The organism is Gluconobacter vitians, assembly GCF_015244565.1.
GTDB classification, from domain to species: domain Bacteria; phylum Pseudomonadota; class Alphaproteobacteria; order Acetobacterales; family Acetobacteraceae; genus Gluconobacter; species Gluconobacter vitians.
In genome coordinates, this window is the sequence record NZ_JABCQG010000003.1 from 165,233 (window position 1) to 220,523 (window position 55,291).

Here is a 55,291-nt window from a genome sequence, read left to right on the forward strand (position 1 = left end):
GCCCGTCGCAAGGCGCCGGTCAATGCGATCGGTGTGGTCGGCCTGGTTGAGAACATGGTGTCCGGCGGGGCGCAGCGTCCGGGCGATATCGTGCGGGCTTATGACGGCCAGACGATCGAGGTTCTCAATACCGACGCGGAGGGACGTCTCGTTCTGGCGGATGTCCTGTCCTACACGCGGACGCGCTTCAACCCGAAGCTGATGGTCAATCTGGCGACGCTGACGGGTGCGATCGTGGTCAGCCTTGGCTACGAGAATGCCGGTCTGTTCAGCAACAGCGATACGCTGGCGAAGGGTCTGGCCGAGGCCGGGGCGCAGGTTGGGGAAGGTCTGTGGCGGATGCCGATGGGCGAGGCCTATAATCGCCAGATTGATTCCGATATCGCGGATATGAAGAACATTGGCGGTCGTCCGGGCAGTGCGATCCTGGCGGCCGAGTTCCTCAAGCGCTTCGTGGGCGACACGGACTGGGCGCATCTGGATATCGCGGGCACGGCCTGGAAGACCAAGGCGTCCGCTATTGCGCCGAAGGGTGCCACGGGCTTTGGCGTTCGTCTGCTGGACCGGTTTGTGAAGGCGCACGAAGCCAGCGCCTGAGGAGCGGGATAACGCCGTGGATGTCGGGTTCTATCATCTGACGCGCACGCCGCTTGAGCAGGCGCTTCCGGCCCTACTGGGCCGGACGCTGGATGCGGGGGAGCGTGCGGTCGTGCGATGCCCGGATGCGGCTGCGGTCATGGCGCTGGATGCGGCGCTTTGGGCGTGCCGGGATCCGGTCTGGCTGCCGCATGGCACGGCAAAGAGCGGCCATGCGGCCCGGCAGCCGATCTGGCTGACCGAAGGCGAGGACGTACCGAACGAGGCACGGTTTCTGTTTCGGGTAGATGGCGCGGGGAGCGATGAATTCGCGCCCTTTACGCGGATTTTCGATCTGTTTGACGGTGGAAATCCGCAATCCGTTCAGCGGGCAAGAGAACGCTGGGTCGCGATGAAATCTTCTGGTCACAATCTCGTGTACTGGAAACAGGAAGAGCGGGGCTGGAAAAAGGCGGGGTAAGGTTTCAAATTGTGTCTGAAACCATTGATGGAAGACGCTCCGTAACCGGAGTGCCGTTCATTGCACTGGAGAGGACGCCCGACTGTGCCAGACCCCATGACTTCTTCCCCCGCATCTCCGAAAACTGACCTTCGCCGCGTCGATATCAATCCCGACTTCTGGTATCCGCTGGCCTGGTCGAAGGATCTCAAGCGCGGCAAGACGATCGGGCGGCGGTTCGGGCGCTTTCCCATTGCACTGGTGCGGCCCGAGGAAGGGAGCGTCTTTGCACTTGAAGACCGCTGCGCGCACCGTCAGGTTCCGCTCAGCCTCGGCAAGGTCAGCGGTGAGGCGGTTCAGTGCTGTTATCATGGCTGGGCTTATGGCCGCTCCGGGCGGTGTATTGATGTGCCGTATCTGGGGAAGGGCAAGCTGCCGAATGGTGTGAAGACGTATCCCTGTCGTGAGGCAGGCGGCATGATCTTCGTTTTCCCTGGTGATGCGAGCAAGGCGGAGAGCGTGCCTCTGCCGCCGCTGGCACAGGTGAACAATCCGGCGTTCAAGACACGGCATTTCAGTCCGGTCGTGAAATGCCACTACACGTTCCTGCATGAGAACCTGATGGACATGAACCATCAGTTCCTGCACCGCCGTCAGATGGGGCAGATCAAGGCGCGTTTTCTGGGGCAGGACGCAGGCGAGAACTTTATTGAGGCACGGTACAGCTTCGCGCGGACGGGAAACCAGCAGCCGCTGGCGGAACGTCTGATTTTCGGCAAGCATCACGATGATCCGAACCGGGAGCAGCCGGTCGAGGAAATCGTCAGCATCCGCACGACCTATCCGTATCAAAGCCTGAAAATCCACGACAAGGATGGCGATCTGATCATGGAGCTGTTCAGTGTTTATGTTCCGAACACGGCGGACGGGATGAGCACGCAGACTTTCGGTCTGCTGTCGGTACTGCGGCCGAAGACGCCGTTCCTGATTGATTTGATCTGGCCGGCGCTGGGCATCTTCACGCACAGGATCTTTGAAGAAGACCGCGAAATCATGGAACTGGAGCAGAACGCCTGGCGTGAACTGGGCGGCGATCATAACGTTGAGGTCTTCCCGATCGTGCGGAAATTGCGGGATCTTCTGGCGGCCAATGGTGTGGCGCCGGGAACGGATACGACGGCACAGGCTGAAGTTTCGAGGGAACAGCCGGCTGATCCTGTCGTTGTCTAAAGACACAGACAGGAAACAGTCATGAAGACAGTCACACTCAGGAATGGTGTTACGGTTCCCGCGCTTGGAATGGGAACCTGGAATGTCGGCGACAGTGCGGCCCGGCATACGGATGAGGTCGAGAGCCTGCGCAAGGGGCTTGAGGCTGGTCTGCGGGTTATTGATACAGCCGAGATGTATGGCAATGGCCGGTCGGAAAAGCTGGTGGGTGAGGCCATCGCGGATGTGCGTGATGACGTCTATCTCGTCAGCAAGGTCGTGCCGTCAAATGCGTCCTATGACGGTGTACACAAGGCGTGCCGGCGTTCGCTGAAGCATCTCGATACGGACTGGCTGGATCTTTATCTGCTGCACTGGCGCGGGGGTACGCCGCTGGAAGAGACGATCCGGGCGTTCGAAGATCTGAAGGATGACGGGCTGATCCGTGGATGGGGTGTCTCGAATTTCGATGTCGATGACATGGAGGAAATCGAGAACCTGTCGGGCAACTGTCTGGTCAATCAGGTGCTCTATAATCTGGAGCATCGCGGAACCGAATTCGATCTTCTGGAACACGATTTGAAGTCCGAAACCGTGACGATGGCCTACTCGCCATTGGGGCAGGGAGGCGAGCTTCTGGATCATCTGGCGCTCAAGGAAGTGGCATCGCGGCATGAGACGTCGCTTGGCCCGGCGGATACGGCCCAGATCGCTCTGGCCTGGGTGCTGCGGCGACCGAATATCATGGCGATCCCGAAGGCCGGCTCTCCGAAGCATGTGGCTGGAAATATTGCCAGTCTGGAAATCAGCCTGACGGATGAGGATCTCAAAACGCTCGACAGCGCTTTTCCTCCGCCGAAACGCAAGGTATCTCTCGCCATGATCTGACGGTCGTGGTGGTATGCGGTCCGTTTTCACTTAACCTGCGGACCGCGCCCTGCATATTTTCTCCACCCTGTTTTACGCCGATCCGGTATCTCTCTGCCTTGCGGTTCTGGCCATTCCTGCCTGTCTGCAGGCGATGGAAGCCGGACGCGGGACACGATCGGTGGTTATCTGTATTGCGGCACTGGCTGCGATACTGGCGCTGTCTCCGGCTGTTCTGGCTGTTGCGCTTGGCGTGATCGTTGCACAGGACCGGGATGCGTGTCCGGCAGTCTGGACGGTTCCGGCCCTGCTGTTGAGCGTCCTTTTCCCTGCACACACCTTCGTTTTACTAGCCCTGCTACCGGTTCTGTTCTGGTCTTCGCTTGTGCGACGGCGGGACGGGATCTGTCCTGCCGGCATGAGTATTCTCGGCGTCTCGCTGATCTGGCATGCGCCTTCGGCAGTTCCGGCAGAACTTGTGGCCGGTCTGGGGGCTGCGGTGTGCGGGCTGGTTGGCTGGTCCGTTCTTGGGGCGTCCCGCCCCGGAAATCTGGGGCTTTTGCGGCCAGTTCTTCTGATGGTTTTGGTCGTGGCGGCGCAGGCCGAAAGCCTTGCGGTTTGCGCGCGGATCGCGCTGGAGGCGCTGCTTCTTGATCTGGCGCTGCTGGTGCTTACGGCTGCATTGGGACAAAAATTCCCTGTGCTTGCCGTGCTGCGTCTGCCGTTCCCGCTCTTGCCCGGACTGGTTGTGCTGTGGCTCGGGATTCATGCGGCTCTTGGCATGGCGGCGGGCGTGGAGGGCTGGAGCGTCCTTGGCATGGTTGTCGCTCTGCTGCTTGGGCTTTTGAGCCTCTCGAACATTCTGGAAGTGGGAAGCCTGTTCCTTGCGCGACGTGAAGTCGTTTCAGGCACATCTGTTCTGCTGCTGGGTGCGGGAAGTCTTCTCATGCCCGCTCTTGTGTTTGGACTGACGAGCCCTGTGCTGCACGCCATGGGGGGAGAGTGGGTCTGGCCCGTCTGGAGCATCGGTGCGGGGGATGGGGCGCATCTGCTGCTGCCAGCGTTCATTCTGACTGGTGCGGGGATCTGGATTGTTCTTGTGCGACCCTGGCGGGTTATGGGTGGTGTGGTGCAGGCGGCATCCCTGCTTGTGCCAGCGCTCGGGAAACTGCTGACGATCGGGGATGGGCTGTTTGACGAGGCGCCTTCCCTGAACTGGATGCTGCGTCGTGTCATCGCGGGTGGGCGGCTGCGTCTCCGAGGTTTGCGGAATATGAGGGCGCCCGTGCTTCCTGATCTGCGTCAGGGTGCTGTCGGACTCTGGCTTGTGCTGCTCGGTCTCGTCCTGGCGGTGCTGGGAGTGATGGCGTGATGGCGCATGAGATCGGGATGGTCCTGCTGGCGATGCTGGAGGCGCTCTTTCAGCTGGGCCTGCTTCTTGTGCTGGCGCCTGTTATCGGATGGTGTCTGGATGATCTGCCGTTCCTGCTGACTGGACGAACGGTCGGGCCGGTGCGGTTTCGTCTTCTACAGGCCGGGCGCTTCTGGAAAACATTGTTCCGCGCTCCGCTGGGTGGGCGACCAGCGCTGGCGTTGACGGCTGGCATTCTGACGCTTCTGTGCCTGCCTGCGGTCACGACAGGATCGGTCTTTTCGTCTCTGGCGGACCCGCTGGTCATCGGGCTGGTGGTTTTGCTGGGACGCGGATTTGTGGGGCAGAGTCTGTTGCCGGGTGAGGCGGGGCGGTTCATCCCTGCCGTTCTGCTGCTGTGCCTGACCGAGGCGCTGATTGCGCTGGCAGCTCCGGGAACGGATGGGCTGGGAGGCTTGTGTGCAATGCTGCATATCGAACCGGAGCCTGGTCTGGAAGGCGCGCTTGCCGCCTGTGCCCTGGCGCTGGGGATCGCGTGTCCTCCCCTGCGGGCGCAGGATGTCACGGGAATGCTGTCCGGCATCCGGGACCGACAGGAGCGTGAGGCCGCCCGGAGCATTGCCGATGTGCTGAACTGTAGCTGGCTGCTTCTACTGTCCGATCTGGCACTGCCGGTGAGTGTTGGGCTGGCGCAGGGCGGTGTACAGGGCTGGTGGATGGGGCTGGTGGCTCTGGTCGGGCGTCTGGCGCTGACGGTTGCGGTGGCGGTTGGGCTGCGGCTCATGGCGCAGGAGCGGAGTGCACGTCTGACGGCCCTGTTTGCAGGTGTTGCGCTTCTGCTGGCTCTGGCGGGGAGGTTCGGCACATGATCGTCGGGTTTGGATTGCTGCTGCTTCTGGCGCTTGCGGGGCTGGGCAAGGATGGGCGGGGTTTGCCGCTCTATGGGGCGGTCTGCGCTTTTGCAGGGGCGACAGTCTGTTCGGGGCTGATGGCGCTTCTGACGTCTGTGGCGCTGATCGGGCTGAATGGTCTGGCCTGGGCATGGCTGCGGCGGTTTGCGGCGGAAGCGCCGGACCGGGCGGCTGTCCTGCCGGTTGTGGGGACGCTTGTGCTCCTGCTGGCACTTGGGCTGTCCGGTGCGGGACTTGGACTGGCGCCGGTTCTGGGCGCGGGCGCGGTTCTGGCCGGGCTGTGTGGTGCGGCATGGGGCGCGCCGCTGGTGCAGTTCACCGGTCTGCTGCGGGCTGCGGACGGGCTTATTGTCGTGTCCTGCGTTCTGCATTCCTGGCCGCTTTTCATGGCGGCTCTGAGCCTTTGGGGCGTGCTGGCGGCCCTTGGCGTCACGCTTCTGCCGCGTCTGGCCTGGCGTCGGGTGGAGGAGGTCTGATGCATCCGCTTGCCCCGATCGGAACGCTGTTTGCCGTGACCGTCTGGCCGCTTCTGGCGGCGTTTCTGCTGCTTCTGACGCCTGAAAACCGTCAGGCCGCCAGCAGTCTGACTTTTGCCGTGGCTGGACTGGTTATCACACCGCTGGCTGTCTGGCTGATGCCGGGAACGGACGCACTGGCGGCAGCCTGTTCGTGCATCGTGACGGCCATTCCGCTTTTACTCCCGCCAGCACAGGACCGGACCGGCCGGGTTCTGCCATTTCTTGTCACGGGCTGTGCGCTTCTGGCGCTGAACATCCATTCGGCCTTTGCCGTGACTGTATTGTGTGGTGCGGGCACGGTTCTTCTGGCCTGGCGGGAAGGTCGGGGGCGGCGGAAGGCTCTGGTCGTGTGGGACATCGCGCGCAGCAGGCTGGGTGGCGTCGTGCTGGGGCTTCTGGGGGCGTCGCTTCTGCCAATGCCGCAGTCCTCGCTGGGGGCGGTATTACTGACGGTCGGGCTGTGCATGGTGGCGGGACTCGGGCCATCGCCTGCGCCTGCACCCGAGGCGGCTCTGCTGGATACAGGGCTGCGGTTTTCGGCGCTGATGCTGATGTTTCGTCTGAGTGCGTATCCGCTGGTTCATCTGCTGATGCTGATCGCGGGGTTCGGAACGATCCTCATGCTGGTGACAGCGCGCTCCTCCGGCCGGGTCGTCTCACTGCCGATGTTGTCTGCGTTCGGTGCGCTGGCCGCGGCGACCGGGGAAGGGACGGAAATCGTTCTGCTGCTGCTGGCAGCACTGGGGCTGGCCGTTCTGGATCTGCGCGGTGCCGAGGGGACTGATGCGATTGCGGCGGGGGCTGCACCCTGGCCGGTGTTCTGTGCGCTTGTTGGCATCGGACGCTCGCTTGAGACGGGGCAACTGATTCTGCTGATCGTATGCCTGCTCCCGGTTCTGTGGTTGGTGCGTCCTGCGACGCTTCTGCCGGCGTTCGGGCGTGGAGAGCGCGGCATGGTGGCCGTGATGCAGGCGGTTCTGCTGCTGGGAGGGCTGTGCGGGCCGCTGTTTCTTGCCTGGCATCCGATGACGGGATGGCGGCCATGAGAAGCATGGGACGGATCATTCGCAGTGGCGAGCGGGTCGCGCTGTCGCATTATCATCTTGATCCCGCGCAGTGGAGCGAGATGCTGACGGCGCCGGGAACGACGCTGCCGCTGATTTCCTGCTGGGCGGATGATGCCCGCGCTTACGTGCTTCTGTTGGAGGGGGACTGTCCGCTTCTGGCGAGTACAATCGTGGAAGACCGGCGCTATCTTGCCCCGTCCTCGCGCTTTGCCGGCGCGGAATGGGGCGAGCGGGTGTCATATGATCTTTACGGCGTGGAAGCGATGGATGCCCGTGGGAACGGGGCTCCCGCGCTGGATGAAGGGGGCTGGACCTCGACCTGGCCGCTGTCCTCCCGTCCCGGACCTGCGGCAGGTGGGTTGCGGCCGCTGGCTGGGAGTCATTTGCTGCGTCCCGAGCAGACCGGACTGAGTGGCCCGCTGGAATTGTCCTTTGAGGTTCTGAAGGGGAAAATCCGGGACGTGGAGGTCTGCGCCGGGGCCGCGCATCGCGGTCTGGTAGCCCGGCTGGTAGGAAAGACGCCGGAAGAGGCGATGCCGCTGGTGTCGCGTGTGACGGCGGGCGGGTTTGTGGCGCATCCGCTGGCTTTTGCCCGGGCCGTCGCACAGGCGCGCGGGCTGGTTCCGGGACCGGGGATCCGGGATGTCTGGATGATCCTGCTGGAGATCGAGCGGATCTCGATCCATCTGTTCGACATGGCGCGGACGGCACGCGGCGTGGATGCGGAGCTTCTGGCGACCCATTGCGATCATGCGCGGGAGGCGATTGCGAGGGCCTGTTCGGAGCAGGGTGTTTCGCGTCGGCTGATGGATATGGTGACCTGTGACGGGTTTCGCGACGGGCTGGAAATCGTGCCACTGGCGCAGGCTGTCCATGCGGCCATGCAGCCGCGTCTTGCGGCGCTGGAAGAGCTTCACCGGGTTTTTGCGCCGCGTCTGGACGGGGTCGCGACGCTGGATGCGCGACTGGCGGAGTGTTTTGCCGTGGGGGGCGTGACCGGGCGTGCGAGTGCTCGCAGCATGGACATGCGGCGGCGGGAAGCCGGGATGCGGCTGGAGGCATTGCGGGCGACGGGTTCGAGCCGGGGAGATGCCCGGGCGCGCGAAGGGCTTCGGCTTGCGGAAATCCGGGATTCGCTGGCGCTGATGGAGCGTATTCTGGGAAGTATCGGTCTGGAGGATGATGAGCCTGCGCCGGACCGGACGGAAGAAGGGATCGGTGTGGCTGAAGGCGCGCGCGGAGACGTCTGGTACTGGGTACGTCTGAAGGACGGGCGGATCGAAAGCCTGCATGTCCGCGATCCCGGCGTTTCCCTGCTGCCCGTTCTGGGAGCGATGCTGCGGGGTTACGCTGTCGATCGCGTTCCGGCGGCGCTGGGCTCGATCGGGCTGTCACCGGCGGGGATTGCGTTATGAGCGGTGTGAGACGCGCAGGGCCTTTGAGCCTGCTTTATGCGTTCATGGATGCGACACGCTGGCGTCCGTCCATGCAGGAAACGGCTCCGCGCCGGGAGCGTCCCATCGGGCTGTATGTGCTCGAGACCGGAGGGTGCGAGGGCTGCTTCATGGAAATCGAGTCTCTGAACGGGAGTGCCTTTGCGCTGGAGCAGGCCGGGTTTGTCTGTGTGACAGATCCGGCGGATGCGGACTGGCTGCTGCTGACGGGGGCCGTGACACGGGTCTGTGCTGAAATGGTGGACCGGGTGTGGCGGGCGATGCCACCGGGAAGATGCCTGATTGCGGTAGGGGCCTGCGCGGTGGATGGCGGCCCTTTTCCGGCCGGTTATGCGACGCTGGGCGGATTGCAGGCCCTGACGCCGGTGCGGCGTTCGATTGCGGGGTGTCCGCCATCGCCGGAAGACCTGCTGCGGGCCTTGCAGGAGCTTGCGCGGGGCTGAAGTTCCTGTCTGCAGGCCGGAATTTTCCTGAAACAACGAAGTTTTGTCCCCGGACGACTTGCCGTAACACGGTTTCGCGTTAAAGCAGACGGACGCACTGGGTGCGTTTTCCATGAGGTTCGGTCGCCTGATACTCAGGTCACCGTATAGAGCACAGGGCTAGAGATGGCTGATTATCGCCTTGGAATTGATCTTGGTGGCACGAAGATCGAAATCGCGGTTCTGAATCGTTCGGGCGATCTCGTCCTGCGTGAACGCATTCCCAACCCCGGCATCTATAATGAAGCCGTGCTGGCCATTCGTGATCTGGTCACGGATGTGGACCACCGTCTGGGTGCGGTGCCGAGCCATCGCGTCTCGGCAGGGCAGCATACCTCCACGCTGGGTATCGGAATTCCGGGCTCCATCTCGCCCGAGACCGGTCTGATCAAAAACGCCAATGCGACCTGGCTGAACAACCAGCCTTTCGGTCATGATCTGGAATCCGCGCTTGCGCGTCCGGTCCGGACGGAAAATGACGCGAACTGCTTTGCGCTGTCCGAAGCGGCCGATGGCGCGGCCAAGGGTATGCTGACGGTGTTCGGTGTCATCATCGGCACGGGCATGGGTGCGGGTATCGTCAATAACGGTCGCGTTCTTGAAGGACGTCACCACATTGCGGGCGAATGGGGTCATCTGCCTCTGCCCTGGCCGACGGAAGAAGACATGCCTGCGCGTGACTGTTTCTGTGGGAACAAGGGCTGCATGGAGCGCTATCTGTGCGGTCCGGCTCTGGCGGCAGACTGGAAAGGTCCGGGTCACCGTAACACGGCCGGGATCGAGGATGCGGCGGCCAATGGCGATCAGGCCGCGATTGCCGCTCTGGGCCGTTATACCGAGCGTTTTGCCCGGGCCTGCGCGATGGTCATCAACTTCCTTGATCCGGATGTGATCGTGCTCGGTGGCGGCGTGTCCAACCTGCATACGCTGTATGAGCGCGTGCCGCCGCTTCTGGCCAAGCATGTGATCACGCCGGTCTGCACGACGCCGATCGTGCGCAACAAGCATGGCGACAGCTCGGGCGTGCGTGGCGCGGCATGGCTGTGGGATGTGACGGAGTAAGCCAGTTCCTCGCTGGATATGAAAAAGGCCGCCCGATCATCCGGGCGGCCTTTTTTGTTGGCTTGTTTTCGTTCAGGCGGGCTCTTCTTCCACCGTTTCCGACATCTCCTCTGCCGCCTGTTTCAGGCGGTGATAGGAGCGGCGGGAGAAGGGCAGGATCGCGATATAGAGCAGTCCTGCACCGGCAAGCGCGCCCCAGGGGTCTGCGACCAGAAGGGCGGCATAGAGGCCGGTTCCGAGCATCAGGGGCAGGACATAGCGCGCCGGGACCTTGAAGTTCTTGAAGGACCAGACCGGCAGCGTCGAGACCAGCAGCAGGCCTGTGACGATCAGGCAGACGGCCGAGACAAGCGGCAGCCGGGCAAAGGCTGCCAGACCTTCGGCATGCAGGCGATCGGCTTCGAGGCCGAGGAAGACCGGGAACAGCACCAGTCCGGCTCCGGCCGGGGCCGGGACACCCGTAAAGAAGCTGTAGGAGTATTCCGGCTTGTCTTCGTCATCGAGGCTTGCATTGAAGCGGGCGAGCCGCAGTGCCATGCAGACCGTGAACAGGATGCAGGGGACGAACGCGTAGCGTCCGGCATGTTCGAGCGACCACATCAGCAGCACGAAGGACGGTGCCACGCCGAAGCAGACGAAGTCCGACAGGCTGTCGAACTCGGCGCCAAAGCGGGTGGCGCCCTTGAGCAGGCGCGCAATGCGCCCGTCCAGTCCGTCGATACAGGCCGCGATCAGCAGGGCCACGGCCGCGGGTTCGAACTGGTGTTCGAGCGCAAACCGCATGCCGCTGAGCCCGGCGCAGAGGCCGAGCATCGTCATGATGTTGGGGATGAGGCGGTTGAACGACGGCCCCCGCACGCGGGTGCGGGGATTGCGCCCCATGCGTCGGAGCCTGCGTCGGATGCGGCGTCTTTTAGCGGGGCGGATGGGTTCAACCGTTGGCGGTGTGGTCATGAAAGGCGTCTGGCTCAGAGCTTCGCCAGGACAGTTTCGCCACCAACCATGGTCTGCCCTTCCACAACCAGGGGTTCAACGCCGGGCGGCAGGTAGACATCGGTGCGGGAGCCGAAGCGGATCAGGCCGAAACGCTCGCCGGCTTCCACGCGGTCGCCTTCTTCAACGAAGCACAGGATGCGGCGGGCGATCAGTCCGGCGATCTGGACAACACCGATATTGCGACCGTCCGGCAGGGTCAGGCGCAGTTCGTTGCGCTCGTTGTGTTCAGACGCCTTGTCGAGGCTGGCATTGAGGAACTTGCCGGCGTGATAGGCAATCTTCGTCACTTCACCGGCCGCTGGCATGCGGTTGATGTGGACGTTCAGCACGGAGAGGAACGTCGAGACACGCCAGACCGGGGTGTGGCCCATTTCCAGAGCGGCGGGCGGGGTGACGAGCGCCACGGATGTGACGCGGCCATCAGCGGAGGCCAGCACCAGATCGGCGCGCGGTGGCGGGACGCGCTTGGGGTCGCGGAAGAAGTAGAGGCAGAACGCCGTAAAGGCGATGCCGGCATTGCCCAGCAGGCGCGTGGGACGCCAGGGCGTGGCCCGTCCGAGCAGCCCGACGAGCGAACCCGCGAGGAGGAAGGGAGTCGCGGCGCGATGCGGCGGCGACAGGACAAGCTTGAAGGACTGGATCAGCGACATGGAACGCACTCTTACGGCACACGGCGGGAGGGTCAAGAATTCGCCACAAAGAAGGCGTTTTTCAGGCAGGTTTTCTGCTTCCGCCGCCTTCAGGCGGGCTCGGCCACCTGTCGGGGGAGCGGGGCGCACAGTTTTTCGTCGATCAGGGGCGTGCCTGCATAGACGTTCTTGCGGGCCGTGACGACATGCACTCCGCCGCAGGGCAGGCGCAGTGCGCGGCCTGCCCGTTCCATCAGGCGACCCTGCGTGACTGACAGTGCGGCGGGTGGAGTCATCAGCGCGGAGGAATGGTGTTCGATCCGGAACAGGGTCTGGTCGAGCAAGCGGGTCAGCTGGCCGCTGCTGTAAGGGATGCCGTGACCGAACGGTGTGGCGTCGGTATGGGCCCAGTAGCCCGAGCGGTTGGGGACCACCAGCGTCAGGACGCCGTCATCAGTAAGCGTGCGCCAGATGGCCCGCAGGAAATCCGGAGCAAAGCGGGTGAATTCGAGCCCGTGGACCACGAGGACACCGTCCATCGACAGGTCATCGAAGGGCAGGCGGCCGCTGTCGACGATGCAATCCCTGCGGGAGGGGCGAATGATTTTCTGCGTCTGCGGGTGGAGAAGGCGGGCGGACACCGCGCAGTCGGCACTGTCTGGAAGGTAGGGCGCCGTGTAGCCGATCCCCAGGATGCGGCGGCCCCGCATGGGGGGCATGAGGCTTTGCAAACGGTCATTGAGGAGCAGGGCCGTGCGCTGACCCTGCCGACTTTCATAGAAAGTGGTGGCATCATCGGAACGGGTGCGGGCCAGAGACGTCAGCATGCAGTTACCTAATCAGCAAGACAGTCCAAGGGGAACAGTCATGCCACTCGATATCAAGCCGATTCCGGTTCTCTCAGACAATTATGCCTGGCTGCTGACTTCGACCGAGGGGCCGCGCGCCATTGTGGACCCCGGCGAGGCGGGGCCGATCATGGACGAGATCGGAGAGGGGCGGCTGGATATGATCCTGCTGACCCATCACCATGCCGATCATACGGGCGGGACGGATGCGCTGCGGGAGCGTTATGGCGCGAAAGTCTATGGGCCGCGCCAGAACAGGGAATGGCTGCCCCGGCTGGATCATGACGTTGAGGACGGAGAGAGCTTCCCGCTGGGGAACACGCAGATCCGCGTTCTCTCAACACCGGGTCATGCGGTCGGTCATGTGTCCTATGTCGTGCCCGATGTGCCTGCGCTGTTCTGCGGCGATGTGCTGTTCAGTCTGGGCTGTGGACGTCTGCTGGAAGGGACGGTGCAGGAACTGTTCGACAGTCTGCACCGCTATGACAGTCTGCCGGACCGGACGCTTGTCTGTGCGGGGCATGAATATACCCGCTCCAATCTGGCTTTTGCGCTGCATGTTGATCCCGATAACGAGGCGTTGAAGGCGCGTGCCGGAGAAATCGAGCGTCTGCTGGAAGCGGGGCGGCCGACGCTGCCGGTAACATTGGGGATGGAACGAAAGACCAATCCTTTCCTGCGCGCACCGGATGTCGCGACCTTCGCACGGCTGCGAAAGGAAAAGGACAGCTTCTGAGGATACGAAAAAAGCCCCGTCTCTTTTGAGCGGGGCTTTTTTATGAAGCAGCTTCAGGCTGTTACCAGCCGAAGATGACCTTCTTGAGCAGTTCGGCTCCAAGGCCGACGACGACAACGCCGCCAGCCCAGATGGCCACGAACCAGCCCACACGTTTCATCCAGTTCAGGAACCCCGTCTTCTGATCGGGCTGTCCGTATTCGATGCGCATGGGCCGGGTTCCCTGTTCTTAATGGTAATGGTGTCCAGCGGACATTTTCCCGCGGAACACGTAGTACGAGTAGGCCGTGTAGGAGAGGATCAGCGGCAGCAGGAACATCGTACCGACCAGCAGGAAGGTCTGGCTCTCCGGCGGAGAGGAAGCCTGCCAGATGGTGATGGTCGGCGGCACGATATACGGCCACACATTGATGCCCAGACCGCTGAAGCACAGGAAGAACAGGCCCAGTGTTGCGACGAAGGGCAGCAGGTGCGAGCGCGGGTTGCGCAGGCCGAAGAACAGGACACCTGCCAGCACCACGACGGCCACCGGAACCGGAGCGACCAGTGCGAGCTGCGGCATGGCAAGCCAGTGCTGCATGTACGTGGTGTGCAGCATCGGGGTCCAAGCGGAGACCAGCGCGATTGTGATCAGCATCAGCGCACCGAGACCGAAGGAGACCCTGCGCATCGTATCGTGCAGTTCACCTTCGCAGCGCCAGAGCAGCCACGTTGCACCCAGAAGACCGTAGCCGATAACCACGGCCAGTCCGCAGAACAGTGCGAAAGGGGAGACCCAGTCGAAGCTGGAGCCCACGAACACATTGTTCTCGACCTTGATCCCCTGAATGAGGGTTCCGAGGATAACGCCCTGCATGAAGGCCGCCACGAAGGAGCCCGCGCAGAATGCCGTGTCCCAGAAGAACTGGCTCATCGGGGATTCCGCCTTGAAGCGGAACTCGAAGGACACGCCGCGCAGGATCAGGGACAGCAGCATGAACAGGACCGGCAGGTAAAGCGCCGGGAGGATCGTGCCGTAGGCAACGGGGAAGACACCGTAGAGTGCGGCGCCTCCGAAGATCATCCAGGTCTCGTTGCCGTCCCAGACGGGAGCGACGGTGTTGACCATGAGGTTACGGTGATCGTGGTCCTTTTCCTTGAGGAAAAGGATGCCGATCCCGAGGTCGAAACCGTCAAGGCAGATATAGAGGAAGATGGAGGTTGCTGCGAGCAGCGCCCAGACAACGGGGAGCCAGAAGCCGGCTGTTTCTGTCATGGTTCTTACTCCGCCATGCCAGCGTCGGGCTGGGGCTGATGGGAGACCTGTGTTGTTCCAGCAGCACGCTGGGGCTGATCTTCAGCCGGGCCGTGCTGATCGGGATGGGGTTCTTCAGCGAAAGTCCGCAGCAGGATGGTGATGCCGCCAGCGAACACGATGAAATAGACGACCACAAAGGCGATCATCGACGTTGCGATGTTCGGAAGTGCGATCGGCGAGACGCTGTCGGTCGTTCTAAGCAGGCCATAGACCGTGAAAGGCTGACGGCCGACTTCAGTCGTGACCCAGCCGCAGAGCAGGGCCAGGAAGCCTGCGGGCGACATGAACAGCGCGATCCGGTGCAGAAGCGGCGTGTCGTACAGCTTGCCTTTCCAGCGCAGATACAGCGACCACAGGCCGACCAGCACCATCAGCATGCCAAGGGCGATCATGATGCGGAAAGAGAAGAACAGCAGCGGTGAGTAAGGACGATCTTCCTTCGGATAGTCCTTAAGACCCGGCACCTTGCCGTTGAGACTATGCGTCAGGATCAGCGAGCCCATGTAGGGGATGGCGATCTTGAAATGCGTGGTCTCGTTCTTCATGTCCGGGATGCCGAACAGAAGTTCAGGCGCACGGCTTTCAGAATCCCAGTCGCCTTCGAGGGCTGCGATCTTGGCCGGCTGGTATTCCAGCGTATTCAGGCCCTGCGTATCACCGGCCAGAACCTGGATCGGAGCGACGATGGCGGCCATCCACATGGCCATCGAGAACATCAGGCGGACCTGTTCGGAGGCCTGACGGCCTTCACGACGGGCCTTCAGAAGGTGCCATCCGGCAACGCCAGCCACAATGAACGCCACGCAGAGGAAGGCTGCGAGGCCCATATGCACGAGGCGGTACGGGAAAGACGGATTGAAGACGATCTGCCACCAGTCAACCGGCAGGAACCGGCCGGTCGCCTCGTCGACACGATAGCCGCGCGGTGTCTGCATCCAGGAGTTGGATGACAGGATCCAGCTCATGGAGATCAGGGTGCCGATCGAGACCATGCAGGTGGCCGCGAAGTGCAGTCCTTTGCCGACGCGGTTGAGGCCGAACATCATGACGCCGAGGAACCCGGCTTCAAGGAAGAAGGCCGTCATGACCTCATAGGCCAGCATCGGGCCAAGGATTGGACCAGCTTTCTGTGCGAATGCCGACCAGTTGGTCCCGAATTCGTAAGACATGACAAGGCCGGAGACCACGCCCATGCCGAAAACGACTGAAAAGACTTTCAGCCAGTATTTGAAGAGATCAAGGTAGGCGTCCCGTCCCGTCTTGAGCCAGAGCCCTTCGAGAACGGCGAGATAGGCCGCCAGACCGATTGAAAATGCCGGGAACACGATGTGAAACCCGACGGTAAACGCGAATTGAAATCGCGCCAGGAATAGAGCCGACAAGCCAAACATGTCGATTGCCTTCTGGGTAGATGGCGAGACGAAGGAACCGTCAGGAGGAGTGTCGGACCCCCGGGGGACCTCCGCACGCACAACAGGATAACGGAGTTGTGATCACTTCGCGTGTTGCTGTCTTGTGAACCTTCTTAACGCATTTATCCAGAAAAAGTTTGTTACCCCGGCCATGATTTTAACAGAAATCAATGCGTTCGCGTCAATTTTTTCAACTGCTTATGGCGTCTGGAACTTACTGTTGAGAAGTGCCGAAAAGGCCTGTGTGTCCGGGAGCATCCGGCCATTAATGACTGGAACGGACAGAGCGAGCGGTCGTTCCCTGAGACCCGGTGCGACAGATATTTTTTTCACCATCGTCTGTAGTGCTGTCTGAAGGTCCGGTGCGAGATGCGACTCTATGTCCGGGCGCTCAAGCAGGCGGATGGCGAGGTCATGCCATCCGGTGAGGGTGAGGGTGAGTGTCCCGTTCGCATCGGGCAGGTCCAGACCGCCAGACAGTCCAATGCGACTGTCCGGAGAGAGGGAGGCCGGAGAAGCGGAGGCCTCCTGCAGCAGAAGGCGACCATAAGAGGCGGGGTCGAGAAGCGAGAGATCGCTGGAGACGCGCGATGCCGTCAGGGCGATCGCAAGGCGGACAGTCTTCAGATCACCTGAAAGACCATAAGGCAGGGGGAAGCCGGTTACGCCTGCGGCCTGCGCAGCGAGGCCCAACCGGGTTGCATCTGCCGGGGCTTCGGGAAACCGGATGATACGTCCTGAAAGAGCGTTGAGGAAGACCTGCTTCTCAGGCCAGAGACCGGAAAATGTCAGATCCAGTCTCGTGGTCGAAAAAGACAGGCTGCCCGGATTTGCGACGCGGATCTGGAAGGCCGGAGTAAGAGCGGTCAGGATATTTCCATTCTGCACAAGACGCGCGGCCTGATGTCCCGTCATTGAGAGCGTCATGCCCGAACGCAGCAATGTGATCCACGAGCCGCCAAGACGAATGTGTTCCCCGGCCCAGCCTGCATCATAGGGCGCGCCTGTGGAGGCGTGATGTATCGCGTTCAGGCGGTCCAGTTCGACCCAGGCGCCAAAAGGCCAGCCGCCTCTCCGCAATGGAGTCGTCTCAATGACCCAGCCATTTTTGTGGGTGCTGGCCAGAGCCGTCCGGGCCGAGGCTTCCAGCCTCTGGGTCGTACGATGCCAGAAAACTGTATCAAGAACGGCTGATATTGCGAGAAGCGCAATCAATACCAGAACAGCTCTGCTGTAACGGACAGTAAAAAACGGTCGATCCATTGGGCATGTCTTTTCCGGTGGAGCTTGGGGATTGGTCAAGTCCCACCTGTTTTATCCCCAGCCATTCAGAGCGCTTCCGGAACGCGGGAAAATGCTCACGAAGGCGTGATTGTCGCCGAAATCCCTGTAACCGGCGGATCATGGAAACCGCGGAAGATCAAGGGATGTGGATGTTCTGTAAGTGATCGGGTGTCAGGATCGCGTCGGAGACGAAAGAGCGTTGAAAGATTTCAGTTTTTTGCAGACCGGTCATGCATTTTTCAGGTCCACAGAGTTATCCACAGGATCGCGGGGCAGGACATGGGTTGTGCACAGTTCGTCCCATGCGCTTTCCAGTGCCTGTGTGAAAGCCTTGCGTTCCTGCTGCGGTGCAAGAGGCTGGCCGATGACGACATGCAGAACGCCCGGGTTTTTGAGCCATGGACTGCGGTCCCAGAACAGGCCTGAATCAGTCGCGACGGGTACAACAGGAACGTCTGCCTGTCGTGCCAGGGCGATGATGCCCGGCTGGATTGGATGGCGCTCTCCGGGCAGGGTGCGCGTGCCCTCGGGGAAAATGATGATCTGGCGATTGTCAGCGTGGGCCGCCTTGGACGCCTGCATCATGTCGCGAAGGGCTTTTGAACCGGCTTTTCGGTCGACAGCGATCATGCCGGTCAGGAGCAGCATCGGACCCACGACGGGGATGCGGGTCAGCTCGGACTTGATGATATAATCGGGCCGGTCAACGAGGTTCATCCAGATGAAACCATCGAAGAAGGACTGGTGCTGCGAGGCAATCAGCAGCGGGCCGGAAGGCAGGTTTTCCTGTCCCGTGATCTCGATGCGGACCGAGCAGATCCGGGTGAAGCCGGCGAGAACCGCCCGCGCCCAGAGTTTTGCGTAGGACAGCGCCAGATCCTGCCGTTTCATCAGGCGGATCGGAATGGTTCCGAGGCCCATGAACAGAGTGATCCAGAACAGATAGAGATTGAACAGGACGCCGCGCAGAATGCTCATCATGACCGTCTGCACACCAGAAAAGCGGATTGGACACAAGGATTTTCAGGCACCATCCAGCCCTTCACGCCCGTCAGGAAGGCCGGTGAGGGCTCCGATTTCCGCACCGAGAAGCTTGTTGTATTCGCGGAACATCAGAAACAGGGTTCGTCGGGACATCGGTCCCTGAAGAGCGAGGGGGACAACCGGGTAGGCCACGAGATCCAGATCGGGGGCCATGCGATGAATTTCGAGCATTGCGCGGCGAATATGGTAACCGGCCGTGACGATCAGGAGCCGCCGGAGATGGTTGTCGCGGGCCCATTGTGCGGTTTCATGGGCATTGCCGATCGTACTGGTGGCGCGGCGGCCGAGTGTGATCCGGTTTGCCAGCGGTGAGGACAGGGGGTCCTGCTGAAGATGCAGGATATGCTGGAGCGTGACATGAGGCCCGACTCCCGAAATCAGGAGCAGATGCCCGTAACCGCCCCTGAGAAGCGAGATGGCGGTGTCAACGCGCTGCTCGCCTCCCGTCAGCGCCACGATGCCATCGCACATGGAAGCGGTTACGGACGTCTTGCCGGCGTCCTGAATGAACCAGCCGAATCCCGCCAGCCAGAGGCCTCCCAGCGCCAGACATGCCGAGAGCAGGCGCTTCATGGCAGACGCCGGAGCCAGACGAGAACAACGGTCTGGGCGGTCATCCAGCCCAGACAGGCGGCAATCAGGGGCAGGGCTCCGAGCTCTTCAAGTAACATGCGCGGCAGGACGTGCAGGGTTGCCCACCAGCTTGCGAATATGTCCGTCCATGTGTTCGTGGGAAGGGCCGGGCCTGTTTCGTGTGAAAAAGGCGCCAGTTTCCGGGCCAGCATGGTGATGACCGGGCTGAGGAACAGCAGGCCCGTGAGACCTCCGGCGAGGCTGAGCAGTGCTGCGCGCCCTGCGATCCTGCTGGAGATCGTCAGGTCTCCTGCGCCGAGGAAATGGACGATCTCGACGGCCTTGCGCTGGGCCATGACGGAGCGCCGTACGGTCATGCCGACTGACAGGACTGCGATGGCTGCAATGAGGCTCACGGCCAGCCAGGCGCAGGCGACCAGACTGCTTCCCAGACCGTTCAGGCGTTCGCCCCAGCGGCGATCCTCTTCCACAACGGCTTCGGGAAGGGCTTCATGAACGACGGCGCCGAGATCAGGTGTTCCCGTATGCGCGACGATCAGGACGACGGGCAGGGAAAGCCCCGGCAGGTGTCCGCTGCTGGAAACCTGCCCCAGCCATGGCGCCAGAAGGGTCTGGACCTGCTGCGGGGAGAGTTCCCGGACGTTAGTGACTTCCGCTGTCCTGTGCAGGGTCTGGATCAGGGTGTGGGTGCGGTCTTCGAGTTGAGGCGTATCGGACGGGATCTCGATCGTGGTGGCGTTACGGGCAGCACTCGACCAGCCTTCGGCAAGAATCTGCACTCCCGTCAGTCCGGCGAGGGAGAGACCGGCCAACAGGGTCATCAGGGCCACAAGAAGGGGCAGGCTGCCGGAACGCAGGCCGGGTGAGACAGGCGCGCTCACAGGGTTCCGCTCCTGTGGAGTGCGGGCTCGTCCTGCGGGGCTGGGTCTGCGAGTGTGCCATCGCGAAGGACGATGGATCTGGCTGGGGCTTCGCGGACCAAGGCCTCATTATGCGTGGCGACGATGACGGTCGTTCCCATATCTACCAGTTCCTGAAACGTGCTCAGGAGGCGGCGTGCCTGTGCGTCTTCCAGGGCGTTGGTAGGTTCGTCGGCGAGGAGCAGTTCCGGCCGGCCGATCAGGGCGCGGGCGATGGCGGCGCGCTGCTGTTCGCCGCCGGACAGCGTGCCGGGCCGCTTGTCCGCAAGATGTACGACATCCAGCCATTCCAGCACGGCGAAGGCCTCTCGCCGTGTGTCGCGTTCGGAGGCGCCGCGCAGTCTCAGCGGAAGGGCCACATTGTCGAACACCGTCCATTCCCCGATCAGGCGATAGTCCTGGGGCACAAATCCGATGCGACGGCGCAGATTGCGCAGGGTGGATCGGCTGGCCTGGCTGACGGAAACGCCAAGCAGGTCCATCTGACCGGCTGAGGGGCGCGTTTCGAGCGTCAGGAGGCGAAGGAGACTCGACTTGCCGGCGCCCGATGGGCCGAGCAGCCAGCGGAACTCACCCTTTGGTACGGTGAGCGTCAGATTCCGCAGAACGGGCTGTCCTACGCCGGGAGGCATCATCGAGACATTCAGAAGGCGGATCATAGCGCTTTCATTGAAAATACAGGCAATCTATTAACCATTTAATAACGATCTTTTCGTCATAACAGCGAGGCACAAAGATCAGGCTATGCCGGATCAGAGCCGGCTGTCGAAGGGATTGATTGAATGCGCATTGAATGCCCCCACTGTCATGCAGTCTTTGAGGTTCCGGAGGCGCGGGCAAAAGGGGTCAAGCGGCTGCGCTGCGCGAACTGCGGCGACAGTTGGGATATCGCATCGCCGGCTGTCGCAGCTGAATCGGCACCGGACGCCGGAGCGGCGGAACCTGCCGTCTTCGAAGTTCCGGAAGAACCAGAAGCTCAGGCTCCTGCCGTGGCCGAAGCGCCGGTGTCCAGAAACGGGACACCGGGGCCGGCAATCGGGAGCATGGCCAGCCGGAACAGTGCCCGTCGTTCTGCCGTGCTTCACTCGCGGTCTGCTGGCGATATCCGGACGCATACAGATAATGCCGGTCCGTCGATGATCGGGTCCACGGGCGCCTGGATTGCAGCCTGGGGCGCCAGTCTGGTTGTGGCGGGATCGGGTGTTGCCGCGCTGTGGTACTGCAAGGGCGCAGGTATTTTCGGTTTTCTGCCCGGGGCCGGCCATCTTTCCTGACCCCGGCGCCGCTTACATGTTGCGGGCGGCGAGAGCCGAGACCGTGGCGCCAATGGCGGCGATGGCCATAAGCAGGATGCCATCGAAAATGAGGGAACCCGGCGTGATCAGGTGACTGCCGATCTGCAGATGGTTCGGAAGCGTTCCGGCGACATGGTTCATGATGTCGCGGGCCTGGGGATCTGCGCTGGCCGCGCTTGTCGTAATGGCATTGACGATATGCGGAAGGATGTACCAGCCAAGTCCCAGAATGAGCAGCAGGGGCGCCATGAGTTCCGCAACCTGCTGGGCCAGATAGAACGCGAAATAGCAGACGGACCACACGCCCATCCGGATCATGGATGAGGTTGTCATCGACGAATCACTTCGGCTTCTGCTGCCGAGCAGGCGGTCCGTGATATGGGGTGGGGGCTGCATGTCCATAGATATGGCTTCCAGTGGTCCGGCAACGGGAGTTAGTCTTCGCCCCTGAAATCGGACGAATGGTTCACTTCGGACTAGCTGCAAGAGAACGCCAATGCAAACTTTCCCGTGCTGTCATGCCTTTTCCTGAGTTTGAGATGCCTCCGGTGACGCCGAACATGCCCCGCGTCGTTCTGGTCGAGCCTGACTGTGATCATGCCCGCAAGATTGCCCGCGTTCTGGTCAAGGAAGGCTTTGCCCTAACCTGTGCCAGGAGCGGCGAAGAGGGGCTTGGTACGATCGAGGAGACCATGCCGGATCTGGTAGTCGCCTGCACCGAGCTGCCTGGCATGAGCGGAGGCCAGCTGGCGCGGCGGCTGCGTCTGGATGCGCTGACCCGCAATATCCCGATCCTGATGCTGACCGAGGATGCCTCGCCGGGCGTGGAGCGCGAGGGGCTGGAGAGTGGTGCGGACGCCTATATCTCCAAATCGGCTCATCCGGATCTGATGGTTCTGCGGATGCGCGCTCTTCTGCGCGAAGGACCGGAACTCCTGCAGGTTGATGAGGCCTCGCGGTTGCGGCGGTCGCGGATCGTCATCGTCAATTCTCCGCGCGAGGATGAGGACGAGGAAGATGTGGTCGAAGATGTGCCCGAGACCACGCTCGGCGAACTGCTCTGGCGTGACGGGCATACCGTGACATCCATCGAGCGGTCCGATGATCTGATCGAGGGCGGCTGGCTGCGGGGGGCGGATAGTCCGGACTGTCTGGTGCTTGAACTGGGCAGCGGAGAGGAGGACCTGAAGTTCTGCCGTCTTCTGGATGCGCGTCGGCAGGCGGTGCTGGAAGCGGGCGGGATTCCGTTCCGGACGCTGGGCATCGTGGAGGCGTCGCGTTTTCGGCGGCAGTCTTCCGGTGAGTTCTTTGAGGCCGGGATTGATGATCTTGTGCCCAGCGATATTGCGCTCGAAGCGCTGGCCATGCGGATCCGCACGCTGGCGCAGCGCAGGATGGCGCAGGACGAGTTCCGTCAGCAGGAAATCGAGCGTCAGCAGAACGCCCTGACGCTGGAGGCGGCTAGAGCAAAGGCGGAAATGGCCGAAGCATTGGCGCAGGCCAATATGGAACTGGCGCGAACGAACGAGCAGCTTCTTCAGGCTCAGTCCAAGCTCGTTCAGACGGCGAAAATGGCGTCGCTGGGTGAACTGGTGGCGGGGATAGCGCATGAGATCAACAATCCGCTCGCCTTCACGATCGCGCATGCCGACACCGTGACGCGGACGCTCAAGCGGTTGCAGGGCGTGAATGCGTCTGACGAAGCGATGGCCCTGACGAAGAAGGGCATGTCCCGGCTGGAATCCATGAAGCTGGGATTGCAGCGCATCCAGAATCTGGTGCTGAGCCTGCGAAGATTTTCGCGCCTGGATGAAAGTTCGTTCCAGAAGGTGGACGTTCCGGCCGCTCTGGACACAGCACTTGCCCTTCTGGCGCACAAGCTGGGGCCGGGGATCGTGGTGGAGAAGGATCTTCAGGCGCCGGCTGAACTGGTCTGTCAGCCGGCATTCCTTAATCAGGTTGTCATGAACATCATCTCCAATGCGGCCGATGCGCTGGCGGACATGTCTGCGGATGGGGACGTGGTGCGGGGTCGGATCGTCATTGCATCGCGTCTTGAAAACGGACGTTATGAAATGAGCATCAGCGATGACGGGCCTGGCTTGCCGCATGAGCTTCGGACGCGGATTTTCGACCCGTTTTTCACGACGAAGCCTGTGGGAACCGGAACGGGTCTGGGTCTGGCCATTGCCTATAGCGTCATGGAGGCGCATGACGGTGCGATTGAGGTAACGGACGCCAATCTGCCGGGCGGGCATGGCATCGGAGCGTGTTTCCGGTTGAGTCTTCCCGTTCGCATGACCGAGGAGGGGCCGGTGGCGACTGGTCGCGCAGCATGACTTTCTGGAGCGCCAATGGGCCGACACGGCCTTTGATCCTGCTTGTTGATGATGAGGAGGAAATCCTTGTCGCCCTGACGGATCTGCTGGAAGACCAGTATGAAATCCTGTCCACAACGGACCCGCTGCAGGCGCTGGATCTGTTGCGCGAGCACCGGGACGTTGCGACCATCATTTCCGATCAGCGGATGCCGGGGCTGACCGGCGATCAGTTGCTCATGCAGGCCCGGGCCTTTTCGGACGCCCGCAGTATTCTTCTGACAGGATATGCCGATCTTGAAGCCGTTGTGTCGGCCCTGAACCAGGGGCAGGTGCAGGCTTATGTGCACAAACCCTGGGACTCAGATGCGCTGCGTTCTCTGGTTGGCGAAGTCACGCAGCATTGTCTGGCGCAGCGGGCCCTGAGAACGGAGCAGGCGCTTCTGCGTGGGCTGATGGAAGCGCTGCCGATCGGGCTTGTTTTTTCGGACAGGGATGGCCGCTGCATCCGCAGTAATGTGCGGGATGAAGCCGAGAGTGGCGCCGAGATCGAGCAGGCCCATTTTCCTGAAAGTCTGCGGCCGGACATCGATGCCATGCGCGAGGATGTTCGCAGATCGGGGCAGGAAGAGCGCCTGATCGGGGAGATCCTGACGGAAGGTGACGGCAAGACATCCACGCGCTGGCATGAGCTGACGCGGCTGGCGCTGGCCTGGCCGGAAGGGGCGTCTCCTGCGGACGCCTGGCAGGTCAGCATGGATCGGGACGTGACATCACGCGTCGTGATGGAGTCACGGCTCCGGCAGGCAGAGAAACTCCAGTCGCTGGGGACGCTTGCGGGGGGGATTGCGCATGATTTCAATAATCTTTTGGCTGCGATCTCGGGGTCTCTCGAACTGCTGGAAGATATTGCCGATCTGGATGAGGCTTCTCTGGCGCTGCTTCGTAATGCTGCGGACTCCGCTCAGCGTGGGGCAGTTCTGACGCGTCGGCTGCTTCAGTTCGGACGCCCACGCGAGGCACGTCTTTCGGCGGTGTCTCTGGAACAGCTTCTGCCAGGGCTGGCGGATCTGTTGCGTCAGAGCCTCAAGAAACGCGGTGTTCCAACGTCCTCGGCGCCCTGTGCGCTGTGTATCGAGGAGTTTCCGCTGGATCTGCCGCCGGTCTGGTCGGATGCGGATCAGCTGGAAATGGCGCTTCTGAATCTCTGTGTGAATGCGCGGGACGCAATGGCAGAGGGTGGGACCGTGCGGATCAGCGCGCGTGTTATCGAGCAGAAGCGGACTGATCTACCGGCTGAGTGCTGCCCGGATCGAGCGGTGGCACTGGAGGTCATCGATGAAGGAGCAGGCATGCCGCCGGAAGTTGCGGCGAGGATCTTTGACCCTTTCTTTACGACCAAGGATGTCGGGCGCGGGACGGGGCTGGGTCTGTCGAGCGTTTATGGTTTTCTGAGCCGGAGTTATGGCGAGATCATTGTCGATAGTGTGGTGGATGAAGGGACACGCATGACACTGGTGTTGCCGGTCGCCCGTGTCTCGCAGGAGCGGGTAGCGCTTCCTGAAGGTGGCACGGGTAAAATCGGTCGTTCTTTGAAGATTCTGGTGCTGGACGATGAGGCGCCGGTCCGGATGGTTACTGCAGGTTTTCTGTCTCAGGACGGGCATGAGGTGACCGCTGTTGCATCGCTGGGCGATGCGTTGAAGCAGGTGGATCCGGCAGCGCCGTTCGAACTGGCGATTATTGACATGCGGATGCCCGATCATGACGGCCTGGCCTGTGCACGAGCCTTGCTGGACGTTCTTCCGGACCTGAAGGTGCTGTTTATCAGCGGTCATACGGATGATATGCCGGCACCGGAAAACGGGCTGCTTTTGCCGAAGCCCTTTACGCAGGACAGCCTGCGCAAGGCGGTTGCCGAGACCATGCAGTCTGTAAGCCCTGATGCTTCATAGCCGGCTTGTTCAGGACTGTATGACGGCATCAAGACTGAATGGAGATTGAGACGCGTGAGTGATGTCTATCTTGTGCCCCAGGAGGACACGGCTGCTGCTGCCATCGAAGAGATCGAGGCGGAGCTGGGTCTGTTTGATGACTGGATGGAGCGGTATCAATATATCATCGAGATGGGGCGCAAGCTGCCGCCCTTTCCGGAAGAATGGCAGGACGACGCCCACCGGGTGCCGGGCTGTCAGAGCCAGGTCTGGCTGGAAGCTGTTGAGCGGGACGGGAAGCTGTTTTTTGCCGGAGCGTCAGATGCCGCGATCGTTCAGGGGCTCGTAGCACTTCTGCTGAGGGTTTATTCCGGCCGTCCGAAATCAGAGATCCTGGCGACAAGCCCGGTATTTCTGCACGATATGGGACTGGTCAAGGCGCTCTCGACGAACCGGGGCAACGGGGTTGAGGCCATGGCGCAGGCCATTCAGAAGCGCGCATCCCACTAGGCATGAAAAACCCCCGCTGGTCTGAACCAGCGGGGGTTTTTGCGAGAGCTTACTGCGGGTGATTTTCCGATGCGGAAGGAATCTTGCCACCTGTCATGCTGTATGGCGGAGCTGCTGACGGAGCAGGACCATTTGCGGGCGGCGTTCCGCTGACAGGCGGCGGGCACTTCGTGAACTTGCCCTGTCTGTCACGGCAGGGTTGGGGTTTCTGCGGTGCTTCGCATTTAACGAACTTGCCTTTGTCGTCACGACAGGGGGGCTTGGCATGGGCCATCTGGGCGCCGAGTGCCAGAACGGCGAGGGTGGCGACGGAAAGGCGACGGAAAGACATGGGCTTTGGTCTCCAGAGCAGAGCCAGGCCATGAGACTGCGGCCCATGTCCCGGCGTTCCGAGAAGAATGCAATACGTTTCGAACAAGGTCCGGGTTGCTTCGATTTCCCGCGATTAACGGAAACCCTTCTGATCCACCGGGTGTGTTGGATCCCAGTTGATGTTGCCATGATACTGTCCTGGAACGGGCTGTCCGTCCTTAAGGGCCGGGTAGTAACGTGCCAGGCCGAAATAGGCGAGCGAGGCGCGCTGCAGGATGGCAGGACCATCACTTGCCGTGCAGTCATGAGCTACGCCGATCTGATCGATCTGGCAGGTGACGGAGATATGGCCGCCAATGCCAGCCACATCAGCAGCCTCGGGGTAATGGGGTAATCTCATCAGATGAGTCTTGTCGAGGAGGGGCTTCGTCAGGTCAGAGAAGGCATGGAACGTATAGGTCTTTTCCCATGTGCTCTGGACGGGATCGCTGCCTTCATAAGCCGGCAGGAAATTTGACGTGTAGGCCAGATTTTCGGCGGCCAGAGCAAAGTCCGGTTGCGAGGCCGTGGTCTGGCATTCGGTGGGAAAACCGGCGGGGCTGATGGTGCAGCGGATATGAGCCGTTCCGTTTCTGCGCTGTTCAAGTTCGGCAGGCGGGTAGATGAGCTGCCCGTGATGATGGGGATCCAGCATGGCGCCGAGAGGGTGATCCTCGGCCTGTGCAGCCATCGTACTGCCAGCCACAAGGGTGACCATGACAAGGGCGGGGCGGGTGATGGGCAGCCTCATGATATGTCTCTCGTCCTGCGATGCTTGTGTTACTTTATGTAACGGTTGCCATTTTTGCCAGCCTGCCAGAACGAAAAAAGGGGAAGTGCCCGAAAGCACTTCCCCTTTTTCATGACCTCAACGGTCCTGTCAGATCATTTCTGATCCGGCAGGGCGTAGGCGATGATGTCGTCGCCCATGCGGGTCGGGAACGAGTTGTGTCCGCCTGCATAGGTCACGATGTACTGCTTGCCGTTGATGGCATAGGTGATCGGCGTGGCCTGTGCACCAGCCGGCAGACGGTCCTGCCACAGCACCTTGCCCGTCGTCAGGTTGTACGCACGGATGTAGTAATCCATGGACGCCGTCAGGAAGCCGAGGTTGCCAGCCGTGGAGAGCGGGCCACCCAGGCTCGGGACACCGATCTTGATCGGCGGCAGCGGGATCGGCAGGGAGCTGCCATACATCGAATCACGCAGGGTGCCGTTGCGGTGCTGCCAGACGACCTTGTTGGTCTTCAGGTCAATACCGGCGACATAGCCCCAGGGCGGCGTACGGCAGGGCATCTTGATGCCGAACGGCAGCAGCACCGGATCCAGGAACGGATGCAGGTTGACGGCATACGGAATGCCATAGTTGTGCTGCAGGCCGGTTTCACCACCCGTGCCCTTGGCGTCCTTTTCAGGCCAGAGCGGGTTGCTTGGGCTGCGGGGAACGAGCTGGGAGACGAACGGCAGGGAGATCGGGTTGGCAAAAGCCACCTGACGCTGCGGATCGACGGCCAGACCGCCCCATTCGAACATTCCCAGATCGCCCGGGAAGATGAGCGAACCATTGAGCGACGGCGGCGTGAAGGGGCCTTCGTAGCGCAGTCTGTGGAAATAGATGCTGCAGAACATCTGGTCGAAGATCGTGCCGCCCCAGATATCGGAGTCGTTCAGCGGGTTCTTCGGACGCAGGGTCAGCTGCGACATCGGCTGGGTCGGGCTGGTGTGATCGCCCGGAGCGGCGCCCTGGGGAACCGGGGTTTCCGGAGCCGGGACGATTTCCTTGCCGGTACGACGGTCGAGGACGAAGATGTCGCCGGTCTTGGTCGGAGCGTAGATGGCCGGAACAAGCGTGCCGTCCTTCTGCGTTACGTCCACGAGGCTCGGCTGGGACGGAACGTCCATGTCCCACAGATCGTGATGAACGGTCTGGTAGAACCAGGCGAGCTTGCCCGTGTCTGCGTTCAGGGCAACGATACCCGGAGCGAAACGCTCGGAATCCTTCGTGCGGTCACCGCCCCACTGGTCGGGAGTTCCCACGCCCATCGGGATGTACACGAAGTTCAGGTTCTTGTCGTAGGACGACACGATCCAGGAGTTCGGGGAGTTCGGGTGGAAGACAGGGTGGCTTTCATCCGGAAGCTGGTTCGGATCCGGGTTGGACGCATCGAACACCCAGACACGCTTGCCGGTATAGACGTCGAAAGCCTGCGTGGCGCCGGAAGCCTGCTTGATCGAACCGTTATCGGTAATGGCGCTGTTGGCGATGATCAGCTTGTCCGTAACGACCGGCGGGGACGTCGGCTCATACTGGCCGGGCGTCGTGTATGGCTGGTTCGGAACGCGCAGATCGATCTCGCCGTTATTGCCAAAGCCGGAGCAGGTCTTGCCCGTGTCGGCATCGACTTCAACCAGACGGCCATCATTGACCGGCAGGATGATGCGCTTGGCGCAGTCCGTCGGGGCGGGATTGCCATCGGAATCCGTCGCACTGGCCGGCGTTTCGTGGAAGCTGACGCCACGGCAGGTCAGATGCTGGAAGCCCGGGTTGATCTGAAGCTTCGGATCGTAGACCCACTTGATGTTGCCGGTGGCACCATCAACCGCAAACAGCTTCTGGTGCAGCGAGCACATGTAAAGCGTGTTGTTAAACTCGATCGGGGTCGCTTCGTTCGTCGCTTCGCCCGGGTCGTTGGAGTTCATCATATCCTTGGTGTGGATATGCCATGCGACCTTGAGGTTGCTGACGTTGGACGCATTGATCTGGTTCAGCGGCGACCAGCGGTCACCAGCCTGCGTACGGCCATAGGAATGCCACTCGCTGGCCGGGACGTTGTCCGGGTCGGCAGGAGACGCATTTGCGATTTGCGTCGGCAGTTCGCCGCCGATGTCATGCGGGTCGGTGAAGAGGCTGGCGAACAGGGCTAGAACCGCAACGCCAACGGCGCCAGCGAGCGGCAGGACGGTCGTCCGCGTGCCGCCGATCTGGCGGGAGACGAACGGCAGCAGCAGCCAGATGCCGAGGATGATGACGATGTCCGAACGCGGGATCAGGGCCCAGATGTCGAGACCGACAACCGTAAGTTCCCAGATGACCGTTGCGAAGACAACAAGTGCAAAAAGGTAGAGGGCAGCTGGATTGCGCCGGAATGAGAGGAAAGCCGTGGCGAGAAGTGCCAGGCCAAGGAGGACATAGTAGAGAGGGCCGCCGATGGCAGCGACCCATGCGCCGCCAACGGTAAGGATCGCGCCGCAAAGCGCGAATACCGCGGCCGTAATCAGGGCCCAGAGCCCTGGCCGGGATGTTGTGCTCATGATGTTCCTGGAGCTGTTGTTCTGATGAAGCACGGTGACTTCGGGAAAAGCACATGGAAGGACGACAAGGGTCAAGATGTCAGAAGGTTCATATTGCTCACGTCACTGTGAGGCCTCTCACGACGTCGTGACTTGAGGAAAGGAAGTACTTATGATTGAGCGTTCAAGAAAATAATGCGCTTGCAGAGCACTTTGCCTTGAGATAAGGACACCGCTCCGCGCACGCGTCCGGGCCACGAGTGGCATGCCCGGCCGTGCAGAGTCCCGCTGCATGCAGGACCAATCGTTTACGGCGAGGGAGACCGAAATGCCCAAGATGAAGACCAAGTCGTCGGTCAAGAAGCGGTTCAAGATCACCGCGACCGGCAAAGTGATGTGCGGCCCGGGCAACAAGCGCCATGGCCTTATCAACCGTCCGCAGAAGATGAAGCGCACCAACCGTGGTCCCCAGACCATGACGGACATGGATGCGAAGACAGTCAAGCAGTGGGCGCCCTACGGGCTTTCGTAAGGAGATAAGGTAAATGGCACGTGTCAAGCGGGGCGTAACGTCGCACGCCCGTCACAAGAAGGTTCTCGAGCTCGCCAAGGGCTATCGCGGCCGTTCATCCACGAACTACCGCATTGCTCTGGAGCGCGTCGAGAAGGCGCTGCGTTATGCGTATCGTGACCGTCGCAACAAGAAGCGTGATTTCCGCGCCCTGTGGATCCAGCGTATCAACGCTGCCGTCCGCGAGCATGGTCTGACGTACAGCCGCTTCATCAATGGTCTGGACAAGGCTGGCATCGAGATCGACCGTAAGGTCCTCGCCGCCATTGCTTTTGACGATAGCGCCGCTTTCGGTGAAATCGTGAAGAAGGCCCAGGCCGCTCTCGGCTGAGCTTTTCCGGCTTGATCCCTTTGGGGGTCTGGTGACTGGCGGGCCGTCCTGTTATCAGGACGGCCCGTTTTGTTTTGTGCTGCAGGGGATGGGCGGTATGGCTGACGATCTCGATACACTCAGGAATGATACGCTGGCTGCGCTGGCCGGAGCGCAGGATCGCGCGCAGTGGGACGCGATCCGCGTCGGAACGCTGGGCAAGTCCGGTGCACTGACCGGTCTGCTCAAACAGCTGGGCAAGCTGGAGCCGCAGGAGCGCAAGGAGCGCGGTCAGGCGCTCAACCGTCTGCGCGACGAACTGACGGCTGCCGTCGAGGCCCGTGGTCGCGATATCGAGGAAGAGGCGCTTCAGGCCCGTCTGCGCTCCGAGCGCGTGGATGTGACGATGCCGGCGCCTGCGATTGTCACGGGCACCATCCATCCCATCAGCCGCACCATTGAGGAAATGACGGCCATTTTCGGCGCGATGGGTTTCTCCGTTGCCGAAGGGCCGGATATCGAAAGCCAGTGGCACAATTTCTCGGCGCTCAACACGCCGGATCATCATCCTGCGCGCACCGAGCATGATACGTTCTACCTGCCGCCAAAGGCCGAGGGCGGGGAGCCGCGGGTTCTGCGCACGCAGACCTCGGGTGTGCAGATCCGGACGATGCTGGGGTCGAAGCCGCCGATCCGGATCATTGCACCTGGCCGCACCTATCGTGCCGATCATGACGCTACCCATTCGCCGATGTTCCATCAGTGCGAAGGTCTTGTGGTCGATCGCAACATCACGCTTGGCCATCTCAAGGGCTGCCTGATCGAGTTCCTGCGGGTCTATTTCGACAAGCCGAACCTTCCTGTGCGGTTCCGGGCGTCTTACTTCCCGTTCACAGAGCCTTCCATGGAAGTTGATATCGGCTGGTCGAAGGCGACCGGTGAAATCGGTGGCGGGTCTGACTGGCTGGAAGTTCTGGGATCAGGAATGATCCATCCGCGGGTTCTGGCGAACTGTGGCCTGGATCCGTCCGAATGGCAGGGCTTTGCATTCGGGATGGGGATCGAGCGTCTGGCGATGCTGAAGAACGGCATCCCCGATCTGCGGTCTTTCTACGAAAGCGATCTGCGCTGGCTGCGTCATTACGGATTTTCGGCATTTTCGCCTGCCACGCTGACGGAGGGCGTGTGACATGAAGTTCTCTCTTTCCTGGCTGCGCGAACATCTTGATTTTACGGCTTCTGTCGAAGACATCTGTGCCCGGCTGAATGTCATCGGGCTTGAGGTCGAGAGCGTTGAGAACTCTGCTGACCGTCTGGTGGGTTTCCGGACCGCCAAGATCGTGGAGGCGCACCGCCATCCGGATGCGGACCGGCTTCAGGTCTGTCGGGTTGCTGCCGGTGGCGGTTTTGAGGATGTGCAGGTCGTCTGCGGTGCGCCGAATGCGCGCGCAGGTCTGCATGTGATTTTTGCAGCTCCGGGGACATATATTCCGGGGCTCGACATCACCATCAAGAAGGGCAAGATCCGGGGGCAGGAGAGCGGCGGCATGCTGTGCTCCCTGCGTGAACTGGGGATCGGCGAGGAAAGCAATGGCATTGCCGAGCTTTCCGAAACGGCGCCGATTGGAGAGTCCTACGCCGCTTATGCCGAGTTGGATGATCCTGTCATTGAGATCGCGATTACGCCCAATCGTGGCGATGCTTTAAGCATCCGTGGTATCGCGCGGGATCTGGCCGCGGCTGGCATTGGGCGCCTCAAGCCCTGGCTGACAGAAGCGGTGGAGGGTGATTTCCCGTCTGCGCTGACATGGAAGACCGAGCATCCGGCCTGTCCGTATATTGTCGGGCGTGTCATCCGGGGTGTGAAGAACGGGCCGAGCCCGGACTGGCTGCAGCGCCGTCTGGAATCAGTCGGGGTCAAGCCGACCTCGGCGCTCGTCGATGTGACGAACTACCTCACATACGATCTTGGTCGTCCGCTGCATGTCTTTGATGTTGCGAAACTTAAAGGCGATACGCTGACGGTGACGCACGCGGCCCGCGAGACCTTCACGGGTCTTGATGGCCGGGAATATGTGCTCGGCACCGAGGACATGGTCATCGTTGACGAGGCTGGTGTACAGTCGCTTGCCGGTCTGATCGGTGGCGAGCACAGCGGTGTCGACGAGAACACGACCGATGTGTTCGTGGAATCTGCGTTGTTCGATCCTGTGCGGATTGCGCTGACAGGGCGTCGTCTGGCTATCCATACCGATGCGCGGCAGCGTTTCGAGCGTGGGATCGACCCGGCGCAGGTTCTCAACGGACTTGAAGCCGCAACGACCATGATCCGGGACCTGTGTGGCGGTGAGGTGAGCGAGATCACCGAAGCCGGTGCCCTGCCGGACTGGAAGCGGACGGCGACGCTGCGTTTTGAGCGTCTCAAGACACTTGGTGGCGTGGATATTGCAGCGGATGATGCCGTGCGTTCGCTGGAGCATCTTGGTTTCGAAGTGACGGAGCGCTCGGGCGAGGCGGCAACGTTCCTTGTCCCGTCCTGGCGGAATGACGTTGCCTCTGGTCAGGTTCTGGCGCAGGCCCCGACGCTGGCTGAAGATGTGGCGGTCAAGGCTGCCAACCGTATTCAGGCGATGGAAGCGGAATGCGATCTGCTTGAGGAAGTGCTGCGGCTTTACGGACTGGACAATGTTCCGGCGGTGGCACTGCCGCAGGCGACGGTTGTGCCGTCCCCGGCCGTGACACCCCTTCAGGCCCGTGCGGCTCTGCTACGTCGTGTTTGTGCGGCACGCGGGTTGACGGAGACGGTCGGGTTCTCGTTCGTGGCGCAGGATGATGCAGCGCTGTTCGGGGATGTGCCGGAAACGCAGCATCTGCTGAACCCGATCGCCACCGATCTGGATCAGCTGCGTCCGACGCCGCTGATCAATCTGGCGCGGGCCCTGTCACGCAATCTGGCCCGTGGTCTGGGTCTGTCTGGCGAAGGTGCGCTGTTCGAGGTCGGACCGAGCTTTGATGCGACCGGGCAGCATCTGCGTCTGGCAGGTTTGCGGGCTGGTCTGACGGCACGTGAACCGGGTGTTGCGGCGCATGAAGCGACGCTCTGGGAGGCGAAGGCTGACCTGACGGCGGCTCTTGTTGCGCTGGGTGTGCCGGAAGCGGCGCTGTCAGTTACGGCTGATGCGCCAGGATTCTATCATCCGGGTCGGTCGGGTCAGGTGCGGCAGGGACCGAAGATGGTCCTGGGGACGTTCGGTGAACTGCATCCGCGTGTTGCGCGGGCGCTGGGGCTGAGCGGGACCGTAGTGGCCTTCGAGGTCTATCTGGATCAGGTGCCGCAGCCGAAAGCGAAGCGCAGATCCGCGCCTGTCCTGTCGCCGTTGCAGCCCGTTCGTCGGGACTTTGCTTTCGTGGCGGGACCGGATGTGGAAATCCAGGCTGTTCTGAAAGCGGTTCGGATGGCGGATCGCAATCTGGTGCAGGATGTGCGTCTGTTTGACGTGTTCGAGGGTGGCAGCCTGCCGGAAGGGCATCGTTCGCTCGGTGTGGAAGTGGTCTTGCAGCCACAGACCGAGAGTCTTACGGATACGCAGCTTGAAGCGGTTTCCAAATCAGTGGAAGCTGCGGTTCTCAAGGCAACAGGGGCTGTGCTGCGTCGATGAACTCTCTTCCAGAATCCGGATCTGACGGACAGTCTTCAGGGGATCCTTCCCAAAAGACCACGCCCATGCCCCGTTACGGGCGGGTGATCTGGATTCTGGCGGGTGAGGCCAGCGGGGACGTGATTGGTGCGCGTCTCATGCAGGCGCTTCATGCGCAGGACCCTTCGCTGGTTTTCGCCGGCGTCGGGGGTGGGCGTATGGAAGCGCTCGGACTGCACAGTCTCTTCCCCATGAGTGATCTGGCGGTCATGGGACTGGTTGAGGTCGTGCCCCGTCTGCGGCAGCTGTCGCAGCGTCTGCTGGAAGCCGTGCAGGATATCGAACTGCGCAAGCCCGATCTGGTCGTGACGATTGACAGTCCGGGCTTTGCCCTGCGGCTGTTGCAGAAAATCGAGCGTTCCGGGATCAAGCGCGTTCATTACGTTGCGCCGCAGGTCTGGGCCTGGCGGGAAAAGCGGGTCAAGGAATTTCCCGGACTGTGGGACCGGCTTCTGTGTCTGCTGCCGTTCGAGCCGGAATGGTTCGCGCAGCGCGGGCTGGAAGGACGCTTTGTCGGTCATCCAGTCCTCCAGTCAGGTGTCCGGAACGGAGACGGTCAGCGGTTCCGGCTGCGGCATAATATTCCGGCTCATGCGCCGGTCGTAATCCTGATGCCGGGAAGCCGGCGTTCAGAAGCGCCCCGGCTTCTGCCTGTGTTTCGCAAAATGCTGGATATTCTGCGTGTGCAGTATCCGGATATCTGCCCGGTTATTCCGGTCGCGCCCGTGATTGCGCCGACGATCCGTCAGTTGATCCGAAAATGGCCGATCCAGCCGCATATCGTCACCGATATTCACGACAAGCATGATGCCTTTGCCGCGGCACAATGTGCGCTGACCAAGTCAGGGACGTCCACGCTGGAACTGGCGATGGGCAATGTGCCGATGGCGGTGACGTATCGCGTCAATCCGGTGACGGCAACGATTGCACGGCGTCTGATCAAGGTGCCGCATGTGGCGATGGTCAATCTGCTGGCAGGGCGGGAAGTGGTGCCTGAACTACTTCAGGAAAACTGCACGCCAAAGAAACTGGCCGAGACCGTCTCGAAGCTACTGAGCGATCCGCAGATGGTGGAAAAGCAGCGTATGGCGTTTGCCGACGTACTCGACATGCTCTCGCCGCCTGTGGGAACGCCTGCGGATGCGGCGGCGGCCGAGATCATGGATCTTCTGAACGAACCGGTTTCCCGGTCGTCCAGAAGCTGAGATTTTAGCGCAGGAAGCCGACCAGGCGTTCGGCTTCCTGAACGATCGGCTCGGAAATGCTGTTGGCACGTTCCGCACCTGCGCGCAGGACGGACAGAAGATGCGCTTCGTCTTGCAATAGACGCTGTGTTTCGCTGGCAACCGGGGCCAGACGCTCGACCAGAAGTTCCGCCAGAGCGTTCTTGAACGGGCCAAAGCCCTGACCGCTGAAACGGCTGAGCACGGCAGCCGGTGTTTCATCCGCCATCGAGGCATAGATGGAGACGAGGTTGCGGGCTTCCGGACGTTCGTTCAGGCCGTCCATTTCGCTGGGAAGCGGCTCGGAGTCGGTCTTGGCGCGGCGGATCTTCAGGGCGATGTCGTCGGCCGTGTCGGTCAGGACGATGCGGCTCTGTTCTGACGGATCGGATTTGGACATCTTCTTGCTGCCGTCGCGCAGGCTCATGACGCGGGCTGCAGCAGGCGGGATGAATGCCTCGACCTGCGGGAAGAACTCCACGCCCATGTCGTGATTGAATTTCTGGGCGATGTCGTTGGTGAGTTCGATATGCTGGCGCTGGTCTTCGCCCACGGGCACGCGGGTCGCGTGGAAAGCGAGAATGTCGGCTGCCATCAGGTTCGGATAGACATACAGGCCAGCCGAGTGGTTCTCGCGGTTCTTGCCAGCCTTGTCCTTGAACTGCGTCATGCGGTTCAACCAGCCGAGGCGGGAGACGCAGTTGAAGATCCAGCCGAGGCGGGCATGGGCACTGACGGCAGACTGGTTGTACAGGCGCGTGGGCTCGATACCGGCTGCAAGGAGGCAGGCTGTCGAGCCCAGCGTCTGCTCGCGCAGGGCCTGCGGGTTCCAGGGCATGGTGATGGAATGCAGGTCCACCAGACAGAAGACGCAGTCATGATCTGCCTGCAGCGTGACCCAGTTTCGGATTGCTCCGAGATAGTTGCCCAGATGGGGGATGCCGGTTGGCTGGATGCCGGAAAATACGCGCTGCATGAATTCAGTCTTCAGTTTCTGAAAAAATCAGGGAAGGGATGATGCGTTTCATCGAACGGGCGTCTGCAGGTCCAGCTTCTGGCGTTCCTGCAGAACCTCGGATGCAGACATCGGATGCGTGCGTGCGGCGGCAATGTCCGCAGCGGTGAAGGTTGGAGTGCTGCCGGACATTTCCTGACTCGCAACAAAGGTCAGGATACGGGCAATCTCATCGTCAGGCAGCCGCTGGAAAGACGGCATGGCGCCATTGTAATGGCCGCCACCGGCCGTGATGGAGCCGTCCAGCCCGTAAAGCAGGACATCGACGAGATAGTGATGACCGGCAGGCGTTTGCGCAATCGGGCCGACACGTCCGAAAATTGGGGCGATTTCAGAGACCTGACCGTGACCGCCGTGATGGCAGATACTGCATTCATTGGAGTATTCGCGCGGGGCCTGAATGCGATTTTCCCAGGCATGGCCGATCACGAAGACTATCACCATGGAAATGGCGAGAAACAGGGGAAGCCGGACAGCGGGGTCAATTCTGATCACACTGACGTTGTGGCATTTTCAGAGGCGTTTCAGCAAGGCCGGGCTTGGCAAAACACTCGGAATAGGGCTCATGGCGCTATCGGAAGGAGATCCCATGACCGTCAAAGGACGTCTTGTAGTGTATGTCGGGCCCATGTTTGCCGGCAAATCTGCGCATCTGATTGCCGCGGCGAAAAGGGAAACAGACGTTCTGGCGCTCAAGCCTGATTTTGACACGCGCGACGGTTCCGAGCTTGTGAGTCGCGACGGATCGCATCTGGCTGCTGTGTCTGCAAATGTCTGGCCCGCGGATGCCGACCGTTACGATCACATTGTGCTTGATGAGGGACAGTTCTGGGTTTCGCCGCATTACAGGGGCGATATTGTTCAGGACATCCTGCAGGCGCGTTTACGCGGCGCACATGTGACGGTCGGAGGGCTGGATACCGACTACCGTCGTGTACCGTTCGACGTCATGACGCGGCTGATGGATGAAGCGGATGAAGTCATTGCCCTGAAAGCGCGCTGTCACGTCTGTGGAGCGCCTGCGGCCTGGACCGCAAAGACCCACGAAACCGGTCATCTGCTCGAGACGGGCGATCAGGAGCTTTATGAGGCGCGCTGTGATGCGCACTGGACGCTTCCGGACAGACCCTGAGGTCTGAACCGGAAGGACAGGCGGCTTTTACTGGCCGCCGCCACCACCATTATTGACGCCCAGAAGACGGATCTTGAAGATCAGCGGGCTGTTGGGTGGAATGATGCCCATGGAGCGCTTGCCGTAGCCGAGGTTCGGCGGAAGGTAGAGCATCCATTCGTCGCCCACATGCATCATGGGAAGGGCTTCGAGCCATCCCTGCACGAGGCCGTCGAGCGGCATTTCCATATAGGCGCCGCTGCCATGCTGGTCAGAGCTGTCGAAGATGCCGCCATCGGGGAGGCGGCCTTCGTAGATGACCATGATGGTGGAACCGTGACGCGGGCTGTCACCATTCTTGGGGCCCGACTGGAGAACCTTGTAGGACAGGCCGTCCGGCAGGGTTTTGATGCCCGGAGTCGCATGGATTTTCGCCATGTACTGCTCGGGCGTCAGGTCGGAATCATCCACCTGCTTGTGGCCACCGGCGCACCCTGTCAGGGCGAGGGCGCCACACAGGGCGAAAGCGGATGTAAGACGGATCAGACTGGTCATGGTCCCCCGGGGAGTCTGTTGAGAAATCAGAGCGTGCCGCCGCGACGGCCGATCTGGCCGCCGAGCCGCAGACGCAGGGCGTTGAGCTTGATGAAGCCCTGGGCATCCTGCTGATTATAGGCGCCTTCGTCGTCCTCGAAAGTCACGACGCGGGTATCATACAGGCTGTGCGGGCTTTCACGACCCACGCAGGTCACATTGCCCTTGTACAGGCGCATGCGGACACGGCCGGTCACGGAATGCTGGCTGGTGTCGATAAGGGCCTGAAGCATCCGGCGCTCGGGCGAGAACCAGAAACCGTTATAGATGATCTCGGCATAGCGCGGCATGATGCTGTCCTTGAGATGGGCAGCTTCGCGGTCGAGCGTGATGCTTTCGATCGAGCGGTGCGCGGCCAGCAGGATCGTGCCGCCCGGCGTTTCGTAGATGCCGCGGGACTTCATGCCCACGAAGCGGTTCTCCACGATGTCGAGACGGCCGATGCCGTTGTCACGGCCCAGTTCGTTCAGACGGGTCAGCAGGGTTGCCGGGGTCATCTCGACGCCGTTGATGGCCACCGGGTCACCGCTGACGAAATCAATGGTGATTTCGGTTGCGACATCCGGAGCGGCTTCCGGCGAGATCGTGCGCTGGAAGACGATTTCCTCGGCGCCGATCGACGGATCCTCAAGCAGTTTGCCCTCGGAGGAGGAGTGCAGAAGGTTCGCGTCCACGGAGAACGGGGCTTCGCCGCGCTTGTCCTTCGTGACCGGGATCTGGTTCTCTTCAGCGAAGGCGAGCAGCTTCGTGCGGGACGTCAGATCCCACTCGCGCCACGGTGCGATGACCTTCACGTCCGGCTTGAGGGAGTAATAACCGAGTTCGAAGCGGACCTGATCGTTGCCCTTGCCGGTTGCGCCATGCGCCACGGCATCGGCACCGACGGCCTCGGCGATCTCGATCTGGCGCTGTGCGATCAGCGGGCGGGCGATGGACGTGCCCAACAGGTACTGGCCTTCATAAAGCGTGTTGGCCCGGAACATCGGGAACACGAAATCCTTGACGAAGGTTTCGCGCAGATCTTCGACGAAGATTTCCTTGACGCCGAACATCTCGGCCTTTTTGCGGGCGGGTTCGAGTTCTTCGCCCTGGCCGAGATCGGCGGTGAAGGTGACGACCTCGCAGTTATAGGTCTTCTGGAGCCAGCGGAGGATAACCGAAGTGTCCAGGCCGCCAGAATAGGCGAGCACAACTTTCTTGACGTCCTGGTGGGCGCTCATAACTGCGTGGTCCTTGGTGTGTTTCGTTTGAGAAGCGTTTCTAGCATCTCGGGGGGAAGAGGGAAACCGGGCGAATGTCAGGCTTCCGGAGTGGCGGAGCGGCGCTGGCGCTCGCTTTCGGTCTTCAGCTGACCGCAGGCCGCGAGGATGTCCTGACCGCGTGGCGTGCGGATGGGAGAGGCGAAGCCGGCATCCATCACGATATTGGCGAATTTCGCGAGCTGCTGTCTGGTCGAGGGCTGGAAATCCGAGCCCGGCCAGGGGTTGAACGGGATCAGGTTCACCTTGGCCGGCAGGTCACGGATCAGACGCACAAGCTCCCGGGCATCGGCTTCGCTGTCATTCACGCCACGGAGCATGATGTATTCGAAGGTGATGCGGCGGGAGTTGGATGCAGCCGGATAGCGGCGGCAGGCGGCGATCAGTTCCTCGATAGGGTATTTGCGGTTGAGCGGGACGATCTGGTCGCGCAGTTCGTTGGTGACGGCGTGCAGGGAGATCGCAAGGTTGATGCCGAGTTCATCTCCGCAACGGTCCATCATGGGGACCACGCCCGACGTCGAGAGCGTGATGCGGCGGCGGGACAGGGCGATGCCTTCGCCGTCCATGATGATCCGCATGGCCTTGGCGACGTTTTCGTAATTGTAGAGTGGCTCGCCCATGCCCATCAGGACGATGGTGGACAGGTAGCGCGGCATGTCTGCGCTTGGGCTGGGCCATTCGCCGTAGCTGTCGCGGGCTGCCATGAACTGGCCGACGATCTCGGCCGGACCGAGGTTACGGACGAGCTTCTGCGTGCCGGTGTGGCAGAAGGTGCAGGACAGGGTGCAGCCGACCTGTGAGGAAATGCAGACAGCACCACGGTCTTCCCGGCGATCGGGGATGTAGACGGTTTCGGCTTCCTGACCGTCACGGAAGCGGAAGAGGAACTTGCGCGTCTCGTCCACAGAGGTCTGTTCGGTCGCGGTCGTGGGGCGGCTGACGACGAAATGTTCGGCCAGTTTGGCCTGCATGGGCTTGGCGATGGTCGTCATTGCCGAAAAGTCGGTCGCGCCCTGATGGTAGATCCAGTGCCAGAGCTGCTTGGCGCGGAAAGGCTTCTCGCCGATTTCCGTCATGAGTGTGGCCAGCTCTTCGCGTGACAGGCCCACCAGATCGCGACGTCCGTCCGCAAGGCGTGCCTCGGGCGGCGCGAACAGGGCGGATTTCGCATGGATGCGCTCGCGCTCGGCAGCGTTCAGGTCGTCAGAGGCGACGGAATTGATTCGAGGGCGGATATCAGGATGGATTACGGCTGTCATGGCGGCGGAGCCATAGCACGGAGCGGAGGCGGATTTCCAAGGGAAAGTGGGAAACAGGAGCATGGTCTGGAAAGAGATTCCCAGGAGAGGCTGGCTTATTTGTACTGATCGGTACAAACTGGACCCATTCCTCCTCTGACTGAAAGCAGAAGTCATGGTCATACGTGCCCCCGTTCCGCCGTTTACTCCTGAAACCGCCATCCGGAAGGTCCGCGCGGCAGAGGATGCCTGGAATGGGCAGGATCCTGCCCAGGTTGCGCTGGCCTATACGGAAGACAGTCGCTGGCGGAACCGGGATACCTTTATCCAGGGGCGTGCGGAAATCGTTCGGTTCCTGACGGATAAATGGCGTCGTGAGGGGGCGTATCGTCTCATCAAGGAACTCTGGGCGTTTGAGGATAACCGTATCGCTGTGCGGTTCGTTTATGAGTGGCAGGATGCGACTGGCCTGTGGTGGCGGTCTTTTGGGAATGAAAACTGGGAATTCGGTGCGGCTGGTCTGATGGCTGTACGGCATGCCAGCATCAATGATGTGTCGATCCAGGAAGAAGAGCGTCTTTTCCGCTGGGAGGGCCCTGTCAGGCCCGTGGATCATCCGGGGCTGACTGAACTGGGGCTCTGAGTGCAATGGTGCGTCGGAACAGGGATTCCGTGCTTGGAAACATTGCCGAGGTCTTTCGCCGGTATGGCTACGAAGGGGCTTCTCTGGGGCGGATGACCGCAGCGACAGGACTGGGAAAAGGCAGCCTTTATAATTTTTTTCCGGATGGAAAGGAGCAGATGGCGCACGAGGTGCTGTCGCATGTCCATCGCTGGTTCGAAGAGGAGATTTTTCGGCCTCTGGAAGCGGATGTCAGTCCGGACCATGGCCTTCAGCGCATGTTTGACAGCGTTGAGACCTATTTCCAGTCGGGACGGCGGATCTGTCTCATGGGTTTGTTTGCGCTGGAAACGGAAGACGCATTTTCCAGTCAGATCCGCACCTATTTTGTCCGATGGGAAGAGGTACTGGAACTGTGTCTCCAGCGATCAGGCTGGGGAGAGCATGAGGCGCGCGATCTGGCGGAGGACACTGTCAGTGGCATTCAGGGCGCACTGGTTCTGGCTCAGGCCCGCAGGGAGCCTGACGTGTTTGTCAGACGCATGCATGCGCTCAGGATCCGGCTTTCGCATCCGGCGTCCGGCGCGCGGCAATCAGGAATTCGCGATTGCCTTCAGGGCCGGTAATGGGGCTTGCCTCGATCCCGAGGACTTCCCAGCCAAGGAGGGCTGCGAACCATTCCCGGATTTCTTCGCAGACACGGTCGTGGACGGCAGGGTCCCGGACGACGCCTTTTGCGCCGACTTCCCCGCGGCCTGCTTCAAACTGGGGTTTAATGAGGGCTACGGCCCAGGCGTCTGGCGTTGTGAGTTCAAGAGCGGCAGGAAGGACGGTGCGCAGGCCGATGAAGCTGGCATCGCAGACCACGATTCCGGCGGGTTCGGGGATCTGTTCGGCGGTCAGGGCGCGGGCATTCGTCTTTTCCATGACGACGACGCGTTCGTCCGAGCGGATTTTCCAGGCAAGCTGGCCGTGTCCGACGTCTACAGCATAGACCTTTTCGGCCCCATGGGTCAGCAGGACGTCCGTGAAGCCGCCTGTCGAGGCACCAACATCGATTGCGATGCGGCCTTTCGGGTCCAGCCCGAAATGCTTGATGGCATGGATCAGCTTGAGGCCGCCACGCGATACCCAGGGGTGATCCTGCCCCTTGAGGGCGAGGGGCGCGTCTTCGGGGAGCTGGTCGCCGGCCTTCGCGATCCGGCGGTCACTCGTATAGACGAGGCCCGCCATGATCAGGGCCTGCGCCCGTGTCCGGCTTTCGACCAGCCCCCGGTCAACGAGGAGCTGGTCGGCGCGGCGTTTGGCCATCAGTCGTTCAGGCGGACTGCTGGGCGACTTCGACGCCAAGGGCGTCTGCCGCGGTGCGTACGATATGCAGTGCGGTCAGGCCTGCATCTTCGTACTGGGCGTCCTGCGTGTTGTGATCGATGTAGCGATCCGGCAGGGCCATCGGGCGGAACTTCACCTTGTCCAGCAGGCCGGTCTCGGCGAGGTGCTGGACAACAAGGCTGCTGAAGCCGCCAATGGCGCCTTCTTCAATCGTGATGAAGACTTCGTGCTGGCGCGCGAGATCCTCGACGAGTGCCTTGTCGATCGGCTTGGCGAAGCGGGCATCGGCGACCGTGACGGGAACGCCCTGTGCGGCAAGCTGATCGGCTGCGCGCAGGGATTCGTGCATGCGGGGGCCGAGCGACAGGATGGCAACGCCACCGCGGGCGTTCGGTGCGCGGCGTGCTTCGCGCACGATGCGGCCCTTGCCGATTTCCAGAACTTCGCCCTTTTCCGGGAGATCCAGACCAATGCCGCTGCCGCGCGGGTAGCGGAAGGCGATCGGGCCGGCATCGTATTCGCAGGCCGTTGCCGTGGCGTGGAGCAGTTCGACTTCGTCGGACGGCGCCATGACCACCATGTTCGGCAGGCAGCACAGATAGTTCAGGTCAAAGGCACCGGCGTGGGTGGCGCCATCGGCACCGACCAGACCAGCGCGGTCAATGGCGAAGCGGACCGGCAGGTTCTGCAGGGCAACGTCATGGACGACCTGATCATAGGCGCGCTGCAGGAAGGTCGAATAGATCGCGCAGAACGGGCGCAGACCTTCCGACGCAATACCAGCAGCAAAGGTAACGGCGTGCTGCTCGGCAATGCCGACGTCGAAGAAACGGTCCGGATAGGCTTTGGCAAAAGCGTTCAGGCCCGTGCCGGACGGCATGGCGGCCGTGATGGTGATCAGCTTGTCGTCGGTCTTGGCGCGACGCATCAGTTCGCGGCTGAAGATGGACGTGTAGCTCGGCGGACCGGCCGGGGCCTTCTTCTGCTCACCCGTGACGACGTTGAACTTGCTGACGGCGTGGTACTTGTCACCGGCCGCTTCGGCGGGTTTGTAGCCGCGGCCCTTCTCGGTGATGATGTGCAGCAGGATCGGGCCCTGATCGTCGGCATCGCGCAGGTTGCGCAGGATCGGCACGAGCTGGCTCATGTCGTGGCCATTGACCGGACCGACATAATAGAAGCCGAGTTCTTCGAACAGCGTGCCGCCCGTGATCATGCCGCGGGCATATTCCTCGGCGCGCTTGGCGGTGCGCTCGATCTTGCCCGGAAGGCGCTTGGCGACCTTCCCAGCCAGATCGCGCAGGCTGAAGAACTGGCGCGAGGACATCAGGCGGGACAGGTAATCCGACATCGAGCCGACCGGCGGGGCGATCGACATCTCGTTGTCGTTCAGCACCACGATCAGGCGGTTCGCGCCGGGGCCTGCGACAGCCGCGTTGTTCATGGCTTCATAGGCCATGCCAGCCGAAATCGAGCCATCGCCGATCACCGCAATTACGTTGCGTTCGTGATAGCTCGGGTCTTCTTCCGCGCGCAGGTGATGCGCGACGGCCATGCCGAGGCCAGCCGAGATCGACGTGGAGGAATGGGCTGCGCCGAACGGGTCGTATTCGCTTTCCGCGCGGCGGGTGAAGCCGGACAGGCCCTCGGGCTGGCGCAGGGTGCGGATGCGGTCGCGGCGACCTGTCAGGATCTTGTGCGGATAGGCCTGGTGTCCGACGTCCCAGATGATGCGATCATCAGGCGTGTTGAAGACTGCGTGCAGGGCAACGGTCAGTTCGACCACGCCGAGGGAGGCGCCGAGATGGCCGCCCGTGGTGGAGACAGCATCAACGGTTTCAGAGCGCAGTTCGTCGGCAAGCTGCTTGAGCTGGTCAACGGACAGGTTCCGCATGTCGGCAGGGAAACGGACGCGATCCAGCTCCGGATAGCGGCCATAGGTGGGAATCGTGGAGGTCTTCTTGCTCATGGGATCAGTTCCTGCGCTCGACGACATAATCTGCCAGAGCCCTGAGGGCGTCGGCCTGTGCACCGAAAGATGAAAGGGCCTCCCGGGCCCGGTCGCTCAGGCGACGGGCTTCGGCGCGGGCACCGTCAATGCCAAGCAGGGAGACATAGGTTGATTTGCCGCTGGCTTCGTCCTTGCCTGCGGTTTTGCCGAGTTCCTCGGCGGTTGCTGTGGAGTCCAGAACGTCGTCCGCAACCTGGAAGGCGGTCCCGAGATCGCGGCCATAGGCGACGATGGCGGCGCGGCGGGCGTCGTCCACATCGGCGAGAATGGCACCAGACTCGGCAGCATAGCGGATGAGGGCACCGGTCTTCAGGGCGTGCAGACGACGGACCTGGTCCAGCGGGAGGGCGCGGCCTTCGCCGCGGATGTCGATGACCTGACCGCCAACCATGCCGGCCGATCCGGAAGCCTGTGCAAGCGCAAGGGCCAGATTGGCGCGGACGGTCGCGTTGGGGCTGGTTTCAGGCTCGACGAGAATTTCAAAAGCACGGGTCTGAAGGGCATCACCGGCCAGAATCGCAATGGCTTCGTCAAATTGCTTGTGTGTGGACGGCTGGCCACGTCGCAGATCGTCATCGTCCATGGACGGCAGATCGTCATGCACCAGCGAATAGGCGTGTAGCAGTTCAACCGATGCGGCGACACGCAGGGCGGCCTTGCGGTCTGCGCCGAACAGCGTTGCCACTTCGACAGCCAGGAAGCCACGCAGACGTTTGCCGCCACCGAGGGCTGCGTAGCGCATGGCTTCAATGAGAACGGACTCGTCTCCCGGCACCATGGGCAGCAGGGTGTCGATCGTGCTTTCGATCTCGGAACAGGCGCGGGCGAGCGCGTCCTTCAGGGAAACAGACGTGGTAGGGGCATTCATCGGCCGGACTCTCCGGTATCGGCAAGAGGCTCCGCGCCTGTCATGCCGTCATCGTTCTGCACGATGGCACGGACACGCATCTCGGCCTCTCCCAGCTTCGCATCACAGTGCCTGCGCAGGGCAGCACCGCGTTCATAGGCGGAAATAGCGTCCTCGAGCTTCATCTGGCCGCCTTCAAGGCCGCGGACGATCCGCTCCAGTTCGGAGAGGGCATCCTCGAAAGACATGGCATCAATGGGTTCGGGCATGAAAAGCCTCAAGGCACACTTTGGAACAAGGTAGCGAGGGGATTACAGGCAGAAGACAGGTTTTGCCAGCCCCGAGCATGGGAACGCTGGAGTTTCCTCAGGATGGTGACGTTTCTGCACGTCGCCGGATCATGAAGGAAAGCACGCCTGCGGTGTCCGTAAACGCAATGAGCGCATGGCCGGTTTCGCGGCAGTAGGACTGGAAATCCGCCACGGAAGCGCGGTCTGTTGCCAGGATGCGCAGCTTCGCACCTGGTGGCATGTCCCGAAGCGCACGATTGGCTTTGAGAACAGGCATGGGGCAGGCCAGTCCACGCAGATCAAGAAATGTTTCTGTCGGGGGAGCGCTCATGGGTGTTCAGTATGCGCCCATCTGCAGAGGTGGCCAAGCCGGGTTTTCCGACATCGGGCAGCGGGTTTCAGGTTTTCGTTGATAAAACATGCGTTTATTTCTATATTAATGGCTCAATGCCACAAAAGCGTTCCCCTTGGGGAGCGCTTTTTTTATTTGGGGGAACGGCATGGCGGAGATGGAAGGTCTGACGGTCAGTCAGACCGATGGAAATGAGAGACGCGCTTATACGCTGCGGATGCTTGAGGACCGGGTGCTGCGGCTGGAGACCATCGCGGGGGGGCTGTCGGATCGATATGAGGAACTGCGCACCGAGATGCGGCAGGAAATCTCATCGCTCCGGGATCAGATGAAACTGCTGGAGACGAAGGTTGATGAGGGGAATCGTGTCGTCAACGGGAAGCTGGATCGCCTGATCGGGGGGCGGGCGGTCATTACGGGGATCATCACGCTGGCAACGTCCATTCTTGGAACGGGCATGGTGCATTTTGCCCTGTCCCTGAGCACGAAGTGAGGGGGCAGCATGAGTGGAATTGATGCGGGCCAGCTCAAGCATCTGGTGGTTGCTCCGGCGCTGGCGGCGCTGGGACTGGATGGGGATGTGGCGGTCAATCTGGTGACGGGTACGGCTCTGGCGGAGAGCCGTGGGACTTATGTCAGGCAGATCGGCGGGGGGCCGGCTCTGGGGCTATGGCAGATGGAGCCTGCGACCCATGACGACTGCTGGGTCAATTTTCTGTGTTACCCGGTCGGGAAACGGTTTGAGCGGGTTCTGGAGGGAATGCTTTCGCAGGATCTGCCCCGCAGCGCGCAACTGGTTTCAAACCTGAGATATGCGTCCGCGATGGCCCGTATCCGGTATTACCGGGTCAAGGTGCCTCTGCCGTCAACGAGCGATCCGGCTGCTCTCAGCTATTTTCACAAGCAGTATTACAACACGGCTGCGGGTGCGGCGGATCCGGTGAGTAATATCTCGTATTTCCGGCAGGCGGTCATGGTCTGAATAAAGGGGAGCGGTGTCGGGGAATGTATGCATCACGCTCCCGACACCGCAAGGGAGCTTAAACCGTCTTATTATGACGGAATAGTGGCAAGTGGCGTCCTGCGGAATAATCGCTTCATGCAGGCAGCGCTGACAGCGGCAGCCTTCGTGCGGACAGATCACCCTTGAATGTCGTGCTTCCGGTGTGGGTGAGAGACAGGCCCTTATGCAGCGATACGCTCCCGCCCATACTGATCCAGCGTCGGCAGAAAGCGAAGTCCTCCGAAAGATAGGTTCGGGTTTCCGGATCGATCAGGCAGTCGAAAAGAGCGTAGGCGTCTGAGGACGGGGTATTCAGGTTTCTGCCTTCGGTCTGAGCGTCGATACGACTGTACCGGGTTTCTGGATAATGGGCGATCATGTCGAGAACCATCTGGCGGGTCATGAGCATGAAACCGGTGCCAATATAGGAGACGGTCGCAATCTCGTCCGGTGTGTTGCCGTCGTGCAGTGCGGCGCAGTCTCCGACATAGCGCAGGCTGGCCGTGGACGCGGATTCTCCGGCTGCGATGAAACGGTCTGTATTCTGGTCCCAGTAATGGGATTTCAGGGGGTAGGCACCGCCGATCAGGGGGCGATCTGCATCCAGAAGGGCAAGGATATCGGTGATCGAAAAACCGATGTCGCTGTCGATGAAGAGAAGATGGGTCGCATCGGTCATGGTCACGAACTGATGCAGCAGTGTGTTGCGTGCACGCGTGATGAGGGCATCACTTCCAATCGTGGAAAGCGTGAGTTGAAGGGCATGGGCCGGTGCCGCCGCCATGCAGCCGATGATGGACTGCATGTAATCCAGCGTGACGGTACCACCGAAACAGGGGGTGGCAATGAAGACGTGGCGCGGTTGGGCGGGGCAGGAAGTCATGTGAGGCATCCTGCCCGGAAGCCATGAAAAAAGGATTAAAACCTGCGAAGGGAAAAGTCTTCAGGCCCCCATATGTGCCTGCAGGACCATGTAAAAGACGAAGGCGGCATCTAGACCAAGAACAATTGGCGTCAGGCGCTGGAACTGACGCGTTGCGATGGCGAGCGCCGTGTAGATCAGCAGGCCACAGGAAAGGCTCAGCATGAAATTGCCGGTCACGCCGGCAATGAGCAGCATTGTCAGAGGCGGGATGGCTTCGGCGGGCGTTTCCGCAACGCGGCTGAGGCTGTCGAGCATGTTCAGTCCCACGAGAATGAGCACGGGGGCTGTGGCTATAGCCGGAATGGCGGTGATGAGCGGCCAGAACACCGAGGACAGGGCGAACAGGACGGCGACGACCAGTGCGCTCAGACCTGTACGGCCGCCGGCTTCGACGCCTGCGAGACTTTCGACATAGGCGGAGACGGTGCAGGTCCCGAGTGACGCGCCGATGATGCTGGCTGCCCCATCGGAACCGAAAGCGCGATGGTCGAGCGCGGGTTTCTCGACCGTGCCGTCCAGACCGGCGCGGTGGGCGACGCTCATCATGGTCGCGGTGGCGTCAAAGAAGTCGCTCAGGAGGAAATACAACGTAATCGGGACAAGCAGCCCGAGATGGGAAAAATATTCGTGGAAATCGAATGGCAGAAACAGGTTCGTCGGATAGTGAGGCCAGTCTAGCAGATGCGCGGGCAGATGCGTGACGGGGCCTGATGGCGTCTGAATGAACAGGCCGGCCAGGGTCACGGCTAGGATGGCGATCAGAAGACCAGCCGGGACGCGCAGCACGACCAAGATGGCACTCAGGACGACGCCCGCCATGCTGAGCAGAACGGACGGGTTGTTCAGGGCGCCGAAGGTCAGGCCTTCAGAGGAGGGGACGGCGATACCGCCTGTTGTCAGTCCGATCCGGGCGATGAAGGCGCCGAGGGCGATCTGAATGCCGAGGACGATCGAAGGCGGGAAGCCGCGGATGATGCGCTGACGGATCTGGCTGAGGGAAAGGGCAGTGAAGCACAGACCGCTGAACAGAACGACCGTGAAGGCTGTGCGTGGGCTGACATGCGCCTGCTGGACGACGACCTGCGCGAACAGGACATTGCTGCTCATGGCTGGAGCCAGGGCAATGGGCAGTCTGGCCCAGAGCGCCATGAGCAATGTGCCGGCAACGGCGCCTGCAATCGTGGTCATGACCATGTCATGGCGATCCAGACCCGCAGCCGAGAGGATGGCGGGATTGACGGCCACGATATAGGCCATAGCCCCGAAGACTGTTAGTCCGGCAATGATCTCACGCGGGATCGTTGAACCGCGGGCCGTGACATGAAACCAGCGGTCGAGTCTGGATAGCAGCAAGCGGGCACTCCGGGGGCAGGGGGTATCTGGGCCCAGCTATAGTCAAAAAACTTTTCCCTGCCACGGTCCGGACCGTATCTTTTCATTTCGGGTTCGATTTTTTCTCCCAGGCCTTTCGGACTTCCGCCAGGCTCATGCGGCGCTGGGTGGCTTTCGCGGACTTCCCACCAGCATGGTTTTTGCTCCGGGCCTGTGCAGGGTGCGGAACACTGCTGGGGCCTGTGCCTGTGGTTTTGCCGGGAGCAATTCCGGCGGCCGGGTGTTCGTTGGCTTCCAGAATGGCTCTTTCGCAGGCTGATCCCTTGCCGACACCGAGCTGAATGGTCGGGATAAGGGCGGCGGGCGGAAAGACGATCCCGAGGCCCACAGATGCAGCAACGCGACCGATCAGTTCTGCGCCAGGCAGGATTGTCGGGCTTTTCATGGAACCGAAGATGTGGACTGCACCGGGCAGGGACAGGATCTGCGGGCCGATCGAGCGTGTCGTGACCGCGTAATCCAGTGTGTCCTTGTGAAAATTGACGGTTCCGGTGCCCATCGTGCGCGTGGTGCCGGTCTGCAGGAGCATCGAGTTGGTATGCACGATGCCGTCCTTCAGCGGCAGGTCCGCCACGAGACATTGCAGCTTCGAACGATCGGGGATGCCCAGTGCGGAGAGGACGGCCGAGCCGAGTTTGAGACCCAGAAGATCGGGAAGAAGGGCTGTGACATCGCCGCCGCGATCCAGAACCAAGGTCGTACCGCCATTGCCGTTTTCGACCAGGGTTGCGACCGAATTGCCGGTCGAGGTGAGGGTCACGTGTCCGCCGATAGTCCCTTCACCCTGGAACATGTCCTTTGACGTCATGATGCGTGAGAGCGGCAGACGCGAGACATCCAGACGGAAATGCGTGTGGAACTGCTCGTTTTTCGTGGGCTCAAGTGTCGCGGCGGCAGAGATGTTGCCCGTGCCCGTTGCGAAGGTCAGGTGCTTGAGATCAATTGCACCATTCTGGACGTCCAGTTCAGTGTCGATGTTGTCTAGCGGCCAGTTTTTATTGCGGATGTGATCACCGTGATAGGTCAGATGCACATTTGCGGCATTGAGCTTGGGAACATTGATTTTCTTGTCAGGGAGTACGCGCGCACTGGCGGGCTCGGCTTTCTTCGTCTGGCCGGGCTGTGCGCCAATGAAGCCGCCCAGATCCGCAAGATCCACCGAATGCGAGTGAAGGGCAGCTTCTATGAAGATTGGCTTCTGGTGCGGATCAACATTGATGTCCCCGCCGATATCCGAAGATCCCATATGACCTTCGAACTTCTGAAAGCGGATCGCACGGTCCGAATAGGCCAGATTGCCCGTAACGCTGTAGGGCGGCGTCTGGGGAATGGGAACGCCCGTGAGCGGATACAGGAGCGACATGTCCGGCCCTGCGAAATGCAGTGCAAGATTGGTGCCCTGGAAATGAATCGGATCATCGACCGTGCCGCGGAGCGTGACATAGGTCGGGCCGTTGGCGAGGCGTCCATCGATGGGATAGGGATGGGTGGCGTCCGTCAGGCTCATAAGGGCACCGCCGACAATATGGCCGGTGATGGGTGCCTGAGCGTATCGGCCCTTGAGATCGATCACGAGATGCCCGTCGTCACCGTTTTTTGGCTCTTCGGTGTGAATCAGGACATGCATGTCTGTCTTCAGCTTTGCCAGCGCCAGACGAATGTCACCATCGTTGATCTCGATTTTGCCCAGCTTTGGCAGGGTCATCGTGGAGGACGAGGACGTCTGTGACGATGTGTCTGATGATGACGGGAATGTGTAGTTGTTCGTCCCGTTGAGCAGCGAGACGATATCACCCTTGGGGGCATCGGCGCGGATCAGCGGCAGGGACAGGCCTCCACCCGTCAGATAGCGCCAGACATCGGCTGTGACCGTGATGGCATGGGCAGACGCAAAATCGTCCTTCTCTTTTTCAAAGCCTTCGGGCTGACCAATTTTCAGGTCGTCCACGGTCACCGTTGTCTTGAAGCCCAGGCGGACATGCAGATGGGCAATGCTGACCGGGCGGTGCAGGGCTGCGGTCGCCTTGCGATCGATATAGGGGACGAACCAGTCCCATTGCCACACCAGGATCAGGATGATGATGGCAGCAGCCAGTGCGGCCAGCACGCCCCCGACCGTTTTCAGGACCAGATGTCGTCTGCCCGGTCTGGGAGAACGTGTGTCTGATGGGGAGGGCTGCCGGGGTGGGGTGCTGCTCAACGGGGTGTTCTCCGAAATCCGGGGGCGTGACAGACGGGATCTGGTTGTTGCAAGTCACTCTAATTACGGACAGAACCGGCAACGGTTTCACAACGCACGGGAAGATCGGCAGGAATGGAAACAGCAGGACGTGCGGATGAGCGGAAGAATTCCGGTCTGGAAGAGCTGCGGCGTGTCAGCCGGAAAGCTCATGACGCTGTTGATGAGGCTTTTTCGCGTTTTGAACTTACGGACCGGAAATCCTACGGCGCCTTTCTGACGGCGCATGCCCGCGCGCTGGTCGTGGCGGAGGCCTATCTGGGCCGGTATTCCGCATCGGTGCCACCGTGGCGCCCGCGGGCAGAGCTGCTGAAAAAGGACCTGTGCGACATGGGACTTCCGATGCCTGCCAGTCAGCGGCACATGCTGTCCGACTGCTCGGGCACGGCGTTTGGAGTTCTGTATGTTCTCGAAGGCTCGCGCCTTGGCGGGCGGATCCTGTCAGGGCGTGTGGGCGAAGGATTGCCGAGGGCCTATCTGTCGGCCGTGCATCAGAAGGGCGAATGGTCCGCGTTTCTGGAGCGGCTTGCGCAGTTTCTGGATGAAAGCCCTGTAGCGCGAAGACAGGCCGTGACCGATGGCGCTGTCGCGGCGTTTGCCCTGTTCCGTGACAGCGCGCGGTTTCAGTTCAGCGACTGAGGCGCCGGCAGGATACTGCGCGGCACGAGGCCCGGAAAGGTCTGCACAAGGCGCTGGGCTTCCGCCGGTGGCAGCATGGCGATCGCGCAGCCCAGAGCACTGGCATCCGGGGCCGGAAGCCGGTCGAGCCCGCGCAGCAGTCCCGCCAGAGTATGGCCCTCTGCCGTCAGAACCATAAAGGGCGTCATCCGGCTGTAGAGCGCCATGGTCGATTCGATATCAGTCAGGGCGTGATCGGGGAGCGTGATGTGGATGTCTTCGCCACTGACGGGCGAAAGAATCCTGTTTTCCGCAATCATGACCGTCAGTGGGACCGATGGCAGAAGTGTGGGCGAGCCGGGTACGGAAAGATGGCGTCCGGGCAGGGGGTTTTCCGTGAAAAGACAGGCATGCCAGACATCGGCCTCGGACATTTCAAGCGCCATGATAAGCGGATTGTAGCGGCCAAAATTCGTGTCTACGGGGCCGACAGATGCAAATGAACCGGTCTGCATGTCCAGCATCAGCCGCTTGTCCTGACCCAGCATGCAGAAACGGAACTGTGGGGGCGTCCGGTCAGATGATGGAACGGAAAGCTGGGCCGGGGTCAGGCCAAGGTCTTGCAGGACGGTTTTGTCAGCATGGGTCATGGCGGATTTGAGACGCCAGTAAAGATCCGTCAGCGAGGCCTGAACGATGGACGAGGCAATGCGGCGGCTTTCGGGAAGCCAGCGACTGGCCCGGGTATATTCTGCATCGTTGCGGTCGAAGTTCTGCCAGGCCTTTTCCGGTGTGGCGCTCGAATTGCGTCTGAGAAAGCTCTCATGGTCGCCAGCGGCAAAATGGAGAATGCGACTTTTGTCCCATGTAGGATTTCGCTCGAGCGCAGAAAACGGATCCGGCAGTGCGCTGCCAGTCTGGCGAGGCTGGACAAAATGCCGGACGACACGGTGATCGGGCAGGCCCAGCAGACCGTGCCGGGTAAAGGTTTCAACCGGGGAAAATGGTGAGGGCACCTGATGTCCCGAGGAGCCGAACAGACACCAGTTGACCGGGAAGGTTGCTGCTGTGATGGCAGCTGTAAATTCGGTGACGGACCCGGCATTTTCGAAATGCAGATATTCATCTGCCGCCAGGATCATCATCCAGTCGAATTCGCTCTTGCCCTGTTCCAGAGCCTGTTTGTGAAAGCGGGTCTGCCGGTCCAGTCTTGCCGGCAGTGATGTGTCGGAGGACTGGACGCGGATGTCGTAAAGCGTGGCCGCGTTGGAGAGAACCGCACCTGTTCCGTCTGTAGAATGGTCGTCACAGACGATCAGCGTTGAAAAGCCGATGGTCGCATGATGCGCGAGCCACCATCCGATCGTGTCGACTTCGTTGTGAACGAACAGGATGGCGGCGCTTTTCGACATAAGGCAGGGTTCAGTCCATCTTCAGGGCAGCGAGGAAGGCGCTCTGGGGGATTTCGACCTTGCCGAACTGCCGCATGCGCTTCTTGCCTTCCTTCTGCTTGTCCAGAAGCTTGCGCTTGCGGGAAATATCACCGCCGTAACACTTGGCCGTCACGTCCTTGGACAGCGCACCGATCGTTTCACGGGCGATGACCTTGGAGCCAATGGCCGCCTGAATGGCGATCTTGAACAGCTGCTTGGGGATCAGATCCTTGAGCTTCGCGCAGATCGAGCGCCCACGCTGCTCGGCGACGGTGCGGTGCGAGATGAAGGACAGCGCATCGACCGGCTCGTGATTCACGAGAATGGAGATACGGACGAGATCGCTCTCTTCGTAGCCGTCCATCTGGTAGTCGAACGAGGCATAGCCGCGGCTGATGGATTTCAGGCGGTCGTAGAAATCGAACACCACTTCATTCAGCGGCAGGCGATAGACGGCCATCGCACGGTTGCCGACATACGTCAGATCCACCTGCACGCCACGGCGCTCGGAGCACAGCGTCAGGACCGGACCGAGATATTCGTCCTGCACCATGATGGTGGCCTTGATCCACGGCTCTTCGATCATCTCGATCTTGCTGAGCTCGGGCATGTCGGCCGGGTTGTGCAGTTCCTCGACCGTGCCGTCCGTCATGTGCATCTTGTAGACCACGGACGGTGCGGTCGCGATCAGGTCCAGATTGAACTCGCGTGACAGACGCTCCTGGATGATTTCCAGATGCAGCAGGCCAAGGAAGCCGCAGCGGAAACCGAAGCCCAGGGCGGCCGAGGTCTCGGCCTCGAAGTGGAACGAGGCGTCGTTCAGGCGCAGCTTGCCGAGGCTGTCACGCAGCTTTTCGAAATCGTCTGCATCGATCGGGAAGAGGCCACACCACACCACGGGAATGGATGGTTTGAAGCCCGGCAGGGCCTTCTCGGCGGGACGCTTGTCGAGCGTGACGGTGTCACCGACATTGCAGTCCGCGACAGTCTTGATGGCGGCGTTGATGTAGCCCATCTCGCCCGGACCGAGACTCTCGACCGACTGCATCTTGGGCAGGAATACGCCAACCTGATCGACATGGTAGGTCGCGCCGGTCTGCATCATGCGGATGCGGTCACCGCGCTTGAGGCGGCCATCCTTGATGCGGACGAGAATGATGACGCCGAGATAGGCATCGTACCAACTGTCCACCAGCAGGGCCTGAAGCGGGGCTTCGGCGTCGCCCGTGGGGGCAGGGAGGCGCTGGACGAGGGCTTCGAGCACGCCTTCTATGTTCAGGCCGGTCTTCGCGCTGATTTCGACGGCGTCATCGGCCGGGATGCCGACCACGTCCTCGATCTGGGCACGGACGCGCTCGGGTTCGGCTGCTGGCAGATCGACCTTGTTCAGGACCGGGACGATCTCGTGATTGGCATCGAGCGCCTGATAAACGTTCGCCAGCGTCTGGGCTTCCACGCCCTGAGACGCATCCACGACCAGCAGCGAGCCTTCACAGGCGGCGAGCGAGCGGCTGACCTCATAGGCGAAGTCGACATGGCCCGGCGTGTCCATCAGGTTCAGCGTGTAAACTTTGCCGTCCTTGGCCGGATAGGTCAGGCGCACGGTCTGCGCCTTGATGGTGATCCCGCGCTCCTGCTCGAGCTCCATCGAATCGAGGACCTGGTTTTTCATCTCACGCGCAGTCAGCGCGCCACAGGCCTGGATCAGGCGATCGGCCAGCGTCGATTTGCCGTGATCGATATGAGCGATGATCGAGAAATTGCGGAT

General features: G+C 61.4%; 57 protein-coding genes (2 of these 57 cut by a window edge). 27 read left to right on the forward strand and 30 right to left on the reverse strand.

What is annotated here, in order from left to right; translation table 11 throughout:
* From HKD24_RS03705 to HKD24_RS03755, 11 genes are all read left to right on the forward strand, one after another.
* On the forward strand, nt 1-597 hold the 3' end of the coding sequence (locus tag HKD24_RS03705; RefSeq protein WP_194259057.1) for a leucyl aminopeptidase. The gene continues 876 nt to the left of window position 1, outside the view; the window shows 597 of its 1,473 coding nt (coding positions 877-1,473); its start codon lies off the left edge, out of view; it ends in the stop codon at nt 595-597.
* A gap of 16 nt (nt 598-613) precedes the next feature.
* Complete coding sequence (locus HKD24_RS03710; RefSeq protein WP_194259058.1) at nt 614-1,057, forward strand: DNA polymerase III subunit chi; 444 nt, start codon at nt 614-616, stop codon at nt 1,055-1,057.
* A gap of 96 nt (nt 1,058-1,153) precedes the next feature.
* Nucleotides 1,154-2,266: an aromatic ring-hydroxylating oxygenase subunit alpha gene (locus tag HKD24_RS03715; RefSeq protein ID WP_194259059.1), complete on the forward strand. Its 1,113-nt coding sequence runs from the start codon at nt 1,154-1,156 to the stop codon at nt 2,264-2,266.
* Nucleotides 2,267-2,287: 21 nt separating this feature from the next.
* Complete coding sequence (locus HKD24_RS03720) at nt 2,288-3,133, forward strand: aldo/keto reductase (RefSeq protein WP_194259060.1); 846 nt, start codon at nt 2,288-2,290, stop codon at nt 3,131-3,133.
* 160 nt (nt 3,134-3,293) lie between these two features.
* A complete protein-coding gene (locus tag HKD24_RS03725) occupies nt 3,294-4,484 on the forward strand; it encodes a hypothetical protein (protein WP_322783271.1) in 1,191 nt (396 codons plus the stop codon).
* Nucleotides 4,484-5,353: a hypothetical protein gene (locus tag HKD24_RS03730; RefSeq protein WP_194259062.1), complete on the forward strand. Its 870-nt coding sequence runs from the start codon at nt 4,484-4,486 to the stop codon at nt 5,351-5,353. The genes HKD24_RS03725 and HKD24_RS03730 overlap by 1 nt, the downstream gene beginning before the upstream one ends.
* Nucleotides 5,350-5,871 carry a hypothetical protein gene (locus HKD24_RS03735; protein ID WP_194259063.1) on the forward strand — a complete coding sequence of 174 codons (522 nt, stop codon included), beginning with the start codon at nt 5,350-5,352 and terminating at the stop codon, nt 5,869-5,871. The genes HKD24_RS03730 and HKD24_RS03735 overlap by 4 nt, the downstream gene beginning before the upstream one ends.
* Nucleotides 5,871-6,959: a hypothetical protein gene (locus HKD24_RS03740; protein WP_194259064.1), complete on the forward strand. Its 1,089-nt coding sequence runs from the start codon at nt 5,871-5,873 to the stop codon at nt 6,957-6,959. Before HKD24_RS03735 ends, HKD24_RS03740 begins: the two co-directional genes overlap by 1 nt.
* Before the next feature lie 5 nt (nt 6,960-6,964).
* Complete coding sequence (locus tag HKD24_RS03745; RefSeq protein ID WP_228124138.1) at nt 6,965-8,395, forward strand: NADH-quinone oxidoreductase subunit D-related protein; 1,431 nt, start codon at nt 6,965-6,967, stop codon at nt 8,393-8,395.
* Nucleotides 8,392-8,877 carry an NADH-quinone oxidoreductase subunit B family protein gene (locus HKD24_RS03750; protein WP_194259066.1) on the forward strand — a complete coding sequence of 162 codons (486 nt, stop codon included), beginning with the start codon at nt 8,392-8,394 and terminating at the stop codon, nt 8,875-8,877. Before HKD24_RS03745 ends, HKD24_RS03750 begins: the two co-directional genes overlap by 4 nt.
* Nucleotides 8,878-9,042: 165 nt before the next feature.
* The gene (locus HKD24_RS03755; RefSeq protein WP_194259067.1) at nt 9,043-9,978 is read left to right on the forward strand and encodes an ROK family protein; all 936 of its coding nucleotides are present in this window, start codon (nt 9,043-9,045) and stop codon (nt 9,976-9,978) included.
* Nucleotides 9,979-10,050: 72 nt separating this feature from the next.
* On the opposite strand, the gene HKD24_RS03760 is transcribed toward HKD24_RS03755, so the two are convergent.
* The 3 genes from HKD24_RS03760 to HKD24_RS03770 all read right to left on the reverse strand — a co-directional run bounded on the left by HKD24_RS03760 (nt 10,051) and on the right by HKD24_RS03770 (nt 12,430).
* On the reverse strand, nt 10,051-10,932 hold the full coding sequence (locus tag HKD24_RS03760) for a CDP-alcohol phosphatidyltransferase family protein (protein ID WP_194259068.1): 882 nt from the start codon (nt 10,930-10,932) through the stop codon (nt 10,051-10,053).
* A 14-nt stretch (nt 10,933-10,946) separates the two neighbouring features.
* Nucleotides 10,947-11,624: a phosphatidylserine decarboxylase gene (locus HKD24_RS03765; protein WP_062509513.1), complete on the reverse strand. Its 678-nt coding sequence runs from the start codon at nt 11,622-11,624 to the stop codon at nt 10,947-10,949.
* 89 nt (nt 11,625-11,713) lie between these two features.
* Nucleotides 11,714-12,430 (reverse strand): class I SAM-dependent methyltransferase, encoded by a 717-nt coding sequence (locus HKD24_RS03770; RefSeq protein WP_194259069.1) that lies wholly within the window; start codon nt 12,428-12,430, stop codon nt 11,714-11,716.
* A gap of 40 nt (nt 12,431-12,470) precedes the next feature.
* Between HKD24_RS03770 and gloB the strand changes: the two genes are divergently transcribed.
* Nucleotides 12,471-13,187, forward strand: a complete 717-nt coding sequence (gene gloB / locus HKD24_RS03775) for a hydroxyacylglutathione hydrolase (RefSeq protein ID WP_194259070.1) — start codon at nt 12,471-12,473, stop codon at nt 13,185-13,187.
* A 61-nt stretch (nt 13,188-13,248) separates the two neighbouring features.
* Here gloB and HKD24_RS03780 read toward each other — a convergent pair whose 3' ends face one another.
* The 8 genes from HKD24_RS03780 to HKD24_RS03815 form a co-directional block, all read right to left on the reverse strand.
* The gene (locus HKD24_RS03780) at nt 13,249-13,398 is read right to left on the reverse strand and encodes a DUF2474 domain-containing protein (protein WP_141307021.1); all 150 of its coding nucleotides are present in this window, start codon (nt 13,396-13,398) and stop codon (nt 13,249-13,251) included.
* An 18-nt stretch (nt 13,399-13,416) separates the two neighbouring features.
* Nucleotides 13,417-14,442 (reverse strand): cytochrome d ubiquinol oxidase subunit II, encoded by a 1,026-nt coding sequence (gene cydB / locus HKD24_RS03785; RefSeq protein WP_194259071.1) that lies wholly within the window; start codon nt 14,440-14,442, stop codon nt 13,417-13,419.
* 5 nt (nt 14,443-14,447) lie between these two features.
* Entirely contained in the window at nt 14,448-15,875 is a 1,428-nt protein-coding gene (locus tag HKD24_RS03790; RefSeq protein ID WP_194259072.1) for a cytochrome ubiquinol oxidase subunit I, read from the reverse strand.
* Nucleotides 15,876-16,094: 219 nt separating this feature from the next.
* The gene (locus tag HKD24_RS03795) at nt 16,095-17,159 is read right to left on the reverse strand and encodes a DUF2125 domain-containing protein (protein WP_194259073.1); all 1,065 of its coding nucleotides are present in this window, start codon (nt 17,157-17,159) and stop codon (nt 16,095-16,097) included.
* A gap of 249 nt (nt 17,160-17,408) precedes the next feature.
* Nucleotides 17,409-18,158, reverse strand: a complete 750-nt coding sequence (locus HKD24_RS03800; protein ID WP_194259123.1) for a lysophospholipid acyltransferase family protein — start codon at nt 18,156-18,158, stop codon at nt 17,409-17,411.
* A 45-nt stretch (nt 18,159-18,203) separates the two neighbouring features.
* Nucleotides 18,204-18,797 carry a YdcF family protein gene (locus HKD24_RS03805; protein ID WP_194259074.1) on the reverse strand — a complete coding sequence of 198 codons (594 nt, stop codon included), beginning with the start codon at nt 18,795-18,797 and terminating at the stop codon, nt 18,204-18,206.
* The gene (locus HKD24_RS03810) at nt 18,794-19,699 is read right to left on the reverse strand and encodes a cell division protein FtsX (protein ID WP_194259075.1); all 906 of its coding nucleotides are present in this window, start codon (nt 19,697-19,699) and stop codon (nt 18,794-18,796) included. Before HKD24_RS03810 ends, HKD24_RS03805 begins: the two co-directional genes overlap by 4 nt.
* On the reverse strand, nt 19,696-20,397 hold the full coding sequence (locus tag HKD24_RS03815; protein WP_194259076.1) for a cell division ATP-binding protein FtsE: 702 nt from the start codon (nt 20,395-20,397) through the stop codon (nt 19,696-19,698). Before HKD24_RS03815 ends, HKD24_RS03810 begins: the two co-directional genes overlap by 4 nt.
* Nucleotides 20,398-20,520: 123 nt before the next feature.
* Between HKD24_RS03815 and HKD24_RS03820 the strand changes: the two genes are divergently transcribed.
* Nucleotides 20,521-21,012 carry a zinc-ribbon domain-containing protein gene (locus HKD24_RS03820; RefSeq protein ID WP_194259077.1) on the forward strand — a complete coding sequence of 164 codons (492 nt, stop codon included), beginning with the start codon at nt 20,521-20,523 and terminating at the stop codon, nt 21,010-21,012.
* Nucleotides 21,013-21,024: 12 nt separating this feature from the next.
* Here the strand turns inward: HKD24_RS03820 and HKD24_RS03825 are convergent, their stop codons facing one another.
* Entirely contained in the window at nt 21,025-21,435 is a 411-nt protein-coding gene (locus HKD24_RS03825; RefSeq protein WP_194259078.1) for a hypothetical protein, read from the reverse strand.
* A 158-nt stretch (nt 21,436-21,593) separates the two neighbouring features.
* On the opposite strand from HKD24_RS03825, the gene HKD24_RS03830 reads away from it, so the two are divergent.
* From HKD24_RS03830 to HKD24_RS03840, 3 genes are read left to right on the forward strand one after another with little or no spacing between them, the layout of a single operon-like run.
* Nucleotides 21,594-23,372 carry an ATP-binding protein gene (locus HKD24_RS03830; protein ID WP_174787442.1) on the forward strand — a complete coding sequence of 593 codons (1,779 nt, stop codon included), beginning with the start codon at nt 21,594-21,596 and terminating at the stop codon, nt 23,370-23,372.
* Nucleotides 23,369-25,306 carry a response regulator gene (locus HKD24_RS03835; protein ID WP_194259079.1) on the forward strand — a complete coding sequence of 646 codons (1,938 nt, stop codon included), beginning with the start codon at nt 23,369-23,371 and terminating at the stop codon, nt 25,304-25,306. Before HKD24_RS03830 ends, HKD24_RS03835 begins: the two co-directional genes overlap by 4 nt.
* Nucleotides 25,307-25,360: 54 nt before the next feature.
* Nucleotides 25,361-25,795, forward strand: a complete 435-nt coding sequence (locus HKD24_RS03840) for a SufE family protein (RefSeq protein ID WP_194259080.1) — start codon at nt 25,361-25,363, stop codon at nt 25,793-25,795.
* A 49-nt stretch (nt 25,796-25,844) separates the two neighbouring features.
* On the opposite strand, the gene HKD24_RS03845 is transcribed toward HKD24_RS03840, so the two are convergent.
* The 3 genes from HKD24_RS03845 to HKD24_RS03855 form a co-directional block, all read right to left on the reverse strand.
* Nucleotides 25,845-26,126, reverse strand: a complete 282-nt coding sequence (locus HKD24_RS03845; protein ID WP_194259127.1) for a hypothetical protein — start codon at nt 26,124-26,126, stop codon at nt 25,845-25,847.
* A 114-nt stretch (nt 26,127-26,240) separates the two neighbouring features.
* Nucleotides 26,241-26,897 carry an energy transducer TonB gene (locus tag HKD24_RS03850; RefSeq protein WP_228124140.1) on the reverse strand — a complete coding sequence of 219 codons (657 nt, stop codon included), beginning with the start codon at nt 26,895-26,897 and terminating at the stop codon, nt 26,241-26,243.
* A 134-nt stretch (nt 26,898-27,031) separates the two neighbouring features.
* Nucleotides 27,032-29,458 carry a glucose/quinate/shikimate family membrane-bound PQQ-dependent dehydrogenase gene (locus HKD24_RS03855; protein WP_194259081.1) on the reverse strand — a complete coding sequence of 809 codons (2,427 nt, stop codon included), beginning with the start codon at nt 29,456-29,458 and terminating at the stop codon, nt 27,032-27,034.
* 307 nt (nt 29,459-29,765) lie between these two features.
* Between HKD24_RS03855 and rpmI the strand changes: the two genes are divergently transcribed.
* The 5 genes from rpmI (at nt 29,766) to lpxB (ending at nt 35,221) form a co-directional block, all read left to right on the forward strand.
* Nucleotides 29,766-29,969, forward strand: coding sequence for a 50S ribosomal protein L35 (gene rpmI, locus HKD24_RS03860; protein ID WP_062509484.1), 204 nt, complete (start codon nt 29,766-29,768; stop codon nt 29,967-29,969).
* A gap of 13 nt (nt 29,970-29,982) precedes the next feature.
* Complete coding sequence (gene rplT, locus HKD24_RS03865) at nt 29,983-30,339, forward strand: 50S ribosomal protein L20 (protein ID WP_011251849.1); 357 nt, start codon at nt 29,983-29,985, stop codon at nt 30,337-30,339.
* 97 nt (nt 30,340-30,436) lie between these two features.
* On the forward strand, nt 30,437-31,507 hold the full coding sequence (gene pheS / locus HKD24_RS03870; RefSeq protein ID WP_194259082.1) for a phenylalanine--tRNA ligase subunit alpha: 1,071 nt from the start codon (nt 30,437-30,439) through the stop codon (nt 31,505-31,507).
* A gap of 1 nt (nt 31,508) precedes the next feature.
* Nucleotides 31,509-33,977 carry a phenylalanine--tRNA ligase subunit beta gene (pheT, locus tag HKD24_RS03875; protein WP_194259083.1) on the forward strand — a complete coding sequence of 823 codons (2,469 nt, stop codon included), beginning with the start codon at nt 31,509-31,511 and terminating at the stop codon, nt 33,975-33,977.
* Entirely contained in the window at nt 33,974-35,221 is a 1,248-nt protein-coding gene (gene lpxB, locus HKD24_RS03880; protein WP_062509481.1) for a lipid-A-disaccharide synthase, read from the forward strand. The genes pheT and lpxB overlap by 4 nt, the downstream gene beginning before the upstream one ends.
* 4 nt (nt 35,222-35,225) lie before the next feature.
* On the opposite strand, the gene trpS is transcribed toward lpxB, so the two are convergent.
* Together trpS and HKD24_RS03890 are read right to left on the reverse strand one after the other, a co-directional pair.
* On the reverse strand, nt 35,226-36,215 hold the full coding sequence (gene trpS / locus HKD24_RS03885) for a tryptophan--tRNA ligase (protein ID WP_194259084.1): 990 nt from the start codon (nt 36,213-36,215) through the stop codon (nt 35,226-35,228).
* Between the two features lie 48 nt (nt 36,216-36,263).
* Nucleotides 36,264-36,749: a c-type cytochrome gene (locus tag HKD24_RS03890; protein ID WP_322783272.1), complete on the reverse strand. Its 486-nt coding sequence runs from the start codon at nt 36,747-36,749 to the stop codon at nt 36,264-36,266.
* Nucleotides 36,750-36,843: 94 nt separating this feature from the next.
* On the opposite strand from HKD24_RS03890, the gene HKD24_RS03895 reads away from it, so the two are divergent.
* Nucleotides 36,844-37,386 carry a thymidine kinase gene (locus HKD24_RS03895; RefSeq protein ID WP_194259085.1) on the forward strand — a complete coding sequence of 181 codons (543 nt, stop codon included), beginning with the start codon at nt 36,844-36,846 and terminating at the stop codon, nt 37,384-37,386.
* Nucleotides 37,387-37,413: 27 nt separating this feature from the next.
* Here the strand turns inward: HKD24_RS03895 and HKD24_RS03900 are convergent, their stop codons facing one another.
* The 3 genes from HKD24_RS03900 to rlmN form a co-directional block, all read right to left on the reverse strand.
* Nucleotides 37,414-37,920, reverse strand: a complete 507-nt coding sequence (locus HKD24_RS03900) for an FKBP-type peptidyl-prolyl cis-trans isomerase (protein ID WP_194259086.1) — start codon at nt 37,918-37,920, stop codon at nt 37,414-37,416.
* Between the two features lie 26 nt (nt 37,921-37,946).
* Nucleotides 37,947-39,179, reverse strand: a complete 1,233-nt coding sequence (locus HKD24_RS03905; RefSeq protein WP_011251841.1) for an argininosuccinate synthase — start codon at nt 39,177-39,179, stop codon at nt 37,947-37,949.
* A gap of 77 nt (nt 39,180-39,256) precedes the next feature.
* Nucleotides 39,257-40,480 (reverse strand): 23S rRNA (adenine(2503)-C(2))-methyltransferase RlmN, encoded by a 1,224-nt coding sequence (gene rlmN, locus HKD24_RS03910; protein WP_194259087.1) that lies wholly within the window; start codon nt 40,478-40,480, stop codon nt 39,257-39,259.
* A gap of 154 nt (nt 40,481-40,634) precedes the next feature.
* On the opposite strand from rlmN, the gene HKD24_RS03915 reads away from it, so the two are divergent.
* The gene (locus tag HKD24_RS03915) at nt 40,635-41,102 is read left to right on the forward strand and encodes a nuclear transport factor 2 family protein (RefSeq protein ID WP_194259088.1); all 468 of its coding nucleotides are present in this window, start codon (nt 40,635-40,637) and stop codon (nt 41,100-41,102) included.
* A gap of 29 nt (nt 41,103-41,131) precedes the next feature.
* Entirely contained in the window at nt 41,132-41,707 is a 576-nt protein-coding gene (locus HKD24_RS03920; protein ID WP_322783273.1) for a TetR/AcrR family transcriptional regulator, read from the forward strand.
* On the opposite strand, the gene HKD24_RS03925 is transcribed toward HKD24_RS03920, so the two are convergent.
* From HKD24_RS03925 to HKD24_RS03945, 5 genes are all read right to left on the reverse strand, one after another.
* Nucleotides 41,634-42,392, reverse strand: coding sequence for a TlyA family RNA methyltransferase (locus HKD24_RS03925; RefSeq protein ID WP_194259090.1), 759 nt, complete (start codon nt 42,390-42,392; stop codon nt 41,634-41,636). The two genes, HKD24_RS03920 and HKD24_RS03925, sit on opposite strands and share 74 nt — an antisense overlap.
* A gap of 7 nt (nt 42,393-42,399) precedes the next feature.
* Nucleotides 42,400-44,382 carry a 1-deoxy-D-xylulose-5-phosphate synthase gene (gene dxs / locus HKD24_RS03930; RefSeq protein WP_194259091.1) on the reverse strand — a complete coding sequence of 661 codons (1,983 nt, stop codon included), beginning with the start codon at nt 44,380-44,382 and terminating at the stop codon, nt 42,400-42,402.
* A 4-nt stretch (nt 44,383-44,386) separates the two neighbouring features.
* The gene (locus HKD24_RS03935) at nt 44,387-45,292 is read right to left on the reverse strand and encodes a polyprenyl synthetase family protein (protein WP_011251837.1); all 906 of its coding nucleotides are present in this window, start codon (nt 45,290-45,292) and stop codon (nt 44,387-44,389) included.
* On the reverse strand, nt 45,289-45,540 hold the full coding sequence (locus HKD24_RS03940) for an exodeoxyribonuclease VII small subunit (RefSeq protein WP_194259092.1): 252 nt from the start codon (nt 45,538-45,540) through the stop codon (nt 45,289-45,291). Before HKD24_RS03940 ends, HKD24_RS03935 begins: the two co-directional genes overlap by 4 nt.
* A 97-nt stretch (nt 45,541-45,637) precedes the next feature.
* Nucleotides 45,638-45,892 (reverse strand): sulfurtransferase TusA family protein, encoded by a 255-nt coding sequence (locus tag HKD24_RS03945; protein ID WP_194259093.1) that lies wholly within the window; start codon nt 45,890-45,892, stop codon nt 45,638-45,640.
* A gap of 169 nt (nt 45,893-46,061) precedes the next feature.
* On the opposite strand from HKD24_RS03945, the gene HKD24_RS03950 reads away from it, so the two are divergent.
* Complete coding sequence (locus HKD24_RS03950; RefSeq protein WP_194259094.1) at nt 46,062-46,406, forward strand: hypothetical protein; 345 nt, start codon at nt 46,062-46,064, stop codon at nt 46,404-46,406.
* Between the two features lie 9 nt (nt 46,407-46,415).
* On the forward strand, nt 46,416-46,895 hold the full coding sequence (locus HKD24_RS03955; protein ID WP_194259095.1) for a hypothetical protein: 480 nt from the start codon (nt 46,416-46,418) through the stop codon (nt 46,893-46,895).
* A 115-nt stretch (nt 46,896-47,010) separates the two neighbouring features.
* Here the strand turns inward: HKD24_RS03955 and HKD24_RS03960 are convergent, their stop codons facing one another.
* The 3 genes from HKD24_RS03960 to HKD24_RS03970 all read right to left on the reverse strand — a co-directional run bounded on the left by HKD24_RS03960 (nt 47,011) and on the right by HKD24_RS03970 (nt 51,433).
* A complete protein-coding gene (locus tag HKD24_RS03960; protein WP_194259096.1) occupies nt 47,011-47,799 on the reverse strand; it encodes a hypothetical protein in 789 nt (262 codons plus the stop codon).
* 60 nt (nt 47,800-47,859) lie between these two features.
* Nucleotides 47,860-49,191 carry an NCS2 family permease gene (locus HKD24_RS03965; RefSeq protein WP_194259126.1) on the reverse strand — a complete coding sequence of 444 codons (1,332 nt, stop codon included), beginning with the start codon at nt 49,189-49,191 and terminating at the stop codon, nt 47,860-47,862.
* An 85-nt stretch (nt 49,192-49,276) separates the two neighbouring features.
* Nucleotides 49,277-51,433, reverse strand: coding sequence for an AsmA family protein (locus HKD24_RS03970; protein ID WP_194259097.1), 2,157 nt, complete (start codon nt 51,431-51,433; stop codon nt 49,277-49,279).
* A gap of 114 nt (nt 51,434-51,547) precedes the next feature.
* On the opposite strand from HKD24_RS03970, the gene HKD24_RS03975 reads away from it, so the two are divergent.
* Nucleotides 51,548-52,111, forward strand: a complete 564-nt coding sequence (locus HKD24_RS03975; protein WP_194259098.1) for a biliverdin-producing heme oxygenase — start codon at nt 51,548-51,550, stop codon at nt 52,109-52,111.
* Here HKD24_RS03975 and HKD24_RS03980 read toward each other — a convergent pair.
* Together HKD24_RS03980 and lepA are read right to left on the reverse strand one after the other, a co-directional pair.
* Nucleotides 52,096-53,502, reverse strand: coding sequence for a glycosyltransferase family 2 protein (locus HKD24_RS03980; protein WP_194259099.1), 1,407 nt, complete (start codon nt 53,500-53,502; stop codon nt 52,096-52,098). The two genes, HKD24_RS03975 and HKD24_RS03980, sit on opposite strands and share 16 nt — an antisense overlap.
* A gap of 10 nt (nt 53,503-53,512) precedes the next feature.
* Nucleotides 53,513-55,291 carry the 3' portion of a translation elongation factor 4 gene (gene lepA / locus HKD24_RS03985; RefSeq protein ID WP_062509448.1) on the reverse strand. 24 nt of this gene lie beyond the right edge of the window, so the window shows 1,779 of its 1,803 coding nt (coding positions 25-1,803); its start codon lies beyond the right edge, outside the window; the stop codon is at nt 53,513-53,515.

Excerpts from the sequence above, each read along its gene's own strand:
- trpS (WP_194259084.1), bottom strand. The coding sequence starts at position 36,215 with ATGCAGCGCGTATTTTCCGGCATCCAGCCAACCGGCATCCCCCATCTG.
- HKD24_RS03935 (WP_011251837.1), bottom strand. The coding sequence starts at position 45,292 with ATGAATGCCCCTACCACGTCTGTTTCCCTGAAGGACGCGCTCGCCCGC.
- HKD24_RS03905 (WP_011251841.1), bottom strand. The coding sequence starts at position 39,179 with ATGAGCGCCCACCAGGACGTCAAGAAAGTTGTGCTCGCCTATTCTGGC.
- HKD24_RS03915 (WP_194259088.1), top strand. The coding sequence starts at position 40,635 with ATGGTCATACGTGCCCCCGTTCCGCCGTTTACTCCTGAAACCGCCATC.
- HKD24_RS03740 (WP_194259064.1), top strand. The coding sequence starts at position 5,871 with ATGCATCCGCTTGCCCCGATCGGAACGCTGTTTGCCGTGACCGTCTGG.
- HKD24_RS03745 (WP_228124138.1), top strand. The coding sequence starts at position 6,965 with ATGGGACGGATCATTCGCAGTGGCGAGCGGGTCGCGCTGTCGCATTAT.
- rpmI (WP_062509484.1), top strand. The coding sequence starts at position 29,766 with ATGCCCAAGATGAAGACCAAGTCGTCGGTCAAGAAGCGGTTCAAGATC.
- HKD24_RS03955 (WP_194259095.1), top strand. The coding sequence starts at position 46,416 with ATGAGTGGAATTGATGCGGGCCAGCTCAAGCATCTGGTGGTTGCTCCG.
- HKD24_RS03800 (WP_194259123.1), bottom strand. The coding sequence starts at position 18,158 with ATGAGCATTCTGCGCGGCGTCCTGTTCAATCTCTATCTGTTCTGGATC.
- rplT (WP_011251849.1), top strand. The coding sequence starts at position 29,983 with ATGGCACGTGTCAAGCGGGGCGTAACGTCGCACGCCCGTCACAAGAAG.
- dxs (WP_194259091.1), bottom strand. The coding sequence starts at position 44,382 with ATGAGCAAGAAGACCTCCACGATTCCCACCTATGGCCGCTATCCGGAG.
- HKD24_RS03795 (WP_194259073.1), bottom strand. The coding sequence starts at position 17,159 with ATGGATCGACCGTTTTTTACTGTCCGTTACAGCAGAGCTGTTCTGGTA.
- HKD24_RS03715 (WP_194259059.1), top strand. The coding sequence starts at position 1,154 with ATGACTTCTTCCCCCGCATCTCCGAAAACTGACCTTCGCCGCGTCGAT.
- HKD24_RS03760 (WP_194259068.1), bottom strand. The coding sequence starts at position 10,932 with ATGACCACACCGCCAACGGTTGAACCCATCCGCCCCGCTAAAAGACGC.
- lpxB (WP_062509481.1), top strand. The coding sequence starts at position 33,974 with ATGAACTCTCTTCCAGAATCCGGATCTGACGGACAGTCTTCAGGGGAT.
- HKD24_RS03790 (WP_194259072.1), bottom strand. The coding sequence starts at position 15,875 with ATGTTTGGCTTGTCGGCTCTATTCCTGGCGCGATTTCAATTCGCGTTT.
- cydB (WP_194259071.1), bottom strand. The coding sequence starts at position 14,442 with ATGACAGAAACAGCCGGCTTCTGGCTCCCCGTTGTCTGGGCGCTGCTC.
- HKD24_RS03730 (WP_194259062.1), top strand. The coding sequence starts at position 4,484 with ATGGCGCATGAGATCGGGATGGTCCTGCTGGCGATGCTGGAGGCGCTC.
- pheS (WP_194259082.1), top strand. The coding sequence starts at position 30,437 with ATGGCTGACGATCTCGATACACTCAGGAATGATACGCTGGCTGCGCTG.
- HKD24_RS03830 (WP_174787442.1), top strand. The coding sequence starts at position 21,594 with ATGCCCCGCGTCGTTCTGGTCGAGCCTGACTGTGATCATGCCCGCAAG.
- HKD24_RS03755 (WP_194259067.1), top strand. The coding sequence starts at position 9,043 with ATGGCTGATTATCGCCTTGGAATTGATCTTGGTGGCACGAAGATCGAA.
- HKD24_RS03820 (WP_194259077.1), top strand. The coding sequence starts at position 20,521 with ATGCGCATTGAATGCCCCCACTGTCATGCAGTCTTTGAGGTTCCGGAG.
- HKD24_RS03720 (WP_194259060.1), top strand. The coding sequence starts at position 2,288 with ATGAAGACAGTCACACTCAGGAATGGTGTTACGGTTCCCGCGCTTGGA.
- HKD24_RS03945 (WP_194259093.1), bottom strand. The coding sequence starts at position 45,892 with ATGAGCGCTCCCCCGACAGAAACATTTCTTGATCTGCGTGGACTGGCC.
- HKD24_RS03950 (WP_194259094.1), top strand. The coding sequence starts at position 46,062 with ATGGCGGAGATGGAAGGTCTGACGGTCAGTCAGACCGATGGAAATGAG.
- HKD24_RS03855 (WP_194259081.1), bottom strand. The coding sequence starts at position 29,458 with ATGAGCACAACATCCCGGCCAGGGCTCTGGGCCCTGATTACGGCCGCG.
- HKD24_RS03940 (WP_194259092.1), bottom strand. The coding sequence starts at position 45,540 with ATGCCCGAACCCATTGATGCCATGTCTTTCGAGGATGCCCTCTCCGAA.
- HKD24_RS03900 (WP_194259086.1), bottom strand. The coding sequence starts at position 37,920 with ATGACCAGTCTGATCCGTCTTACATCCGCTTTCGCCCTGTGTGGCGCC.
- HKD24_RS03825 (WP_194259078.1), bottom strand. The coding sequence starts at position 21,435 with ATGGACATGCAGCCCCCACCCCATATCACGGACCGCCTGCTCGGCAGC.
- gloB (WP_194259070.1), top strand. The coding sequence starts at position 12,471 with ATGCCACTCGATATCAAGCCGATTCCGGTTCTCTCAGACAATTATGCC.
- HKD24_RS03735 (WP_194259063.1), top strand. The coding sequence starts at position 5,350 with ATGATCGTCGGGTTTGGATTGCTGCTGCTTCTGGCGCTTGCGGGGCTG.
- HKD24_RS03980 (WP_194259099.1), bottom strand. The coding sequence starts at position 53,502 with ATGTCGAAAAGCGCCGCCATCCTGTTCGTTCACAACGAAGTCGACACG.
- HKD24_RS03850 (WP_228124140.1), bottom strand. The coding sequence starts at position 26,897 with ATGAGGCTGCCCATCACCCGCCCCGCCCTTGTCATGGTCACCCTTGTG.
- pheT (WP_194259083.1), top strand. The coding sequence starts at position 31,509 with ATGAAGTTCTCTCTTTCCTGGCTGCGCGAACATCTTGATTTTACGGCT.
- HKD24_RS03750 (WP_194259066.1), top strand. The coding sequence starts at position 8,392 with ATGAGCGGTGTGAGACGCGCAGGGCCTTTGAGCCTGCTTTATGCGTTC.
- HKD24_RS03770 (WP_194259069.1), bottom strand. The coding sequence starts at position 12,430 with ATGCTGACGTCTCTGGCCCGCACCCGTTCCGATGATGCCACCACTTTC.
- HKD24_RS03835 (WP_194259079.1), top strand. The coding sequence starts at position 23,369 with ATGACTTTCTGGAGCGCCAATGGGCCGACACGGCCTTTGATCCTGCTT.
- HKD24_RS03925 (WP_194259090.1), bottom strand. The coding sequence starts at position 42,392 with ATGGCCAAACGCCGCGCCGACCAGCTCCTCGTTGACCGGGGGCTGGTC.
- HKD24_RS03975 (WP_194259098.1), top strand. The coding sequence starts at position 51,548 with ATGGAAACAGCAGGACGTGCGGATGAGCGGAAGAATTCCGGTCTGGAA.
- rlmN (WP_194259087.1), bottom strand. The coding sequence starts at position 40,480 with ATGACAGCCGTAATCCATCCTGATATCCGCCCTCGAATCAATTCCGTC.
- HKD24_RS03845 (WP_194259127.1), bottom strand. The coding sequence starts at position 26,126 with ATGTCTTTCCGTCGCCTTTCCGTCGCCACCCTCGCCGTTCTGGCACTC.
- HKD24_RS03805 (WP_194259074.1), bottom strand. The coding sequence starts at position 18,797 with ATGAAGCGCCTGCTCTCGGCATGTCTGGCGCTGGGAGGCCTCTGGCTG.
- HKD24_RS03815 (WP_194259076.1), bottom strand. The coding sequence starts at position 20,397 with ATGATCCGCCTTCTGAATGTCTCGATGATGCCTCCCGGCGTAGGACAG.
- HKD24_RS03765 (WP_062509513.1), bottom strand. The coding sequence starts at position 11,624 with ATGTCGCTGATCCAGTCCTTCAAGCTTGTCCTGTCGCCGCCGCATCGC.
- HKD24_RS03780 (WP_141307021.1), bottom strand. The coding sequence starts at position 13,398 with ATGCGCATCGAATACGGACAGCCCGATCAGAAGACGGGGTTCCTGAAC.
- HKD24_RS03960 (WP_194259096.1), bottom strand. The coding sequence starts at position 47,799 with ATGACTTCCTGCCCCGCCCAACCGCGCCACGTCTTCATTGCCACCCCC.
- HKD24_RS03895 (WP_194259085.1), top strand. The coding sequence starts at position 36,844 with ATGACCGTCAAAGGACGTCTTGTAGTGTATGTCGGGCCCATGTTTGCC.